Below are 47,335 nucleotides of genomic sequence, written 5' to 3' on the forward strand. Positions count from 1 at the left end.
CCCGCCAGGCCCCTCCAACCGGTAGCGATCCAGCCACTTGTAACCGGTCTTGCGACTGATCTCGTAGCGCTCGCAAAGCTCCGTCATCGTCCACAAGCCGGTTCGCTGTTCCGATATGAAGCGTACCCGTTGGTCCATTGCACAGCTCTCTCGCCAAGGCATCGGCTGATCCTCCCAGCCGATAGAGAACTGTCACCCGTCCATCCGGTCTACTGTGTTACCAATCTATCCGGTTTGGACACCGAACTTCCTTCTCCCCTTGTGGGAGAAGGTGGCGCGAAGCGCCGGATGAGGGGTATCTCTCCGCGCATTCATATGAGAGAGTTGGATTCGCGGAGAGCTACCCCTCACCCGTCTCGCCGCATTGCGGCGAGCCACCCTCTCCCACAAGGGGAGAGGGTGCAGCCAGCGCGTGGCGCGAAGAAACTACTCCTCCTCGTCCTTCTTCCGCAGCAGATCCGTCGCGAGATCCGACAGCTTCGGCTGCGGCAGCGCCGCGAACGGTAGCGGCCTCGTGACGTCGATCGCGGCGAGGCCAAGCCGCGCCGTCAGCAGTCCATTGAGCACGCCTTCACCCAATCGCTGCGACAGTTTTGCCGCGATGCCGTGGCCGAGCATCTGCTGCACCAGGCTGTCGCTCGCGGCCATGCCGCCGGTGATGGCGAGGTGGGCGATGACGTGGCGGAGCAGGCGGATCATGCCGAGCGCGCCGGGACGGCCGCCATAGAGATAGGCGAGCTGGCGGATCAGGCGCAGCGCGGCGACGAACACGAACAGCACGTCGATCGCCGCGCGCGGCGAGACCGCTGTGACGATCGAGACCTTTTGCGCCGCTGACGACACCAGCCGGCGCGCTTCCGCGTCCAGCGGCGACATCAACTCGCGCTCGGCGAGCCGGATCATGTCGGCGCCGTCGATGATCTCACCGGCGTGGCTTTCCAGCGTCGCGCGCGCTCGAGCAAGCTGCGGGTTCTGGTGCGCGATCTTGAGCAGATCCTGCACGATGACGCGGCTCTCCTTGCGATCGTCATTGGCAAGCACCGCGGCCGCGCGCTGATGCAGCTTCTCGATCGTGGTAAGGCGCGCCAGGCCGAATGCCTCGCGCCCAATCACCACTGCGAGCGCAAGCGCGGTGACGAACGCGAAAGCAAGGCCGACGAAGCCGAGGCTTTCGCTGCGCGCAAACAGGTCCTCGATCAAATGGATCACGCCGAGCCCGACGCCGAGCAGCGTCAGCCCGGCGAGGCCGGACCAGAACAGCGTGCCCCACGGGAAGCTGCGCCGCGCCGGAAGCGCGGCCTCGATCGGCACCGGCAACGCCTGAGGATCTGGCTCCGGCGTGATCTGGATCGTCGCACGGCCGAGCCGGCTGATCTCATCCGCTTCGGTGACGACGACGCCGGGATCATCCAGCCGGAACGTCGCCGGCCGCCGTGGCTTCGATCGATCGTTCATGACAGCTTGTCTCCGATCAGGAACTGCAAGGCACGGTCGAGGCGGATGTGTGGCAGCGCCGGCTCTTCGTTACCCTCGCGCTCGAGCTTTGGCGGGCGGAAGCGCAGGAAGCGGAAATCGCTTGCCCCGGCGGCCTCCGTCGCGAGCCCACGGAACGCATCCGCACCGTTGAACAGCGGCTCGGGATCGACGGGCAGATCGCCCGGAAAGGTCGCAACTTCCGTGTTGCCGTCGAAGAACTCGCCGCCGGCGCTTTCGCCCGCGACCGGCGTTCCCAGGATCGACGGCAATTTGTCGCGGCCATGCGCCACCTGCGCTTCGCGCGTGGCGCGCACGGCGGCCAGCGCCACGACGTCGATCTCTGCACCGGTATTTTCCGCGCGCGCAACGGCGCCCGAGACGGCGCGGCGCAGCACGGCCTCGAGACGGTCGTGGCTGAAATGATGCAGATGATCGGCCTTGGTCGCCGCGAACAGGATGCGGTCGATGCGCGGCCGGAACAGGCTGGAGAGCAACGTGCTGCGGCCGATATTGAAGCAGTCGAGAATGCTGGCGAGCGCGGCTTCGAGATCGTGCAGCGCATCGGGGCCCGAGTTGAACGCGGCGAGCGCATCGGCCAGCACGATCTGACGATCGAGCCGCGCAAAATGATCGCGGAAGAACGGCCGCACCACGACGTCCTTGTAGGCTTCGAAGCGCCGCACCATCATCGCCCACAGCGATCCCTCAGGCGCCTGCCCGCCGGCGGGCACGTCGAGCGGCGCAAAGGTCAGTGCCGGCGTATCAGCGAGATTGCCGGGCATCAGGAAGCGGCCGGGCGGCAACAGGCTCATCGCAAACCGCTCGTCGCGGCAGGCGCGCAGATAATCGGTGAAGAGCCTTGCGGCCGCCAGCGTCGCCTGCTCGTCCTCGCGCGCTTGGGGCTTGAGCGTTGCGAGATGGGCGTGCCACTCGGTCGCGAGATGCGCGCGCGGCGCCTCGCGCGACAGCGCCAGGCTCTCCGCCGACCATTGCTCGTAGCTTTTCTGGAGCAGCGGCAGGTCCAGCAGCCATTCGCCGGGATAGTCGACGATGTCGAGCGTCAATGTGCGGTCGGCGCCGTTCGGACGCTGGTAATCGATCACGAGCCTGAGCTCGCTGATATCAACGGTCGAGTTCGGCCAGCGCCGCTCCTCGATCAGCGCGCGCAGATGGCCTTCATAGGCAAAGCGGGGGACGGCGTCGTCCGGCTGCGGCGCCAGATGCGCCCGCGCGATGCGGCCCGAGGCATAGGCCTCGAACACCGGAAACCGGCCGCCGCGCGTCAGCCCATGGATCAGCGCGGTGATGAATACGGTCTTACCGGCGCGCGACAGGCCGGTGACACCAAGCCGCACCGTCGGATTGAAGAAATGCTCGCCATAGTCGATCAGCGCCCGCGCCGACAGCCGCGCCTCCTCGACCATATCCTGGAAACTGAATGCCATATGAACGTGAGGGATCTCGGGCGAGGGATACGCAAAATGGATTAGTCACAAAAGTGGCAATTGCCTGAGGAAAATCAAGCTTTCATACTTCCACCGCCTTTGTCGGCAAATCAGCCGTTTGAACGATGCGCCGATCCCGAAAGACCCATACAAGAGGCATTGCCACGCTTTGCGGATTGCCATGACCGTCTTCCAAATGAAACAGTTCGCGTCGAATTCCGTCCACGCCGCAGCCGACGCGATCGGCTGGAACTACGACCGCGCCGAGCTGATCGCTGACGGCATCATCCATGCGATCGGCGTGCTCTCCGGCATCATCGCCGCGACCGTGCTGGTGGTGCTGGCGGCGGTCTATGCCGATGCCACCGACATCGTCGGCGTCTCGATCTATGTCGCTGGCCTGCTCTCGATGCTGGTGCTGTCGGCGACCTATAATCTCTGGCCGGTGTCGCCGGCCAAGTGGCTGCTGCGGCGGTTCGACCATTCCGCGATTTACCTGCTGATTGCGGCGACCTACACGCCGTTCATCCTGGAGCTCAAGGACAGCGTGTTCGCGCGGGTGCTGCTCGCCGGCGTCTGGTGCGTCGCCATTCTCGGCATCGTGTTGAAGCTCTTCTACCCCGGCCGGTTCGACCGCGTCTCGGTCGGCATCTACCTCGCGATGGGCTGGAGCGGCATGATGATCTACGATGCCGTGGTCAGGGCTCTCCCCGCGTTGGTGCTGGGCTTCATCCTTGCCGGCGGCCTGCTCTACAGCTTTGGCGTGATCTTCCACGCCTGGCGGCGGCTGCGCTTCCAGAATGCGATCTGGCACGGCTTTGTCTTGGCCGGCGCGGCATGCCATTATACCGCGGTGCTCGACCTCGTGTTGAGCTGAGCAGCCCGCGACGCGGAAGAGGCGGCGCGATATAGCGGTACAAGACAAGAGGAGACGTCGCATGCAGGTGACCGGCAAGGTCGTGGTCGTCACGGGCGGCGCAAATGGCATCGGCAAGGCGCTGTGCGAGGCCTTTCACAATGCGGGCGCCGCCAAGGTCGTCGTCGCAGACATGGACGCCGCCAATGCGAGGGCGGTCGCGGCCATGGTCGATGGCGCCGCCTTCAAATGCGACGTCGCGCAGGAAAAGGACATCGCCCACGTCATCGAGGAGACCGAGCGGCAGTTCGGCCCGATCGAGCTGTTCTGCTCCAACGCCGGCATCGGCGGCGGCTTCGATCCGATGTCGGAAAATGCCGGCGGGGCCTCGGATGAGCCCTGGCAGCGCAGCTGGGCGATCCACGTCATGGCGCATGTCTATGCGGCGCGGCATCTCATCCCTCGCATGAGGGCCCGCGGCGGCGGCTATTTCCTCAACACCATCTCGGCCGCAGGCCTCTTGTCCCAGGTCGGCAGCCCCGCTTATTCGACGACCAAGCACGCCGCAGTAGGCTTTGCCGAGAATCTCGCGATCTCGCACAAGGCCCACAATATCAAGGTCTCGATCCTTTGCCCGCAGGGCGTCGACACCAACATGCTGCGCTCGATTCCCAAGGGCCCGCAATCCGGCGACGGCGACCTGACGCCGGAGCAAGTGGCGAAAGACGTGCTCGCCGGCCTCGAGCAGGAGACGTTCCTGATCCTGCCGCACCCGCAGGTGCTCGGCTACATGCGCAAGAAGACCGAGAACTACGACCGCTGGATCGGCGGCATGGCCAAGATCCAGGCGAAGATGCGGGAGGAGTTCGGGAAGTGACCTTTAGGTCATCCCGGGGCGGTCCGTAGGACCGAACCCGGGATCTCGAGATGATGGGTTGCGTATTTACGCCACAGTGGTGCCAAAAGCCCGGTGTCGTCCCTGCGAAAGCAGGACCCATAACCACAGGGAGAGGTTTGGCGAAGACCGGCAGTTGTCCTTCCGTGGGACTAACACCACTCCCTGACCGCTAGATCACGCGGTATGGGTCCCGGCATTCGCCGGGACGACACCGGTGATTACGCCACCGCCTCCTCCTCCATCCGGCTCTGCCTGAGCGCCCGCGCATAGAGCATCATGCCCTCGCGCACCTTGCGCTGCTCTGTCTCGGTCAACGCCGCCAGCGCACCGCGCACCTGCTGCCGGCCGAACGCATGCAGCGCCTCCAGCGTGCGCCGGCCCTTCGCCGTCAGCGACAGCAGCTTGCTGCGCGCATCAAGCTCGTCCGGCGTCTCCCTGAGCTCGCCGCAATCGATCAGCTTGCGCACCAAGCGGCTGACGCTGGATTTCTCCAGGCGTAGGAAGTCGCCGAGCTCGCCCGATGTCATCGGGCCGCGGATGCCGATCTCCAGGATGGTGTGGACCGCCGAGGGCGGATAGTCCGAGGCCGCGACCGTCGCGTCCATGAAGCCGAGCTCGCGCACCATCAGGCGCGAGGCGGCGCGGATGTCGTCGATCAGCGAAAGCTCGGCCATGGCTTGACTCTGCCCATATAGTTGTATCATACAACTATATGGGCGCAACGCCGCGCGCAAGCGTTTTGGAGTGGACCATGAGCGAAACTTTGCCAACCGGGATGCGGATGAGGGGCAAGGTCTGCCTGGTCACGGGCGGCGGCAGCGGCATCGGCCGCGCCACGGCGCTAAGAATGGCGGCCGAAGGAGCCGAAGCGATTTTCGTTGCCGGCCGGCGCGAAGCCGAGATCGACGCCACCGCCTCAGCATGCCGCGAGCTCGGTGTGGAGGCCGTCCCGGTCAAGACCGACATCACGAAAGAAGATGAGGTCGCGCGTCTCGTCGGCTCAGCCGTCGAGCGTTGCGGCCGGCTCGACGTTGCCTTCAATAATGCCGGCTTTCAGGAGCGCCGCGCGCCGCTGGAGGAACAGGGCACGGAGATCTACGACAGCGTGTTCGACACCAATGTCCGCGCGCTGTTCCTGTGCCTGCGCCACCAGTTGCCGGCGATGCTGGCGCAGGGGCGCGGCAGCATCGTCGTAAACGCCTCAGTGAGCGGTGTGCGCAATCCCAATCCGGGCTTCTCGCTTTATTCGGCCTCCAAGGCTGCCGCAATCTCGCTGACGCGCTCGGCAGCGATGGAGAACGCCCCGCGCGGCATCCGCATCAACGCCATCGCCCCCGGCCGTGTCGTCACCGACATGATGCTGCGCGCCGGGGTCGGCGATGTCGCGACCGTCAGCGCAGGCCTGCCGCTGCGGCGAATGGGGAGCCCGGAGGAGGTGGCGGAGGCCGTGGTGTGGCTGTCGTCGGATGCGTCGTCCTACGTGGTCGGGCACGTGCTCGCGGCGGACGGGGGATTTTTGGCGTCGTGATGTCGCCCGGATGGAGCGAAGCATAATCCGGGGCCGACTCGTTTGTGGCACGATTCCCGGATTGCGCTGCGCTCCATCCGGGCTACCCATTCCCTTAATGCTTTTGCCCGTACAGCACCGGCACCGCTGAATCCACGACGACCTCCACGAGGCTGGTGCCTTCGTGCGTCATCCCGCGCTTCAGTGCCTCGCCGAGCTCCGCCGCCTTGCTCACCCGCACCGCATCGCAGCCCATGCCTTCGGCAAGCCGGACGAAATCGATCCCCGGCAGCTCCAGCCCCGGCACGTTCCGCACCTGCATCACCTGGCTGAACGAGCGCATCGCGCCGTAGCCGGAATTATTGATGACGACGATGGTCAGCGGCAGCTTGCGCTGCGCGGCGGTCCACAGCGCCTGGATCGAATACATCGCCGAGCCGTCGCCGATCAGGCAGACAGTGCGCTGCTTCGGCTTGCCCAGCGCCATGCCGACAGCCGCGGGCAGCGAATAGCCGAGGCCGCCGCTCGCCATGGTGTAAAAACTGTCCTGGCCGCGCATCGGCAGGAATTTTTGCATCGCCGGCCGGTGCGAGGGCACTTCCTCGACCAGTGATGCGCCGTCGGGCATCGCCTGCGACAGCGAATGCAGCAGGAATTCGACTGGCAGCGGATCGGCGGCCTGCGGCGCCGGCGGCAGCGTGCGGCCCTTTGGCGTGGCGCGTTTGCTCTCCGGTAACAGGTCGAGCAGCATGGTTAGTGCAGGCGTCATCGTCGCGATGATGCTGGTGCCGACCGGTGTCACCGCGGCGGCATCCGGATCATCCGTGATCTGGAACATGGTCGTGCCGCCATCGAAGATCGCGGCGTGACCCTCGACATGGAAGGTGAAGACCGGAGCGCCGATGACGACGACAAGGTCGTGCTCGCGCAGCGCATCGGAGAGCTGCGCCGGCGAAGCGTGCAGGAAGCCCGCAAATTGCGGATGCCGCTCCGGGAACGAGCAGCGCGCCGAGAACGGGCTGACCCAGACGCTGGCCTTGGCCTTCTCGGCGACGCGCACCATGAGATCGACCGCACCGGCGCGGTCGACGCCGGGGCCGACCACGAGGGCAGGGTGTTTTGCCGACCCGAGTGCTGCGACCAGCGCCCTCATCACGTCAGGCTCGGGCCCGATCTCGCGGCTGACCTTGCGCGCCTCGAGCGGCGCGCATGCGTGCGCCCAGTCGTCGATCGGGATCGACACGAAGGTCGGCCCGCACGGCGGCTGCATCGCGGTGTAATAGGCCCGCGCGATCGCGGCCGGCACGTCCTCGGGCCGCGCCGGCTCGACGCTGTACTTCACATAAGGCCGCGGAAACTCCGACGCGCGCTCGGCATAGAGGAACGCCTGCAAGGGAAGGATCGAGCGCGCCTGCTGGCCGGCAGTGATCACCAGCGGCGTCTGGTTGCGATGCGCAGTATAGATGTTGCCGAGCGCGTTGCCGACGCCGGCCGCCGAATGCAGATTGACGAAGCCGGCATTGCGCGTCGCTTGGGCATAGCCGTCGGCCATGCCGACCGCGCTGGCCTCCTGCAGCGCCAGCACATAGTCGATGTCGTCGGGCCAATCGCTGAGGAACGGCAGCTCGGTTGAACCAGGGTTGCCGAACACCCTGTCGATGCCGAACGCGCGCAGCAGGTCGAGCGTCGCCTGCTTCACGGTGACGGACTTGCTGCCGGTCTTGCCGTTCTTGGCCATGGTTTCCGTCCCCTGTTGTTGATTGACGCTAGCAGCCCCAACCCGTCATTGCGAGGAGCCCTTGCGACGAAGCAATACAGACTATCTCTGCGGAGGGATTCTGGATTGCTTCGCTGCGCTCGCAATGACGATGGAGACAGCAGCGTATCACCACACCGCCGTGCCCTTCATCGTCGGCTGTCCCTCCGCATTCGCAGTCCACAGCTCCATGCCCGCGTCGGTCTCGTTGGCGTTGACCGAAAACTCCGTGCCCTCGAACAGCGGCTGTAGACCGCGATACGAAAACTTCTTCGGCGCCTTGCCGCCGCGCAAGCGTGCTGCCATCTCGATGATGAGCGCGGCCTGCAGCGGCCCATGGAAGATCAGGCCCGGATAGCCCTCGACCTTGGTGACATAGTCACGATCGTAATGGATACGGTGGCCGTTGAAGGTCAGTGCGGAATAGCGGAACAGCAGCACAGGATCGGAGACATGGGTCTCGCGGTGCTGCGCCTTCGGCGGCGGAGCCTTGGCGGCGGCGGGCGCGCTGCTCGTCATCTCGCGATAAACGATATCCTGCCGCTCGCGGATCGCTGGGCCGCGCGGCGAGGAGATGCTGTGCTCGACCGAGACGAAGCACAGCGTGCCGGTCGAGCCGGATTTGACCTGCACGTCGGCGATGCGCGAGGTCCGCGTCGATTCATCGCCGACGCGCAGCGGCTGCAGGAACTCGATCTCGCCGCCGGCCCACATCCGGCGCGGCAGCGGCACCGGCGGCAGGAAGCCGCCGCGCGTCGGATGCCCGTCGGGGCCCAGCATCGACATCGGAAACACCGGCTGCGCCAGGCACCAGTGCACCGTGAACGGTGCGGCCTCGCCTGCCTTGGGCTCGCCGACCTCCTGGAACAATGTCGCGCGCAGGCCCTTCACGAGCTGCGCCGTGACGATGTCGGTGGCCTCCGTGCTGCGGCCGATCCATTGCCGCAAATGATCGATGTCGAGCTTCTCGGTCATGGCGCCTCGCTCTTGTTACTTGGACTGGGGACGTTCGCCGATGGCGGGCACTGGGCCGTAAGAGCGCGTCTCGCCGACGATGATCGGCGCCGGCGCGGGATAGCTGACGCGGCCGTTCGGCGTGTCGACCTCGATGCGGCGCAGATGCGGATGCTTGGTGAGGTCGGCCATGGTGTTGACCTCGGCGAAGGCGATGTCCGCGTCCGACAGACGCTTGAGCAGCTCGTCCCGCGTCATCCGGCCGAAGCTGTCCGCGACCGTCCTGTCGGTGAAGTCGCGGTTGCGCACCCGCTCGACCATGTTGGCGACGCGCGGATCGGCCGGCAGATCAGGCTGGTCCAGCACCTTCGCGCAGAGCGTCTTCCACTCGCGCTCGCTTTGGATCGAGATCAGGATGTCCTTGCCGTCCTTCGAGGTGAACACGCCATAGGGCGCGATCGAGGGATGGCGCAGACCCATGCGCTTGGGCGGATTGCCGGCCTCGGCATTGAGCAGCGGCACGGTGCACCAGTCCGCCATCACGTCGAACATGGAGATGCGGATGTCGGCGCCCATGCCGGTGCGCCCGCGCGCGATCAGTGCTTCCAGGATCGCCGCATGCGCGGTCGCGCCGGTCGCAACGTCGACGATGGACATACCGACGCGCGAGGCGCCGTCGGGGTTGCCGGTGATAGAGGCGAGCCCGCTCTCGGCCTGGATCAGGAGGTCATAGGCTTTGCGATGGGCGTAAGGGCCTTCGTCGCCATAGCCGGTGATCGTGCAGGAGATCAGCTTTGGATAGTCCTTCAGAAGCCGCTCGCGCGAGAAGCCGAGCTTGTCCATCGAGCCCGGCTTGAGGTTCTGGATCAGCACGTCGGCGCTGGCGATCAGCTTCTCCAGCTCGGCGCGGCCTTCCTTCGTCGTGAGATCGACCACCGCCGATTGCTTGCCGCGGTTGAGCCAGACGAAATAGCTGCTCTGGCCCTTGGCGGCTGCGTCATAGCCGCGGGCGAAATCGCCTTCGGGCCGCTCGATCTTGATCACCTCCGCGCCGGCATCCGCCAGGCGCGAGGAGCAGAACGGCGCCGCCACGGCCTGCTCGACCGCAATCACCCTGATCCCCTCAAGTGCTCCCATGGCGCAACCTCAGTACGAGCGCGGCATGCCGAGCACATGCTCGGCAACGTAGGACAGCACGAGGTTGGTCGAGATCGGCGCCACCTGATAGAGCCGCGTCTCGCGGAATTTGCGCTCGACGTCGTATTCCTCGGCAAAGCCGAAGCCGCCATGGGTCTGGATGCAGGCGTTGGCCGCTTCCCAGGACGCATCGGCAGCTAACATCTTGGCCATGTTGGCCTCCGCGCCGCAGTCGAGCCCGGCTTCATATTTGCTCGTCGCCTCCTTCACCATCAATTCGGCCGCGCGCATCGAGGCGTAGGCCTTGGCGATCGGGAACTGGATGCCTTGATTCTGGCCGATCGGCCGGCCGAAAACGCTGCGCTCCTTGGCGTAGTTCGTCGCCTTCGCGATGAACCATTTGGCGTCGCCGACGCATTCGGCGGCGATCAGGATGCGCTCGGCGTTCATGCCGGAGAGGATGTAGCGAAAGCCCTTGCCTTCCTCGCCGATCAGGTTCTCCGCCGGCACTTTCATGTCGGTAAAGAACACTTCCGTGGTGGCGTGGTTCATCATGGTGCGGATCGGGCGGATCTCGAGGCCGTTGTTCTTGGCCTCGCGCATGTCGACGATGAACACCGAAAGCCCATCCGTGCGCTTCTTGACCTGCTCCTTCGGCGTGGTGCGCGCCAGCAGCACCATCAGATCGGAATGCTCGGCGCGGCTGGTCCAGATCTTCTGGCCGTTGACGATGTAGCTGTCGTTGCCTTCCTTGCGCGCAAAGGTCTTCAGCGAGGAGGTGTCGGTGCCGCTGGTCGGCTCGGTGACGCCGAAGGCCTGCAGGCGCAATTCGCCGCTCGCGATCTTCGGCAGGTATTTTGCCTTCTGCTCGGCATTGCCGTGCCGCAGCACGGTGCCCATCGTGTACATCTGGGCGTGGCAGCCGCCGCCATTGCAGCCTGCGCGCTGGATCTCTTCCAGGATCGCGGCCGCGGCCGAAAGCTTCAACCCCGCGCCGCCATATTCCTCGGGGATCAGCACCGAAAGATAGCCCGCCTTAGTCAGCGCATCGACGAAAGCCTTTGGGTAGGCCATCTCGCGATCGAGCTTGCGCCAGTATTCGCCGGGAAACTGTGCGCAGAGCTTTGCGACGGCCTCGCGAATATCGGCATAATCTTCGGTGTGGTGGTCTTCACTCATGGCGTTTCCAGTTCTTAGCGGCAGTTAAGATAACGCCGGCCGATCCTCAGGCGTTGTGAAAACAACGCTCGCCCCCTATGCTCATTTGTTATAGCGTATGGAGTAGCCTTCCAGGATTGGCAAGCATGGATTTCCGGCAGCTCAGGACCTTCAGTTGCGTGGCGGAGCTCGGCAGCCTGTCCAAGGCCTCCGACACCTTGCGCGTGGCGCAGCCGGCGCTCTCCAGGCAGATTAAGCTCTTGGAACACGAGCTGCGCACCGATCTGTTCACCCGCAACGGCCGCGGCATGGTGCTGACCGAGGCCGGTCGCCTGCTGCTCGCGCGCACCTCCGGCATCGTGCGGCAGATCGATCAGATCCGCGACGACATCCAATCGTCCAAAGGGCCGCCGTCCGGCCAGGTCGTGCTCGGCCTGGTTCCAACCGTCAGCTGCGTGCTGTCGGCGCGCTTTGCGCGGCGCTGCGTCGAAAGATTTCCCGGCATCTCGCTGCGCATCGTCGAGAGCTACAGCGGCCATCTCGTCGAATGGCTGCATCGCGGCGAGATGGATCTCGCCATCCTCTACGGCCGCTCGGCCGACCTGCATCTCAACGTGCAGAGCCTGGGGCGCGACAACATCGTCGCCGTCGGCCCGCGTGGCTGCGGGCTGGCGCGCAAGAAGAGCGTCGATGTCGGCTGGCTGCTGCGGCAGCGCCTGGTGCTGCCCAGTCATTCCCACGGCCTGCGCGCGCTGATCGAGCACGCCGCCGCCCAGCGCAAGATCAAGCTCGACGTCCAGCTGGAAGCAGATTCGTTCCGCGTGCTGACGAGCCTCGTCGAGGAGGGCCTCGGCTTCGCGCTGCTGCCGCCGTCCTCGGTCCACGGCGAGGTCGCGGACGGGCGGCTGGAAACCGCGCTCGTATCCAAGCCGATGACGCGCGAGCTCATTTTCGCTTCTCCGATCGACCGCCCGGCCTCGACGGCCTCGCTGGCCATCACCGCGTTATTGCGCGAGGAGGTCGCCGCCTGCCGCAAGGATGGGGTGTGGGACATCAAATTGAGTTAATGCGCCGATGTCGTAGAACAGTCGGGCGCCATCTTGCCTTCGCATCTGGCGCAAGCTGTCATGCCGGAATTTTATAGCTGAGGTGCCGCCGCGCTTGCTGCGGCCAATGTGATACGCGGAAGTCGCCTCGTCATTGCGAGCTAGCGAAGCAATCCAGAAATCCATCCGCGGTGACAGTCTGGATTGCTTCGTCGCAAGGGCTCCTCGCAATGACGGAGGATGGAGCTCAGCCCGGAATCCTCGCCGGCAGCGACTCATACCCCTTGATGAAGCTCGAATAGATCCGCTTCGGCTCGCCGACCACCTCGATGCGGTCGAACCGCTTCAGCATCTCCTCCCAGACGATGCGCAGCTGCAGCTCGGCGAGGCGCATGCCGACGCAGCGGTGGATGCCGAAGCCGAAGGAGAGGTGGGTGCGCGGTCGCGGGCGGTCGATGATGAACTCGTTCGGGTTCTCGAACATCTCTTCATCGCGGTTGCCGGAGACGTACCACATCACGACGCGGTCGCCCTTTCTGATGTGCTTGCCGCCGATCTCGGTGTCTTGCAATGCGGTGCGCCGCATATGCGCGAGCGGCGTCTGCCAGCGGATCACCTCCGGCACCATGGAGTCGATCAGATCAGGGTTGGCGCGCAGCTTGTCGTATTGCTCCGGGTTCTCGTTCAGCGCCAGCACCGAGCCCGTCATGGTGTTGCGCGTGGTGTCGTTGCCGCCGACGATGAGCAGGATGATGTTGCCCATGAGGTTGTCGGGATCCATGTGGCGCGTGGCCTCGTTATGCGCCATCAGCGACAGCAGATCGTTGCGCGGCGCGGAGTTGACGCGCTCGTTCCACAGCTTGGACATGTAGGCATAGCACTCGTCCATTTCGCGGCGGCGCTCTTCGGCGCTAGCGACGATGCCGCTCTTGGGTAGCGCGGTGGAGACGTCGGACCAGCGCGTCAGCTTGCGCCGCTCCTCCCAGGGGAAGTCGAACAGGGTCGCCAGCATCTGCGTCGTCAATTCGATCGAGACGCGCTCGACGAAATTGAAGGTCTCGTTGCGCGGCAGATTGTCGAGCACGGTCTGCGAGCGCTGGCGGATCAGCTTTGCCAGCTCGTCCAGGTGTGTTGGCGTGAACATCGGCGACACCGTCTTGCGCTGCGCCGAATGCCGGGGCTGGTCCATCGCGATGAAGCTTGGATAGTCATAGCCTTCCGGCACGTCGCGGATCGAGATGCCGCCGAGCTTGGAGTCCGAGGAAAAGATGCCGTGATTGGTGTCGACATGCATGATGTCGTTGTATTTCACCACCGACCAGTACGGCTCGATCGGCGCGTTGGTGCAGTAATGCACCGGCTCTTCCTTGCGCAGCCGCTCGAACCACGGCCACAACGTATCGTCCTGGAACAGCCGGGGCGCGCCGGGGTGGAATTGCGACAACGGCGTCGCATAGGCCTCTTTGCGCGCCCTGCGCATGCGTTCGGCCTTGTCTGACTTGACCGGGGTCTGGATGTTCATCGTGGCGTGCTCCAGTGCTTCTGCTTAACCTCTCCCGCTTGCGGGAGAGGTCGGCGCGTAGCGCCGGGAGAGGGCTCCTTCCTCTTGGGGAGTCTTCGTTGTCGAGACACCCTCTCCCCAACCCTCCCCCGCAAGCGGGGGAGGGGGCGCAGCTTCCTCGTGGATATCGTTCGGGCTCATCTTGCTGCAAATCTACGCCGCAATCTTCACCGGCAACGCCTCCAGTCCCTTCACGAAACTCGAATAGACCCGCCTGGGTTCGCCGACCACTTCAATATGGTCGAACCGCTTGAGAATTTCTTCCCAAATAATCTTGAGCTGGAGTTCGGCGAGCCTGAGGCCGACGCAGCGGTGGATGCCGAAGCCGAAGGAGAGATGCGTGCGCGGGCGGGCGCGGTCGATGATGAAGTCGTAGGGCTTTTCGATCACCGCCTCGTCGCGGTTGCCCGAGACGTACCACATCACGACCTTGTCACCCTTCTTGATCTGCTTGCCGCGGAACTCGAAATCGGAGAGCGCCGTGCGCCGCATATGCGCCAGCGGCGTCTGCCAGCGGATTACCTCGGGCACGAAACTGTCGAGCAGATCGGGATTGTCGCGCAGCTTGCGATATTGCTCCGGATGCTGGCTCAGCGCGAGAAGCGAGCCCGACATCGTGTTGCGGGTGGTGTCGTTGCCGCCGACGATCAAAAGGATGAGATTGCCGAGGAAGTTCTTCGCGTCCATGTCGCGCGTCGCAGCGCCATGCGCCATCATCGACAACAGGTCGCTCTTCGGCGGCTGTTCAATGCGCTCCTTCCAGAGGCGGGAGAAATAGGCCGCGCATTCCGTCAGCTCGGTCTGCCGCTCGTCCTCGGTCGCGACGAGGCCGTCGGGACCGGGAATGGTGGTGGCGATGTCCGACCAGCGCGTCAGCTTGCGGCGGTCTTGCCATGGGAAGTCGAACAGCACCGCGAGCATCTGCGTTGTGAGCTCGATCGAGACGCGGTCGACCCAGTCGAACACCTCGCCGCGCGGCAGGTTGTCCAGGCACTCGGCCGAGCGCTTGCGGATGTTGATGGCGAGATTGTCCAGGTGCGTCGGTGTGAACATCGGCGCCACGGTCTTGCGCTGCGCCGCATGGCGCGGCGGGTCCATCGAGATAAAACTCTCGCGGCGCAGATCCGGGTCGATGTCGCGGATGGTGATGCCGCCGAGCGTGGAAGCCGAGGAGAACACCGAATGATTGGTCTCGATCTCCATGATGTCGTTGTAGCGCGTCACCGACCAGTAGGGGCCGAACATCGAATCCCTGCAGTAGTGCACCGGATCTTCCCGGCGCAGCCGATCGAAATACGGCCAGAACGTATCGGTCCTGAACAATTCCGGATCGCCCGGATCGAACTGCTCCAGCGGCAGTGAGGTGGCGCGCTCGCGCAATGCGTCGAGCTTGGCCGCGCTCTCGATGGTCCCATGCATGACCGTTCTCCCCGGATATAAACCGCGCGTCGTTGAATTCTGCGCTGCGGTATTTGATTTGCAATTACAGCCGGTTGTCCGCGCCGGGGCAAGGGAGAGTTTTGCCACATCCAACCTTCACGAGAGCGTCGAACGGCCGTCACGCCGCCTCACGAACGTGACCTCCGGCACGCCGCGTGTGGAGAATCGTGCAAGAAACCGACTGGGATCGAGGTAAATCGGACCCGGCCATCTTGGGGACCGACCAACCTCTGATCTATAGTTTGACTGGATCAAGACCGCACCCCGAGGTTGCCGCCGTGAACGACATGCAATGGGCCCCCATCGGCTCCGAACCCTTACCCCCGCCGCTGCCGCCGACGCGGGTGGATTTCACCGGCAATCGCTCCGAGTTCCGCAAGATGGTCACCAAGGGTGCCATGCTGGAGCTCGTCACCTTCGGCTTCTACCGGTTTTGGCTCGTCACCGACATCCGGCGTCATCTGTGGACGCACACCGCGATCGACGGCGACGCCGCCGAATATACCGGCCGCGGCAAGGAGCTTTTGGTCGGCTTTCTGTTCGCGCTTGCGATCCTGGTGCCGATCTATCTGGCCTATTTCCTCATTGGCATCGAGTTCGAGCGCTGGCAGGGCTTTGCCTCGGCGCCAATGTTCCTCGCCTTTTACGCCTTCGGCCAGTTCGCGATCTTTCGCGCGCGGCGCTATCGCCTGACGCGTACGGTCTGGCGCGGTGTGCGCTTCTGGATGGACGGCTCGGGCTGGGCCTATTCGTTCCGCGCCATGGCGTGGGGCTTGCTGGTGTTTCTGACGCTGGGCCTGGCGCTGCCCTGGCGCGAAGCGGCGCTCGAACGCTACAAGATGCAGCACACCCATTACGGCGATCTCGCCGGCGATTTCGAAGGCGACGGCTGGACCTTCTTCAAGCGCGGCTGGTGGCTATGGCTGCTCAGCCCGGTCGCGGTGATCATCTTCCCGCTCGCGCCGTTCTTCTATGCCGAGTTCAAGGCGCGCGAATGGCGCTGGTGGCTGGACGGCATCCGTATCGGCGGCGTCAGCCTGTCCTCGGAGCTGCCGCACAACGCGTTCTACGGCCTGTACTGGAAGGTGATCGGCTGGTGGACGCTGCTCTCGATGATCTTCGGCGCCTATCTCGGTGGCGCTACCGCGCTCGTCGTTCAGTTGAGCGGCCTCTCGGCCGAGCAGCTGTTCGGGCCCGGCAACTCCGCGACGAGCATTCCGATGCTGGTGATCATGGTCATCGGTTACTTCGCGCTTGCCCTTGCCCTCAACATCGTGATGCGAGTCTATCTGCAGCGCGATCTCTGGGCCAAGGTGCTGGAGACCGTCGAGGTGCACAACATCGCCGCCGCCGCGGACGTGCGTGGCCGCGGCGAGCTTGCCAGCGCGCTCGGCGAAGGCTTTGCCGATGGACTCGATGTGGCGGGATTCTGAGCTGTGAGTGATGTTTCCACCGAGGCCCCGGCGCAGGCCACAAAGCCGACCATCTTCTTCGACGGCGTATCCAGCCGCAGGCGGCAGGTGACGCTGACGCTCGGCGATGCGCTCGAGATCATCGAGGAGGGCGGAACGCCCGTGCGCTGGGCCTATGCCGACATCCGCCGCGCCGACAGTCCGGCCGGTCTGTTGCGGCTCGCCTGCACCGCTGCGCCGCCGCTGGCGCGGCTCGAGATCCGCGACGCTGCCCTGGCCTCCGACGTGACCGCTCGCTGCATGCGTCTGGACGAGCACCAGACCTCGCGCCGCGGTATCGCGAAGATCGTCGGCTGGTCGGTCGCCGCCGCAGTCTCTATCGTCTGCGTCGTGCTGTTTGGCGTCCCGCTCGCCGCTGATCGTCTCGCGCCGCTGGTGCCGAAGTCGGTCGAACGGCGCATTGGCGATGCCGCCGAGGTGCAGGTGAAGACCATCTTCGGTCGCAGCGTCTGCGAAGGCCCCGCGGGCAAGGCTGCGTTCACCAAGCTCGTCAACCGCCTGCGCGATGCCGCCGGCCTCGACGACGATTCCATGACCGCCGGCGTGCTGTCGACCACGGTACCGAATGCGTTCGCGCTGCCGGGCGGCAAGGTGTTCGTGCTCAAGGGCCTGCTCGACAAGGCAGAAAGCCCTGACGAGCTCGCCGGCATCCTCGCCCATGAGCTTGGCCATCTCAAGCATCACGACAACATGCGCGGCCTGATCTACAACGGCGGCACCTCGTTCCTGATCGGCCTGTTGTTCGGCGACGTCACCGGCTCATCCGCCGTGATTTTCGCTTCGCGCAGCCTGGTCGAGGCCTCCTATTCGCGCGAGGCCGAGACCGCTGCGGATACGTTTGCGATCGAGATCATGCATGCGCTCGGCCGCTCGCCGAAGCCTGCGGCCGAACTGATGTTCCGCATCACCGGCAAGGAAGGCGGCTCTGGTCTGACAAATATCCTCGCCAGCCATCCGCTGACCGAGGACCGCCTCGCCCGCATGACGAGGGAAGACCGTCCCGCCAGCGGCCCGCCGCTGCTGACCGACAAGGAGTGGCAGGCGCTGAAGCTGATCTGCGGGAGCGGGAAGATTTAGCTACCGCGTCCCGTAAGCGCGGTCGCCGGCGTCGCCGAGGCCCGGAAGGATGAACCCGTTCTCGTCGAGGCCGTCATCGACCGCGGCGGTCCAAATCGGCACGTCCGGATGCAATCCGCGCAGCCGCTCGAGTCCTTCGGGCGCCGCGATCAGGCAGGCGAGGCGGATGTCCCTGGCGCCGCGCTCCTTCAGCCGGTCGATGGCAGCGACGGCCGTGTTGGCGGTCGCGACCACAGGCGTCACCACGATCGCGAGACGCTCGCCGAGATCTGACGGCGATTTGAAGAAATACTCGACCGCGGCAAAGCTGTGAGGCTCGCGGTAGAGACCGATATGCGCGACCCGCGCGGTCGGCACCAGATCCATCATGCCGTCGACGAAGGTGGTGCCGGCGCGCAGCACCGGCACGAACACCAGCTTCTTGCCGGCGATCTTGGCCGAGTGCATCGTCGACAGCGGCGTCTCGATGACGGTGTCGGTGAGCGGCAGATCGCGCGTCACCTCGTAGCACAAGAGCATGCCGATCTCCTTGATCAGCTCTCGAAACGACTTGGTCGAGATGGACTTGTCCCGCACCAGCGTCAGCTTGTGCTGCACCAGTGGATGATCGACGATCGTGACGCCTTCCATGATCGGTTGCTCTTCTTCTTCCCTTCTCCCCTGGTGGGAGAAGGTGGCGCAAAGCGCCGGATGAGGGGTATCTCTCCGCGAATTCCAACGTGAGAGAATCCCCGCGGAGGCAGACCCCTCACCCGTCTCAATCGCGCTTTGCGCGATTGATCCACCCTCTCCCACAAGGGGAGAGGGTTAGAAAACCGTGCCGTCGCTGATCACCTTGAGCGGCGGTGATCCATCGGGACGGCGTGCGAAGGCAATGGTCCGGCCCGCGGCCCAGGTGCCTCCTTCCAAAACGCTGGCGAGCGGTAATGTCTCGGACGTGCGGCCGAGCTTGGCGCGAACCAGTTCGGCAAGACGATCCAGCAGCGCAACCGTCAGCGCGCGCCACTCCACGACGAGCAGCGAGTCCACCGCATGCGCGCGATCGGCGTCGGCAGCATCGCGCAGGCGCAGCACCTCGTGATCGACGAACAGGCCGCCATTGCGGTACTCGGCAAGGCCCGTCAGTCCGTCAATGTCGGTGACTGCAAATCCGGCGCGCTGCAGCGGCTCGATCAGCGAATAGCTCAGCCATTGCGACAGCTTGTGCAGGGGCACGAGGCCTGCGGTCGCGTCATCCGCTTTGATGACAGGATGGCGCCAGCAATCGCCGAGCGGAATGCCCGCAAGCTCGAGCCGCGACGGCCAGATCGGACCGAGCTGGTTCAGCACCGCCGACAGAATCGCGGGCGCGGCAATAGCGCTGCCCACCGCCTGCGCCGCGATGTGATCGAACAGGCCGCCCGGCCGCGGCGTGTCGTGCAGTCCGAACACGTCCGCACGCTCTGCCACCAGCGTACCCAGACGACGCAGCAGATCGGTGCGCCCCTCGAGACCGAGCAACGGATTGGCATCGGTCACTTGGAAAGCGGATATGAGTGAGGCGAGGGGCAGTTCTGCGAGCACCTCCGCGTCGGCCCGGAACGGCGTCCGCGCATCGCGCGAAAAGAGTCCGCCCGCGAACATGTCGAGGCTGGCGATGGCAAGCCCCTCGGAGCGGCTGATGTCTTGTCCCGTCGCCGCGTCGCGATAGCGCCACGCCGTACCCGCGCCGGCATCGAGCAGCACGCTCACAATGGCGAGATCGAACTCGGAGCGCGCCCGCGTCGCGCGATCTGGCCAGGACGCAGCATCGGCAAGCTGCGCCCAGCGGTCGACGCCGCCGAGCACGAAATGCCGCCAGCGCGCGTGGAACGGAATGTGCAGCGTCGGATAGGCCTCGCGCGTCACCGCAAGCACGGCCTCGGCAACGCCATCCATGCGGCCGAGATCGATCGTGAAATGGCTGAGCTCGCCGGCAAGGCCAAGCTCAAGCATCTGCCCGGCGCGCGCGCGAACCGCCTTTGCGGTGAGCAGCGAACGCGCCTGCAGTTCCAAAGCGTCCGTCATCGCGATCAGTATTTTTCCAGCGAACGCCCGACCACGCCGTTCACGTCCTTCTCCGGCGCGATGTCGGTGGAGTAATAGCCGGCGGCCTTCTTCGCGGCGATCTCGACATAGGCGTCGGCTGGAATCAACTCCGGCGGGATCGGCACCCGCTCGACGATGTCGATTCCTTGCGAGGTCAGCGCGTCGTATTTCATGTCGCTCATCGACAGGAACCGGTCGATGCGCTTGAGGCCCAGCCAGTGGATGGTATCCGGCATCAATTGCTGGAAGCGCGCGTCCTGGACGCCCGCGACGCATTCGGTGCGCTCGAAATAGGCGGCGGCGGCGTCGCCGTCCTCCTGGCGCTTGCGTGCGTTGTAGACCAGGAATTTCGTGACCTCGCCGAGCGCGCGGCCCTCTTTCCGATTGTAGACGACAAGCCCGAGCCCGCCCTCCTGCGCGCCGCGCGCGGATTCCTCGATGCCGTGGATCAGGTACGGCCGGCAGGTGCAGATGTCGGAGCCGAACACGTCGGAGCCGTTGCACTCGTCATGCACGCGGCAGGTGATCTTGGTGCGATGGTCCGGCAGCTTTGTCACGTCACCGAACAAATAGACGGTGGTGCCGCCGATCGGGGGCAGGAACACTTTCATGTCCGAACGCGTGACGAGCTCGGGGAACATGCCGGCAGTCTGCTCGAACAGCGTGCGCCGCAGCTCGGTCTCGCCGGTGCCGAAGCGCGCCGCAAGGCCCGGCAGATACCACACCGGATCGATCGCGATCTTCACCACCGAGACGCTGCCATTGGCGTGCACGACCTCGCCGTCGGCGCGCAGCCGCTTTGCCGCGAGCGCCTCGCGGATCTCCGGCAGGTCCAGCCGCGCCCGCGTCACCGCGATGCTGGGGCGGATGTCGGCGCCCTCGGCGATCTCCTGGCGGAAATTTTCGGCGACCAGATGCCCCCAGGGATCGAGCGCGACGATTTTCGTGGGATCGCGCCACTGCTCAAACGGGCCGATGGTCGCGGCAGGGAAGGTGTTGGTGAGGTCGGGCCTGCGAATCGGATCGAGCGCGCCGGCGGACACCGCGAGCGCGCGATACATCGCATAGGAGCCGCCATGGCTGCCGATCACGTTGCGATCCCCGGCGCGCGACACCGTGCCGATGACCGGCCCTCGGGCGCGCGCGTCCGCGGCGCCCCAGTGGATCGGAAAGGCGGCCTTCCTGCCCGGCTCCGGATGGGAGGTCAGGCGGATGTGGTCGGTACGGTTGGCACGGCTCATGTCCAGGCTCCCAAAAAGCCAACGGCCCGCCGCTCGGACGGGCCTGGCTCGCTGGCGTTGCCGGGGCGGACCACCGGCGACGCAAGCTCAATCCAACATATTGTAGCGGTCGGCGACGACAGACAAGTTAATCGTGCCGGGCGGGCAGGGCCGTTTGCGACCAAATTCCCGTCAGCAACGGGCCTGCAGAGTCCGCCTTCAGTGCCGGGCGATTGCGTTGGCCGGGCTCGCCGATCTGCCGGCGCGATCGCCCTAAAGGGTTGAAATATTTCTATATTTCATCTTTTCAAGAGGCTGTGCATCGTTTCGCTCGGCCAGCGTCGAATCCCGGACTAAACGTGTCATCGGCCCAATCGCAGATCGTCCTTGTCTTGGAGACCCCAATGCCCACCGCAAGCTACATCGACCCCCGCAATGGACAGCTCTATTCCCTTGACCAGCCGCGCTGGTGCTCGGACGAGCGCACGCCGCTGCTGGTGACGCCCGGTGCCGGCATCTCGCGCGAGGATATCGATAGAAGCACGCGGTCGCTCTGGCGCTACCGGGCGGCACTGCCGGTCGAGATCGCAAGGCCGATCACGCTCGGCGAAGGCTGCACCCCGCTGGTCCAGCAGGACTGGGGCGATCTGCGTCCGCTGTTCAAGCTCGAATGGTTCAACCCGACCGGCAGTTTCAAGGACCGCGGCTCGGCGGTGATGCTGTCCTTGCTGCGGCAGATCGGCATCTCAGCCATTCTGGAGGATTCGTCCGGCAATGGCGGCTCGTCGATGGCGGGGTTGGGTGCGGCCGGCGGCATGCGCGTGAAGATCCTGGCGCCCGCCTCGACGTCGCCGGCCAAGATCGCGCAGGTCCGCGCCTACGGCGCGACAGTGCAACTCGTCGAAGGGCCGCGCGAGGAGTCGGAAGCCGAGGCCATCCGCCAGTCGAGCCAGACCTTCTATGCCAGCCACAACTGGCAGCCGTTCTTCCTCGAAGGCACCAAGTCGCTTGCCTATGAAATCTGGGAAGACCTCGGCTTCCGCGCGCCTGACAACGTCATCGTTCCCGTCGGCGCCGGCAGCAGCCTCTTGGGCTGTGCCTTCGGCTTCCGCGAGCTCCTGAAAGCCGGGCAGATCGCAAAGCTGCCGCGCCTGTTCGCGGCGCAGCCGCTCAATTGCTCGCCGATCGATGCGAGCTTCAAGGCCGGTGTCGATACACCCGTCGCGCGCGAGGTGCACAAGACCATCGCTGAAGGCACCGCGATCAAGAATCCCCTGCGCCTGCGCGAGATCATCGGCGCGCTTCGCGAGGGCGGCGGCGGCACGATTGCGCTCGCCGAAGATGAGATCGTAGCCGCCCTGCGCCGTCTTGCGCGGCAAGGCCTGTTCGCCGAGCCGACCAGCGCCAGCGCGGCCGCGGCCCTGGACAAGCTCGCGGCGGCTGGCGCCGTCAAGGCGAACGAGACCACGGTCGCTGTTCTCACTGGTACGGGGCTCAAGGCCGCGACCACCGTCGCCGATCTCGTGCAATAGGGCGGGCGGAGAGGTGCTGGCTTTTCCTTCTCCCCTTGTGGGAGAAGGTGGCGCAAAGCGCCGGATGAGGGGTTCTATCCGCGAATTCAGTCGAGAGTGAGTCTGCGGAGACAACCCCTCACCCGTCTCGCCGCTACGCGGCGAGCCACCCTCTCCCACAAGGGGAGAGGGAAGAGCACCTCACTCCTTCAAATCATTCACCCGCTTCACCCAGGCGCGCACGTCCTTGAGCACGGCGGGCAGAATCGCCTTGACCTCCGCGACGGTCATGCCGGCCTTGATGCGCGGATCGTACAGGAGATTGAGGATGTACTGGTCGTAGACGTCGAAATAGCCCATCGAGACGTTGTCGTTGAACATGGTCCAGGGCACGCTCGCAGTGTCGTTGATCGGCCCGAGCGATTGCAGGAGCTCCTCGTAGGCGCAGTCGAGGAAGACGAAATCGCCGTTGTCCACGGTGAGGATGACGTCGGAATGCTCGATCTCGAAATTGTCGTTCTTGCGGAAGCCGGACAGGCATTGCGGGTCGAGCGAGGAGCGGATCTCGCGCGCCTTCTCCGCGCCGTAGAAGCTCGAGATGGTGCGGAAGAGATCACGGTCGCGCACCAGCTTCACCCGCACATTCGCAGCTTCATTGGTGTCGATCATGGCGATGTCGAGATGCTGCACCCGGTGGGCGATGTCGGCCACGACTTTGGCGAGCTGCGTCTTGCGGTCGGCGCGGTCGCTCTCGGCGTACACGCGCACCGGCCCTTCGAACTTGCGGATGCGGTCGACGCGCCCGGCCAGGTGATATTCGGCGCCGAATGCCGTCTTCAGGAAGCCTTCGGTGATTTCGCTGTCGGTAAAACTCTTCTTCTCGGCGCGCTGGCGCGAGGAGATCGCGGGCAGCTCGCCCGCGGCAGCGATGGGTGCGGCGTCAGGCAGACATGTGAGCACTGCGAGCGCAAGCAGAGTGATGCGAAGGACAGGCGAGGGCGGGACAAATGCGCTCATCGTCCTGCGACGCTGCCGCATTCGCGCCGCGCGCACAAGTCTGCAAATTCACGCGCCCTGCGGGTTCCCGTAGTGCCTCTCGCTCTGCTCAACCTCTCCCGCTTGCGGGAGAGGTCGCCGCGTAGCGGCGGGNGNGGGTTCTTTCCTCTAGGGGATTGTCCCGTTGCGGAGAGACCCTCTCCCCAACCCTCTCTCGCAAGCGGGAGAGGGAGCGCACCTCGTGCGTGGGGGCAACTGCGCTTCAGTTGTTCAGAACCACCACCGTGGTACCGACGGCGACGCGGCCATAGAGGTCGGTGACGTCGTCATTGGTCATGCGGAAGCAGCCCGAGGAGACCGCCTGGCCGATCGTCTCCGGCTCGTTGGAGCCGTGGATGCGGTACAGCGTCGAGCCCAGATACATCGCGCGCGCCCCGAGCGGATTGTCGACGCCGCCCTTCATGTGGCGCGGCAGGTCCGGCCGGCGCGCCAGCATCTGCGATGGCGGCGTCCAGTCCGGCCATTCCTTCTTGGCGGTGATCCTGTGCACCCCGCCCCAGCGGAAGCCGTCGCGGCCGACGCCGATGCCGTAGCGCAGCGCCTGGCCGTTCGGGAGCACCAGGTAGAGCCGGCGCTCGCCGGTGTTCACCACGATCGTGCCGGGCGCATAGTTGCCGTTGTAGATGACGGTGGTGCGGGGAACGGGATTGGCGCCGGAACGGAAGAAGTTCGGGCCGCCGCCCATGATATCGCGCGAGTCGAACTCTTCGGCGAACGCGCCGCCCGCCATGGCCGACAGCAGTGCGATGGCGGCAATCGGCGCGGCAAAAAACCGGATCATTGTCTCCCCCAGCAACAAATCGATTCAATGAACGCCACAGGCCATATTTGCAGGGATTCCGCAAGCCACGGGCCCGTGAGGGAGGTCATCATCGGCAATCGGCGTTACCAAATCGGCAACCACGATTTGCCGAAAAGCATTAGCCAAACCGGCGCATGCTCGCGCGGGGCAGGGCAGCGATGGCGGCTATTGCTTTGACGGAACGCGCGAACAATGATTGATCGGACGGATATCTGGACAATGGCGGTCGTGGGAGCCTTTGGATGAGCCTTGGGATGAACCTTGGGATGAACGGTGCGGAAAGCCTGGTGCGGACGATGGTCAAGGGCGGGGTGGACGTCTGCTTCACCAACCCGGGCACCTCCGAGATGCATTTTGTCGCAGCGCTCGACCGCGTGCCCGGCATGCGCTGCGTGCTTGGCCTGTTCGAAGGCGTGGTGACGGGCGCGGCCGACGGCTATTTCCGAATGAAGGGCACGCCGGCCTCGACCCTGCTGCATCTCGGGCCCGGCCTCGCCAACGGCCTTGCCAATCTGCACAATGCCAAGAAGGCGAATTCCGGCATCGTCAACATCGTCGGCCAGCACGCCGTCTACCACATCGGCTACAACGCGCCGCTGACCTCGGACATCGAGGGCCTGGCGCGGCCAATGTCGTCCTGGGTCCGCACCTCGCCGGATGCCAAATCGGTCGCCGCCGACGGTGCCGCAGCGATTGCCGCCGCCAAAAGCGCGCCGCCGCAGATCGCGACCCTGATCCTGCCCGCCGACACCGCCTGGAACGAGGCCGACGGCATCGCCGACGTTCCGGCCGAGCAGCAGCGCGCGAGCTATTCGCCGCAGGCGGTCGAGCAGGCCGCAAGAATCCTGCATGGCGACGGCGAAGGCACGCTGCTTCTGATGACCGGCAGCGCCTTGAGCGAGCAGGGCCTGGCGCTGGCCGAGCGCATCGCCGGCAAGACCGGCTGCACGGTGATGGGGCCGACCTTCCGCCCGAAGATGGCGCGCGGCCGCGGCCGTTTCTCGATCGACCGCATCCACTACGTCATCGACCAGGCGCTGCCGATGCTGGCGAAATTCCGTCACATCGTGCTGGTCGAGTCCGACGATCCCGTGGCGTTCTTCGCCTATCCGAACAAGCCGAGCATGCTCAAGCCCCAGGGCTGTGAGGTGCATCGCATGACCGCCTGGGGCGAGAATTCGGTCGCGGCGCTGGAAGCGCTCGCCGGCGCCGTGAAGGCCAGCGCCAAGGACGTCAAGCCGCAGGCCTTGCAGGAGCTGGTCAAGCCGACCGGCGCGCTCAGCTTCGCCTCGATCGCGCAGGCCATCGCCTGTGCGATCCCCGAGAACGCGATCATGGTCGACGAATCCCTGACCACCGGCCGCGGCTTCTTCCCGCCGACCGCGGCGGCCGCGCCGCACGACTGGCTCCAGAACATGGGCGGCTCGATCGGCTTCTCGACGCCGCTCTCGATCGGCGCGGCGATCGCCTGTCCGGACCGCAAGGTGATCACCATGGTCGGTGACGGCAGCGCGATGTACACCATCCAGTCGCTGTGGACGCAGGCGCGCGAGAACCTCGACATCGTCACCATCGTGTTCGCCAACCGCATCTACCAGATCCTGCGCGGCGAGTTCGACAATGTCGGCGCCGGCGAGCCCGGTCAGCGCGCCAACGACATGCTCCGGCTCGACCGTCCGACGCTCGATTTCGTGGCGCTGGCCAAGGGCATGGGCGTTCCCGGCCGCGCCGTCACCAATGCCGACGAGTTCAACAAGGCGCTGGCCGAAGCCGTCGCCGAGCCCGGCCCGCGGCTGATCGAAGTTCAGATGTAAGGCGTCGACAGACAGAGCGCCGTGAGCCCGGAGGCACGATGCAGACCGAGCTGAACAAGGTGATCGCGGCGCTCCGGGACTTCTACGCCCACGAAGCATTCCTGTTCGAGAAGGACGTCGGCGAGCGGGCGGTGACGCACCGCTTCGCCGTGCATCTGGAAAAGCAGTTTTCGGGCTGGTCAGTCGACTGCAACTACGACCGGCTCGGCGAGCGCACGCTGCACCTGCCGCACGGCACCATCATCTCGACCGACGATCATCTCGGCAAGTCGATCTACCCCGATGTCGTCGTGCATCAGCGCGAGATCCCGAACAACCTGCTCGCCGTCGAGATCCGCAAGGCGAGCAATCACACGCCGCTCGATCATGATCAGCACAAGCTGCGGGCGCTGACTGACGTGCATGTCTGGTTTCCCTATTGGATCGGCGTGCTGCTGGTGCTGGACAAGCATCATGTGACGACGTCGGAGGTCTATGTCTCTGGCCTCGTCGATGAGGCGCTGTCGCGCTGGTTCGCGACGCGGCTGGAAGAGACCGGCCTCGGAGCTCGCGGATAGAGGAAGCGGCGTGCGTGGTCACGCACGCCGCCTTTCTCGTCAGTAATAGTAAGGCTGCGAGTAGGCGTAGCGCGGGTTGATGCCGCAATAGGCCGAGGTGCCGGAGGCGGTGGCGGCACATTGCTGATAGCTGGCGAACTGGCAGTTGCCGGGATAGCCCCAGCTGCGGCCTTGCAGGCAATATCTGTCGTTTGCGGCCTGGGCCGGCGCGGCCGACAATGACGCGGCGATCAAGGTTGCGAACGATGCAAGCGTGAGGATGGTGCGACGCATTTCAGTCTCCTTTCGAGCGTGGGGTGGAACGGCCATGCCTTGCCGTTCCCCGTGGCCTGTCTGACGCACGGTCATGCAGTGTTGGTGTCGGCATGGCGCGATGCGTTCGAGATGAGGCACATCATGACGCAGGCCATGGTTCGCAATGTGATCTCCACCACAGTTCTGGTGTGGCATCGGACCTATCGTTGACAGACTTGCACGCGTCGATGCCGGAGGCCTAGGCTGGCCTCATTCGGATCAGGCAATCTTGGAGGTTCTGATGCAGAAATCATATTTGCTGGCCGCGACGGCAGCGCTGGTGCTCATGACGCAAATGCCGCTTGCTCTGGCACAGGGCTCACCGGCCGCAGGGGGAACCACCACGCCTCCCGCGACAACCGCTGCGCCGGCTGCGACGACGACAGCGCCAAGCGCGACCACCGATACTTCCAGCCAGCCGACCGACACCAAGAAGAGCGCGTCGAAGAAGCCGGCAAAGAAGAAGATGACCCGGCGGCAGGAGATCGATCATTCGATCGACACCGGCACCGTGCCTGCGCGTTACCGCAGCTCAGTGCCGAAGCAGTATCAGCAGTATATTCCGTTCGACAAGAAGTAGCGGATCGCACGGCGGCGCGCCGTTCGAATGTCGTGCCGCCGGTGCCATCGAGAGGTGGATACGGTCTTAATGATACGGTCTTGGCCGGGCGCCTTCCGGCCCCACATCCGCGGTGGCGGTCTGCGAGAGCAGTGCTAGAGTAGGGCGAAGCCGGGGGGAATGATGAGTGACGAGGTGAAGGATGCTGGCCTTGTGGCCATGATCAGCAGCATCCTGGGAGGCAACAAACGCGCGGACAGTATTGCACCGCCGCCGCTCGCGGAGGTTCCGCCGATTGTGCCGGCGGATGCGGTGGAGCCGACATCCAGCTCCGATCCGGCAGCGGCCAAAGCCGAGAACGCGCCCGATGCCGCGCCGGCTGCCACGAAACCGGTCGAGCCGCCTGCGCAAATCGCGACCACGCGGGACGGCAAGCGAGTGCTGCCAGCGGAGGCGATCGCCGATCTCGTGCTCGGCGAGCTGCGCAAACTGGAAAACTTCCCGAGCTCTGGCGTCTCGGTCACGGTCTATGGTTACCGGCACTGGAACGCCATGCTCACCTTTGCGCCGTTCTCGACCAGTTTCCAGAACGCAACCCGGTTCCGCCAGGCCGTGCCGGACCTCGTCTTCAAGCTCCGCCGTTTCGTCGAACTTGAGATATAGTCTCGGGCATAGGCGCCGCACGGCGTCGCCATCGAAACAGCTCGACAGGATATTCAATTGAGCGTCGCCTTCACCAAGGAAGAGAGCGCCGAAACCGCGTCCGAGACGCTGTTGCCGGACCGCCCCATCTCGCCGCATCCAAACCTCGTGACGGAGGCAGGCTTCAAGGCGTTGCAGACGCAGCTTGCCGCAGCGCGCGGGGCCTATGAAGCCGCACAAGCCATCGAGGACGTCAACGAGAAACGCCGGCAGTCGGCGGTGCCCCTGCGCGATGTCCGCTATCTCACCGAACGCTTACGCACCGCGCAGGTGATGCCCGATCCGACCTCGGCCGAAATCGTCGCCTTCGGCAGCACCGTGACCTTCAGCCGCACTGATGGCCGCGTGCAGACCTACCGCATCGTCGGTGAGGACGAGGCTGATCCGAAAGCGGGATCGATCTCGTTCGTCTCGCCGGTCGCGAGGTCGCTGATGGGAAAGGCGGTCGGCGACGTCGTGGGCTCAGGCGCGCAGGAGATCGAGATTCTGTCGATTGCGTAGGAGCGCAAGGTCAGGCGACGATCGCGTGGCAAAGGGCGCTATCGACAGAAGCACTCTCATTCGCCTAAAGCATGGTCCGGAACAGCGCGAGGCCCTCGTCTCCGCCAAACAAAGCTCGATGGTTGGATGAGACGGTTTCTATCGGGAGCGTTGCCGTTCTACGTGCTGGCTGGACTGGCCATGTGCATGTATCTGGTTCTGTACAGGACGAGCCTCCTCGACTTGAACGCGATCGTCCACGGCGCGACCGGATCGGCATGGTTTCCGGCTTTCATGTTCGTCTGCGTGCTGCTGGAGGCGGTCTTCCCGTATTTCGGCTACTTTCCCGGAACCGCCCTGATCTTGATGTCCGTGGCGCTCAGTCCGAAGGCCGCGGATGGGTCAGTCTTCATCGTGGCGTGGCTCGCCATCATCCTGGGCGCCGTTCTAAGCTACGGACAGGCTCGTTTCTTCAGGCCGTTCCTGCAGCGGGTGGCGTCGAAAGCGGCCCTGCGCCGATGCGAGTCCTTGTTTGACGCCTATGGTCCCTATGCGCGCATTGCCTTGTTCGTTCATCCCAACGCCTGCGCGATGTATTTCACGGCGCTCGGACTTCTCGGCCGCAATCTGACGCGAGAGCTCGCTTATCTCTGCGTGGGTGCAGCGGCCGCTGTGGGCATTCTGTTCGTCATCGTGACCAGGCTTGTCTCGTCCGTGGGCCCCACCGACGACGGCGAATTGCAGGTGCTGCTGGCAGCCGCGCTGGTCGCCATCGGGACCCTGGTCGGTCTCTACACCGCCTGGCGCCCGCAGGCGGCCGCCTGAAGCTTGCTCCGTCATTGCGAGCGCAGCGAAGCAATCCAGAGTGTGTCCGCGGAGGCAGACTGGATTGCTTCGCTGCAATGACGACGAATCATCGCGCTTTACACCTCCGGCAGCTCCACGCCCGTCAGCTCGCTTAACTTGCCGATGAGCTGGTCCTGAAATTTCGGATCGGTCGCCTCACGGGCCGGCTGCTCCTGCTGGAGATGATGCCAGTAGCGCCCGCTCACCAGGCCAGAGGAATCCTCGCTCACCGCCAGCCAGGTTTGCGTCCGTTGTCCGGTGTCGATATCGACCGGAGCGCCCGCGCCACCCATCTTCGTGCGCACCCAACCGGGATCGACGGCGTTGCTCAGGACCTTGGGCCAGCGTCGTGCCAACGCGAAAGCGAGCGCGACGACATGCAGCTTGCTCTCGGCATAGGCCTTGGCCGAGTCCCAGGCCCGCTTCCTCCAATCAATATCGTCGAGCGATCCCTCTCCGTCGCGGTGCAGTCCGCTGCTGAGATACAGCAATCGGCCGGGCCGCTCGATCAGGGCGGTCAGCATGTACGGCGCAAGCGTGTTGATGGCCAGGGTTTCGGCATGACCCTCCGGCGTCGCACCACGGCTCGGCCGCGTGTAGACGCCGGCATTGTGGATGACCGCATCCATGCGCCCGATCGCGTTGACCTGATCCGCGATGCTCCTCGTCTCTGCGGCACTTCTGAGATCGCCGACCACCAACCCCGCGGCACGCGATGTGAGTCCGCCAAGCGCTGCGGCGCGATCCGCCGAACGCGCGTGCAGCACCACGCGGTGACCTTGATCGAGGAGTGATTGCGCCGCCGCCCGGCCGAGACCGTCGGTGCTGCCGGTGATGAATATGGTCGCCATGCGCTGCTCCCTAATGCACGATCCGGAAAAGCGCGCAGCGGTTTTCCGGAGGGATCATGCTCAAACAATAACCAACGCGCGATGATAATTCATCCCAATCCATCGCGCTTTGACCGGTTCCTCCGTCGAATGCTCATTTTGCCTTTGCACCAAGGGCGATGGCGTCGGTACGGATCAGCTTCAGTGACTTCACCATTATTTCGGTCGTCGCCTTGTATCGCTTGAAATGCTCGGATTCGAGGTGCAGCCTATAAGCATCGATGTCGCGATAGATTTCGAAAACTCTCACCCGGCTAGGATCGTTCTTGTCGGACACGGCATACAGCACCAGAACGCCAGGCTCGACCCGGACAGCGGTTTCGATGTGTTCCTTGACTGCTGCCTTGTAGGCGTCGATTTGCAGAGGATCGATTTCGATCTCCGCGATCTGGATGTACTGGTCCTGCTTTTCCTGACCGAACGCAGATCCTCCCACAGCTGAGGCCAGCATCGATGCACCAATAATGAAAAGCTGCTTCGAGTTCATGGTCTTCTCACCTAATCTGCGTATCACCTGCGGTAGTGTTCATCGCTGACCTTCTCCAGCCAATCCACGTTCTTGCCGCCGGAGGACTCCTGGATTGCGATGTGGGTCATCGCCGTCGTCGGCGAAGCGCCATGCCAGTGCTTCAGTCCGGGCGGGAACCAGACGACGTCGCCGGGACGGACTTCCTCCACTGGGCCACCCTCGCGCTGAACCCAGCCGAGTCCTGCCGTGATGATCAGCGTCTGCCCGAGCGGATGCGTGTGCCAGGCGGTGCGAGCGCCGGGCTCGAACGTGACCTGGCCGGCGCCGACCCGGGTCGGATCCGGTGCCTGGAACAGCGGGTCGATGCGGACGCTTCCGGTGAACCAATCTTGGGAGCCCTTCTGCGAGGGCCGAGATCCGTTTCTCTTGATGTCGATCTCCATTTGAGTCTCCTTTGCTTCAGCCGCGAGCGCCTGCACCCGCTGAATTCCGAGAGTGGCGACCGCGCTGCCGGCAATGAGGACGCCCCGTCGTGTGATCACGGCATCTCTCCAGGTCAGCGCGGCCGCTTCTCGATGACGTCCTTTACCACTGGCGCCGCGGAGAATGCGTTCGGCCAGCCGGCATAGAACGCGAGATGGCCGGGCACCTCGCCGGCCTCATCCCGGGTCAGTCCGTTGTCCATGGCGCGGTTCAAATGGTAGGTGATCTGCGCGACCTGACCCGTCGCGATCAGAGCGCTCACGGTGACCAGGCTGCGGTCGCGCGGCGCAAGCGCCGGTCTGAGCCAGAGATCCCGGAACAGCACGTCGGTCGTGTACTGGACCAGGCTCGGCGTGATTTGCCCGAACTGCTCTCCGACGCGGGTCGCCCGCTGCTTCTCCGCGGCCTCGTCGAGCGGCAGCTGTGGCCCCGAGGCCGGCGGGAGCTGATCCGCTCCGACGTTGCGACTCCTGAACACCTCCCTCGCCGCCGGGATCGCATCCATCGCATTCGCCCAGCCGGTGTAGAAGGCGAGGTGCGTGATGATCTCCGATATCTCCGACGGCTTCACGCCGTGGTCGAGTGCAAGTGCCAAGTAGTACGGCAGCTCGACGGTTTGATCGCGCGCGATCAGTGCGGCGACGGTGACGATGCTGCGGTCCCGGCGCGAAAGCCCCGCTCGTTTCCACAGATCGCCGGCGACGAACTTTTGCGCATAGCCTTCGAGGGCTGGAGCGACGGCGCGGACGTCTTCGGGCTTTAGCATGGCATTTGCTCCTTCGATGGACGGCTGTCCAGCGGCGGCTGCGCCGGCGAACAGACAGAATGAAAACAGGGTCGCCGCGAGCATTCTCATGGTGGGGATCCTTCCAAGGTTGTGGGGGGCGCCATCAGCCACAGCGCCGCCAGCGCGGCTCCGAGCACGGTCACGGCGCTCGCGAGAAACGCCACGTTCAGTCGCGCGCCGCCGGCGATCAATCCGAGCGCAGGGCTCGCTAGCCCTTGCGCGAGATCCAAGAACGCCGTGTAGGCGCCCATGGCGAGGCCGCGGTTTTGGGCCGGAACGCGTCGCACCGCTTCGACGCCGAAGCCCGGATAGACCAGCGAAAAGCCGAAGCCGGTGAGCGCGGCCCCGGCAAGCGCCGTCTCGGGCCGGCTGGCGAGCCAGATCAGCACCTGGCCGGCGGCCTCGATCACCGCGCAGACGAGCGCGACCTTCGCGCCGCCGAGTAGATCGGCCACATGACTGAAGAACACCCGGGCCAGAATGAACGCGACGGCGTAGACGGTATAGGCCAGCCATCCGTTGCCCCATCCGCGGTTCGCGAACAACAGCGCGGCGAACGTGATGACCGCGCCGAAGCCGACGCTGCCGAGCGCCGCGCCCAAGCCCGGCACCCAGACGGCGCCGAGCACCTCGGCGAATGAGGTGCGGGCCTGGTGGTGGAGGGGAGGGACCGCGGGGAGCCGGACGACAAGCAGCAGCGTCAGCAGCGGCGCGACAGCGGTGGCGATCGCGATCGCAGCGAAACCGTAGGCGGCGTAGAGTGCGGATCCTGCGGGCGCGCCGATCGCGAAGGCCGCAAACATCGCCGAGCCAATCCAGGCGATGACCTTGCCGGTGCTGCGAGCATCGGCGAGCGCCAGCCCCCAGCTCACGGCAGCCGTGATGATGGAGCTCTCGGCCGCGCCGAGCAGCCCGCGGCCGAGCAGCAGGACGCAGACCGACGCAAGCGGAGTGTCGGCGAAGGGGAGAGACGCCAGATAAAGCACCCCGGAGGCCGCGGCAGCGAGCAGACCGACGACCACGCCGCGCTTCGCCCCGCTTCGATCCGAGAAGTCGCCGGCCCATGGTCGCGAAACCAGCGAAGCGGCGAACTGGCTGCCGGCGACCAGGCCGACCACGAAGGTGCCCAGGCCCAATCCGTCGTGGACGTGAAGGGGAAGCACCGGCATCGCGACGCCGATCACCAGGAAGGCAACGAACACCACCGCCATGATCGGCAGCAACGTCGCCGTGGCGCGCAGCGGTGCGACAGGCTGCATGGCTGTAACCGGCATGCTGATCCAGAGCTCCCTGGGGCTGCTCCGAACCTAAGATCTTCGCCGATCCTTGATTAGGTGATAGATTTCGAATGCGGTCATTAGTTGGGCTTATGAATGAATCGAGAGGACGCCAGCGATCTCCTCGCTTTCCTCGCAGTGGCGAGGGAGCGCAGCTTCACGCGCGCCGCGGCAAAGCTCGGCATGACGCAATCCGCGCTCAGTCAGATCATCCGGAATCTGGAGGAGCGGCTCGGCGTGCGATTGTTGAACCGGACGACGCGGAGCGTCACGCCGACCCAGGCCGGAGAGCGGCTGTTCCTCAGCGTGGGCCCCAAGTTCACCGAGATGGATGCCGATCTCGCCGCGCTCAGCGAATTGCGCGAGAAGCCCGCCGGAACCATCCGGCTGACGGCGACGGAGTTTGCCGCCGCCGAGATCCTGCTGCCGGCGCTCAGGAAAATTCTGCCCAAGTACCCGGACATCCATGTCGAGGTGATCATCGACTATGGTCTCACCAACATCGTGGCTCAACAGGTTGATGCCGGCATCCGTCCGGGCGAGCTCGTCGCCAAGGACATGATCGCCGTGCGCGTCAGCCCGGACCTCCGGATGGCCGTGGTCGGCTCGCCCTCATACTTCGCCGACCGCAAGCGGCCGAAGACGCCGCAGGATCTGACCCACCACAATTGCCTCAATCTCCGTCTGCCGACGCATGGCGGTAGTCTCTATGCCTGGGAGTTCGAAAAGAACGGGCGGGAGCTCAATGTGCGCGTGGAGGGCCAGCTCGTCTTCAACAGCGCGGGTCTTCTGCTGGATGGTGCGTTGAAGGGTCTGGGCCTCGCCTACCTGACGGAGGGACATGTGCAGCCCTATCTGTCCGAAGGCCGTCTGGTCCGCGTGCTTTCGGATTGGTGCCCGCCATTCTCGGGATACCATCTCTACTATCCCTGCCGGCGCCAGCCTTCACCGGCCTTCTCGCTGCTCGTCGAGGCGCTCCGCTACCGCGGCAAGTAGGATGTCTTTTGCCTCCAGCACAAATGGCATGTCCCAGGGACGGAGCTCGCCGCTCCGGTAGATCGCGGAGGCGAAATGACGCGTAGTCGATTGAAAATCAACCAACGATACGTCTGGCCGGAAGCACCTGATGGTGGAATAATCCCCGACGCTTTCTTGATTGGATTTTGACGTCGGCTGCGAACCGGCTGGCGACGTGGATTTTCATCATGGCCGCGCTTCCTCAGGACGTTGTGGCGGACTTGCAGCAGGAGAACGCGCGGCTCCTGGCCGAATTGCGCGCCGCACAAGATCGCGAAACCGCCACCGCGGACATTCTCAAGATCATTGCCAGCTCGCCATCGGAGGTGAAACCGGTATTCGATGCAATTGCGAGGCGCGCCAATGCCTTGCTCGGCGGCTTTTCGACGACCGTATTCCGCTTCGTCGACGGCACCGCCCAGTTGGCGGCGTTCACGCCGACGAATTCTGCCGCCGATGAAGCACTGAAGAAGATGTTTCCGCGGCCGATTGCCGATTTCGAGAGTTTTGCAAGGACACAGGCCGGTAAGGTGGTGCCGACCCCCGATACCGAAGCGCTGACAAACGACATCAAGTTCATCGCGCGTGCCCGCGGCTTTCGCAGCATGTTGTTCGTTCCGCTCGCGGCCGGTGGCGTGGTAATCGGCATGATCAGCGTCACGCGAGCCGAGCCGGGTGCCTTCGCACCGCATCATGTGCAACTTCTGCAGACCTTCGCCGACCAGGCAGTCATCGCCATAGAGAACGTCCGGCTGTTCGATGAGGTGCAAGCACGTACTGACGACTTGCGGGAATCGCTGCAGCAGCAGACCGCGACCGCCGATGTGTTGAAGGTCATCAGCCGCTCCGCATTTGATCTGCAAATGGTTCTCGACACGCTGACGGAATCGGCGGCGTGGCTGTGTGGCGCCGATATGGCGGCAATCGTCCGGCAGGCTACCGACGGCGCCTACTATCACGCAACTCGGTACAATTTCTCGCCCGAGTGGGCCAAAGTCTCGGCGGGCATTCGACTCAATGCTGGACGCGGCAGCGTCGTTGGGCGCGTCCTGCTGTGCGGCAAGGCTGTCCAGATCCAGGATGTGCTGGTCGATCCCGAATACGCCTATCCCGAGCAGCAGAGGGCCGGCGGTTACCGCACCCTCCTGGGCGTACCTTTGCTTCGATCCGGAGAAACGATCGGCGTGCTGTTCCTGGGCCGCAAGACCGTGAACTCGTTTACGGACAAGCAGATCGACTTGGTCTCCACCTTCGCCGATCAGGCCGTGATCGCGATTGAGAATGTCCGGTTGTTCGATGAGGTCCAAGCGAAGACGCGCGATCTCGCCGAATCGCTCCAGCAGCAAACCGCGACTGCCGATGTGCTGAAGGTGATCAGTCGCTCGACCTTCGATCTGCAAACCGTACTCAATACGCTGGTCGATTCGGTGGCACGGCTGTGCGAAGCGGAGATGGCATTCATCATGCGCCGCGAGGGCGATGAGTATCAGGCCGGAGCAGCGGTAGGGTTTTCCGAGGAATACATCGAGTTTCTGCAGGCTCACCCGATTACCCCCGGGCGGAGCACGGTCACAGGTCGGGCCATACTTGAGCGCCGTCCTGTGCAGATCCTCGACGTCGCTGCAGATCCCGAATACGACCTGCACGAGTCCATCACCATGGCTGGCCAGCGCACGGCGCTTGGTGTTCCCCTCCTCCGCGAGAATGAGCCGATCGGCGCGATCGTGATTGCCCGCAAGCGCGTGCAGCCTTTCACGGAAAAGCAGATCGAGTTGGTCGCCACGTTTGCCGATCAGGCCGTGATCGCCATCGAGAATGTCCGGCTCTTCGAACAATTGCAGACCAGGACTCGAGATCTGTCCGAGGCGCTGATGTACCAGACCGGCAGCGCCAATATCTTGCGGGTTATTGCTTCCTCGCCGACTGAGGTCGGTCCGGTGCTCAAGGCGATCGTGGAAAGCGCATGCGGGCTTTGCGAGGCATATGATGCATTGGTGGTTCTGAGGGATGGCGACGACCTCGTCATCCAGGCACACCATGGACGAGTTCCGGTGGTGTGGAGCCGGCGGGCGATCAGCGTCAAATCGCCCACCGGCCGGGCGATTATCGATCGTCGCACCGTTCATGTGCATGACCTGCTCGGGCCCGAAGGGGAGGAGTTCCCGACAGGACGCGAATATGCGCTTCGCTCCAACGTTCGGACCGTTCTGAGCGTGCCGCTGTTGCGCGATGGCGAGAGCATGGGGGCGATCGTGCTTCGTCGCACGGAGGTTCGTCCATTTGGCGAGAAGCAGATCACCCTGCTGCAGACTTTTGCAGATCAAGCTGTCATCGCCATCGGTAACGTGCGTCTGTTCGAACAATTGAATGAATCGTTGGAGCGGCAGACGGCAACGTCGGAGGTGCTGGAAATTATAAGCGCCTCGTCGGGCGCATTGACTCCGGTCTTCCACAAGATGCTGGAGAATGCGACACGAATTTGCGGTGCCGGCTTCGGCACCATGAATCTCTACGAGGATGGCGGCTTTCGCACGGTCGCATTGCACAACGCGCCACAAGCTTATGTCGATACCCGGCTATACCAGAGCATTCGCCCACATCCGGCAAGCGGGCTCGGCACCGTCGAGAAAACTCATCAGACGGTTCATATCGACGATATCAGGACTCAGCCGCCCTACGTCGAGGGCAACGCGAACGTTCGCGCGCTTGCCGACCTTGCCGGCGCAAGGACCGTCGTCATCGTGCCCATGCTCAAGGAAGATGAGCTGATTGGCACCATCACGATCTTCCGCCAGGAAGTTAAACCCTTCACAGACAAGCAGATCGAGCTCGTATCCAACTTCGCACACCAGGGCGTGATCGCGATCGAGAATGCGCGCCTGCTGAATGAGCTGCGCGAGCGCACCATGGAACTGTCGCAATCGCTCGAGGAATTGCGAAATGCGCAGGACCGGTTGATTCAGACCGAGAAGCTTGCCTCGCTCGGGCAACTCACCGCCGGCATTGCGCATGAGATCAAGAACCCGCTCAATTTCGTCAACAATTTTGCTGCGCTTTCCTCCGAACTGATCGACGAGCTCGGCGACGGGCTGCGCTCAGCCGGGCTCGGCGAGGCAGCAAGGCAGGACATCGATGCGCTGATACACATGCTACAAGGCAACCTGGAAAAGATCGTGCAGCACGGAACGCGCGCCGATTCCATTGTCAAGAATATGCTTCTGCACTCTCGCGAAGGGTCTGGCGAGCGTCGCGCGGCCGATATCAACGCCATTCTCGAGGAAAGTCTCAACCTTGCTTATCACGGAGCGCGCGCTGAAAAGCCCGGATTCAATATCACGCTTGAAAGGAATCTCGATCCGTCTGCGGGGGCGCTCGAGCTGTATCCGCAGGAAATCACGCGGGTGTTCCTCAATCTCGTTTCAAATGGCTTCTACGCGGCTAGCAAGCAAAAGGACGCCGCCGGCGACGGCTTCGAGCCAAGGCTGCGTGCGACAACCACAAACCTCGGCGGCGCCGTCGAGATCCGGATTCGCGACAACGGCGCCGGCATCCCGGCCGGCGTGAGAGAGAGAATATTCAATCCATTCTTCACAACCAAGCCCGCAGGCGAAGGAACCGGCCTTGGCCTTTCAATCTGCCACGACATCATTGTGAAGCAGCACGGCGGCAGCATCGAGGTCGATACCGAGCCTGGCGATTACACGGAGTTCATCATTACACTGCCGCGTACGCTGGCGGCACCATTGCAGAACGGAGGCCGAAGTTGAGCGTCTATATAATGGTGGTCGACGACGAGCCCGATGTCGAGGCGCTATTCCGCCAGCAGTTTCGGCGCGATCTGCGCGCCGGTCGTTTTCTCATGGAGTTCGTATCGTCGGCACGCGTGGCCTTGCAGCGTGCGGGCGAGATCGAGGATGCCACCCTGATTCTGATCCTGTCCGACATCAACATGCCCGGAATGAGCGGGCTGGAGATGCTGCCTATCGTGCGCTCGGCCCGCCCCGATGTACCGGTCATCATGATCACGGCCTACGGTGACGCCGAGACCAGGCGCAAGGCGCTGGCGAACGGCGCAGCCGACCTATTGACCAAACCAATCGACTTCGTGGCGCTGCGCCAGGAGATCGATACGAGGCTTGAGCAGGTCGCATGACTGCACAACCATTGTCGATGACAAACCGGAACGGCTCGCAAGGTGAAGTCATCGTAGGCGCTATCCCAAGTGAAACTAGGCATCGTGCATCAATGTTCACCGAAAACACCGGGGGTTCAAAATGAAAACGCTCTTGGTCCCGTTTCAAAATATTCCGATGATGACATCCACGCTCGATGTCGCCGTAGGCCTCGCGCAACGTTTCGGCGCCTATATCGAAGGCTTTCCGCTCCGGATCGGCATCCCTCAATATGTAGCCGCGGAATTGGCCACCGGCGTTCTCTTGGATTCGTATCAAGTCAAGAGCGAAACCGAATTGAACGACATGCGCAACTTTTTCGAAGCATTCATGCTGAAGCACGATATTCCTCGGGCCACTGCGGGGTCGAATAGACCATGCTTCGGCTGGCTGGAGACCGCGCCTGAGGGTGAAGACTTTGTCGGAAGTTATGGGCGCGCTTTCGATCTGATCGTGATGGCACGGTCTGACATTGATGCTGCGGGCCCTCACCGTCGCGCGATTGAATCCGCGCTGTTTGAGAGCGGCAGGCCCGTCCTACTGACGCCATTGCATGCACCAAGAAGCATCGCGACAAACATCATGATCCACTGGAACGGTAGTACCGAGCAAGCTCGGGCGAACGCATTTGCCATGCCGTTGCTTCGTCTGGCCGAAAGGGTATCGGTCCTCACCGTTGTTGGCGGCCAAGCGGTACCAGGACCATCTGCCGATCAGATCGTCCGCCAACTGCGGTACAATGACATTGCAGTCAGTTTGCTCAGCGTTGAGCTAGAGGGGCGCGAAACTGGTGAGGCGGTCCTCGATGCCGCCAGAGCACACGGTTGCGATCTCTTGATCAAGGGAGCCTTCACCCGCACCCGGCTACGGCAAATGATATTCGGCGGGGCGACCAGCTATATCATGGAGCATGCGGATCTGCCCGTTCTTATGGCGCACTAGCGCATGATGAGAAGAGGCTTGATCGCTGCAACGGCAGAGGTGCACTCCTTTCCTGCAAGCGGGAACGAGGCGCGACGATCGATTGAGCCTAAAGCCATTCCGCACAAGCCAAGCGGTTGCTCAACCCCCGTCGCCGTGCGCAGCTCCTGTCCAAGTACGCACTCCACGACGCTCGCGGATCATTTCCGATATTCGGTCCCTCGAACCAAAGTCATCGCGCGTAACACTTACTCCTAAGCTGTGTTCCGCAACAGGAGGTCCGTGCGGCGACAGCCCTAATCTGGAGGCATTTGTGAGCAAGGTCAAAACTCCCCAGGACAAGAAGCGCCTGAGCTACGAACACGACCGGCGCAACACGTATGGAGAAAATCACAAGAGCAGCCGGAAGAACATTCCGCGCAGCAAGCGGCTCTCGCATCAGGACGAGCGCCGCGCCGTGCGCCAGGCTCTGATCCCAGCGCAAGGCGATGTTCCGGACGAAGTCGCCGACGAAGCGCATTCGCAAGTCTTGCGCACAGGCCGAATCAAGAAGCTCAGGGCATTCCGCAAGTCGCCGGATCGTCCGCTCGGCGAAGTCGTCGCGGGCCGGCTGCGTCGGCGGAAGCGAGAACAGATCGAAGGATAGGTAGAGACGTGCCTGTGCTCGCAGGCTTTGGATCGGCGTTGCCACCGCAACGAACTCCTCGCACTCTCATGTCGAGAAGAGACCAGACCAACTCGGCAAGTTCGTCTCGCGACCGCTGGTGGTCCGCAGCAGAGAACGGTACGTGAGGGAAGACGACAGGAGGACGACGATCAAGGGCGTTGCGGGGATGTTCATGTTCAATGTACAGTCGCATGCCAGCCCAAGTTAGAGCCGCCCATGCAACTTCTACCGTTGGCTCCCGACCTTTCGTTTCCGCCATTGGGGCGATCTCCTGACGATCTGCTGTTCTCCTTTCGGGTGAAACAAGCCGCCATTGGGCCGTACGTCACCCAGAAGTGGGGGTGGGACGAAGACTATCAATTCGCCGTGCATCAGCGCCACTTCGAGGAGAAGCCCTTTTTTGCGATTGAGCGCGGGCGAGCACGCATTGGGACGATCTCTGTACAGCAGATTGGCCACCATATCCGGTTCGGAGAATTCTATATACTTCCGTCAGATCAGAGGGCCGGGCCTGGCACGCGCATACTGGCGCACTGCCTCGACGCTGCCGACAGCCTGAGCCTTCCCGTTCAACTGGAATATCTAAAGTGGAATCCTGTCGGGTCGCTCTACAAAAGGCATGGTTTTGTCGTCACCGGCGAGACAGAAATCCATTGGCTCATGGAGCGACCGGCGCATGGCTTTGGCTATTAACATTCGGTCCGACGATTCCTCCGCAGAGCGGATCGAAGCCTTGTGGGATGAAGTTGCCGCGTTTGAGAACCAGCCTTCGATGAGGGCTCTTGGCTATCGCCCTCATTTTACATTCGCCATCTATGATGCGCCGGAGATTACCGCGAAGACCGCGTGGGAGGCCATGCTCCGCGCAGTAGGAGGCGAAGGGCAACTACTGGTCGCGTTCAAGCGAATTTGTTGGTTTGCAGGTCCGCCGCTCGTGCTCTGGGCGGAGCCGGAATTCGATGAAACGCTCGTCCGATGGCACGCTTCCATCAGCGCTGCGATCGATCCAGCCTTTTGTCGGCTGCACTATCGGCCCGAAAACTGGCGACCTCATTGCACGCTCGGCACACAAATCGCCGACGGTAAGCGTGATGACGCGATCGCTTTCGCGCAGTCATTCAACGGGAGCATCAGCGTTCTGTTCGACGTCGTGGATTGCGTTGCTTTTCCGCCTGTGCGTGTGGTTTCGGAAAAGGGATTGCCGCTTCGCACTCCGTGCGGTGTGCGATCATTCGCCGAGCATGCAGATCATTTGTAATCGATCCGGATCGAGCCGACCTTCTCATCGTGCCGGATGAAGCCTCCTTCGATCCCTGGCATCATCGCAATTTCAACGACGTTGCTCCCGCGCCAGCTGGGCAGTATCTCCGCGTGACCGGCGAAGCCGAGGAATGCGTGGCTGCGATCGCGTGAAAAGGTCCGGTCCATCGGTACGATGCTCGCGTATGTGGAATCCGGTACCGTTGCGCTGCATTCCTGCCTGAAGACAAGCACCGCTTTGGTGCCGTCGGGCGACAGCGTCGAGCTTAGGATCACGTTGCGGCAGCTGGCGAACCCTTCCAGTGCGAACCAGATAAGACCAATCATGGCCGCGATTCCGACGCCGGCCACAGCAAGCATCGTGATCGCGATTCGTATCCAGAGTTTCGAAGGACGGCGAGAGAGCGTCATCCAGCTCATCCCTGAACTTCTAAGCCGGCGATGCGGCGCGGGCCGTCAGGCGCAGCATAAAGCGTGCGCCTCTCCCGACGATGCCATCCTGCCCCTGTTTTGCCCGACAAGTCAAACGCGACTTCGGAAAAGCCGTAACCCCTTGATTCCCCTGGTGCCGTCTACTGTGCATGGGGTTGTTTTGCCATTTTTGATGGAACGCTCTCGGCCGACCGCTGACGCCGACGTCAGGCATCCGGGCTCGTTCGATATCGGAGCGGGCAGGAGGATGGATGGTGGGCGCACAAGGGATCGAACCTTGGACCTCTCCCGTGTGAAGGGAACGCTCTCCCGCTGAGCTATGCGCCCGGGACCATCATGCGGGCGGCCGGACGTTTCGGCCGGCCGGCACATTGGAGCCCGCGATTTAGAAGTGCCGGCCGAAGGTGTCAAGTTTCCAGGCGGCGCGGGGCCGGAAAACCTTGCCTCAGTGGTGCAATCCGCAAGGGAAGCCGGATTTTGGGCCGGTTACGCGCCCTGCTGGCGGGCGCGGGAGGCGTGGGCCTGGAGCGCGCGGATGCGCTCGGCCAGCGTTCCGCCGCCTTCGGGCAGGGTGGTAGTGGCCGCCCCATTGGTTGCGGCATCGTTGGCCGGACGCGGCGCCGGCTTGGGCGGCTGGCCGGCCTCGGCCGCCAGCAGCGCCTCGATCGGCGAGTTCGGGCCTTCGAGCTGCATTGCGAGCTTGGCGACTTCCGCCGCGATGTCGTTGATGCGCTCGCGCAGAAGCGCATTCTCCATGCGCTCGGTTGCCCAGGAGCTCTCCGCCTGTTGCTGGATCGCATTGATGTCGCGCTGGAGTTTTGCGCGTTCGTCGCGGGCGGTGCGGAGCTGCTCCTCCAGCGCGGCCTTTTCCGCGCGCAACTGCTCCATCGCGGCCGACGACTTGCCGCCGCTCAGGCCCGCGATTTCGACGCGGAGCTCCTTGATGGTGCGCTCATTGCTCTCGTTGGCCTGGCGGAGCTGGTTGTTCTCATAGTCGCGCTCGGCGAGCAGCTTGCCTTGCGTAGCGAGCCGTCCCTCGAGGTCGGCGACGCGGCCCGATAGCATCTCGGCTTCCTTGACCTGCACGAGCAGCTGGCGATCGAGCTCGGTGACGCGCTGGCTCAGATTCTCGACGCGGCCGCGGGCCTCGTTGAGCTCGCGCGAGGCGGTCTCGGATTCGGTCCGCTCCTGCGCGAGGCGTGCCTGCGTGGCGGCAAATTCTTTCTCGGCATCGCCGACGCGGTTCTTCAATTTCTCGATCTGCGCGCGCACCGCGACCAGCTCGACCTGGCGGCTCTCCGCCATCATCGAGCGGTCGGAGAGTTCGGAGTTGATCTTGGCGAGCTCATGCTGCTTGTCGGCCAGCGCGACCTCGGCGGCGCGCAAGGCTTCCGTCTTGGCGCTGAACTCCTCTTCGGTGGCGCGGAGCTGCTCCTTCACCGCCTTCTCGCGCGCTTCCAGCGCGAAGATCGTGGCGTTCTTCTCGCCAAGCTCGATCTTCATGCGATTGATGGCATCGCTCTTCTTGCCGAGTTCGGCGAGCTGGCTCGTGGTCTTGTTCTTGAGCTGCTCGACGCTCATCTCGAGCCGCCGGGCCGACATGGCGAATTCGGCGCGGAGCTGGTCCTTGTCGGCCTGGATCTCGGCCATCGACAGCGGGGTTGCGGCCTCTAACCGGCGCGTGGTCAGGCGAACCGCGCGGTTATGCACCAGCGGCACGAGGGCGAGCCAGCACAGCATCGAGAGCAGGAAACCGATCGCCAGGTACATGATCGGTTCGACCATGGGCCAGAACTCCCAAGCTTAAGGAAAAATTCACCAACGACAATGCCATGGCGGGCCGGCAAAAAGCCAGCCCCGCTCTGTCGTTAACCTTGATCGGTCGGTGGATGGGAGCGCGAGGACCTAGAACGGGTTCCAGGTCGCCCGCGGGGTGTATTTGAGATAGCCGATATTGGCGCCCAGCCGCAGGCCGAGCCCGGAGCGGATCGGCACCAGCACGATGTTGTTGGCGGTGAGCGCGGTCATGCCGAAGCCGCCGATGATGTAGGCCGAGCCGTCGATGCCGGCGAAGCGCTGGTAGATCGCGTTGGTGGCAGGCAGGTTGTAGACCAGCGTCATGGTGCGGGCGCCGTCGCCGCCCCAGTCGAAGCCGAGCGAGGGACCCTGCCAGTAGACGCGCAGATCGCCGGCGTTCTTGGTGTAGAGCGTGCCCTCGCCGTAGCGCAGGCCGGCGACGAAGGCGCCGGAGCCTTCCTCACCCAGGATGTAGCCGTTCGGCAGGCCCCACTGGCTGACCGCCTTCTCGATGATCGAGGCGAGCCCGCGCGAGACGTTGCCGAAGAAGCGGTGACCGGCGGTCACCAGCTCGTCCGGCCCATAGGTGTTGGGCGTCGGGGACCGCTGCGGCGGCGGCAGGTTAGGCGGCGGCGCCTGCTGGGCGGAGGCCGGCACGATCCAGCCGATCATCGCGGCAAGCGCGAGCGCAGCAAGGCGTGATGCGAAAGTCATAAAAGAACCCCTGGTATCGAATCCGGTCGCTTCCTTAACCTGACGCCAACAGGCACGGCTCTAGGTTGCGCCGGAGTCCCCTCGACTCGGATGTTATCCGCAGCAACTATGACGGCACAACGGCAGGAAGATAGCCCTTTGCGCCCCGGAATTGCCTTGATCGCCCGTCTCGTCTGCCTGCTGGCGGGCATTTGGATCAGCTGCCCGGGGTTGCCGGCAGGAGCCGCCACCACCGAGCGGATCATCGTCAACCGCTTCACCGGCATCGCCATCGAGGGCTTCGACCCCGTCGCTTATTTCGTCGCCGGCACAGCCGTGCAGGGGACGGCGGAGTTCGAGGCGAATCTCTGGGGTGCTGTCTGGCGCTTCCGGAACGAGGGCAACCGCGCCTCCTTCCTGGCCCATCCCAAGATCTACGGACCGCAATTCGGCGGCTATGATCCGGCCGACATCGCCCGCGGCGTCACCATCGCCGGCAACCCCCGCTTCTTCGCGATCGTGGCGCAGCGGCTGTATTTGTTCAGCCGGGAAGCCAATCGCGACGCCTTCGTCGCCGATCCCGAGCGCTTCCTCTATGAGGTCGGCAAGCGCTGGCCGGCGCTTCAGGAGCAGCTCAGTCAGTAGCAGCCTACCGCCTGCGGGTCGCCCCAGGCGATGAACTCCGGGATGATGAAGCCGCTGTCGCGCCGCTTGCCGAAGCTGAGCTCGCCGCCCTTGCCGTCGGTCACCCTACCGCCAGCCGCGGTCACGACCGCGCAGCCGGCCCCGACGTCCCATTCCGAGGTCGGCCCGAAGCGGGGATAGATGTCGGCGCTGCCTTCCGCGATCCGGCCGAATTTCACCGCCGAGCCACACGTCTTTCTCACCGCGTTGGGCCTGTTGCCGATGAACGCCTCGCTTTTGGGATCGCCATGCGAGCGGCTCACCGCCGCGATCCAGGGCTCCCCTTGCGCCGGCAGCTTGCGGGTGTGGATCGGCTCGGCGGCACCAATGGTTGGCCCATTGAACTTCACGCGCTCGGCGCCGCGGCCGACGAGGCCGCGCCAGAGCAGCCCGAGCGCGGGCGCGCTGACGATGCCGAGCAAGGGAACGCCCCGGGTCACGAGTGCGAGGTTGACCGTGAACTCGTCGCGGCCGGCGACGAACTCCTTGGTGCCGTCGAGCGGGTCGATCAGGAAGAAGCTGCCCTGAAACGGCGGGGAGGCGAGCTGGGTTCGCTCCTCCGACAGTGTCGGGACGTCGCCCGCGAGCTGCGCGAGGCCGTCGGCGATGATACGGTCGGCCGCAAGGTCGGCCTCGGTCACCGGCGAGCCGTCCTGCTTGCCGTCGATCCGCATGGCGGCGCGGTTGACGGCAAGAATCGCTTCACCCGCCTTCACCACCAGCGCGGTGAGCGGCTCCATCAAATGCGATGCGGCCTCGGCATCGATGATCCTCACCTGCATGCCTCATTCATCGGCAAGTCTGCCCTCTCGGTTGATTCGCCCGCAGCTCTTATGGCCGCTTCGAACCTATCGCAAGCTAGCTGCCACCGGCTGGCGAATGTTAGAACCCGCAGCATCCGTCAAGCATGCGTGATTCGCGGCGTCCAGCGCCGTGCAATTCCAGGAACCCTCCAGGACCCCATTATATGTCTGACGCCTCGTCGCCCGCGACCGCTACTGCTCCCGATATGCTCGAACTCGCCGCGCTCCTGTGCTCGCGGGTCTGCCACGATCTCATCAGCCCCGTCGGCGCCATCGTCAACGGGCTCGAAGTGCTCGACGACGATCCCAAGCCGGAAGACCGCGAGTTCGCGCTCGACCTGATTCGCAAGAGCGCCAAGACCGCCTCCGCCCGCCTCCAGTTCTGCCGTCTCGCCTTCGGTGCCGCCGGCTCCTCCGGCGCCCAGATCGATCTCGGCGATGCCCAGACCATGGCGCGCGGCCACATCGAGGACGGCAAGTGCTCGATCACCTGGAATCTGCCGCGGCTGCTGCTGCCGAAGAATCGCGTCAAGCTGCTGCTCAACATGCTGGTCGTGGCCCAGCACACCATCCCGCGCGGCGGCACGCTGACGGTCGATCCGATCGGCGAGGGCGAGACGATGAGCTTCCGCATCACCGCGACCGGGCACAATGCGCGCCTGCCGCAGAACATCTCCGAGCTCCTGAGCGGCGAGCGCGGTCCGGCTGCAGATGCGCATGCAATCCAGCCCTACTACACGCGGCTGCTCGCGCAGTCCTGCGGACTTACGGTGACGCTCGCGCCCGAAGGCGAAGCCATCATCGTTAGCGCTTCGTAAACATACACGTCGCGCTCGGTTTCTTAATCGAATCTTTACGAGGCGCTTCGGCTTGTCCGGAGCGCCTTATCTCTTTGTTGGTTCCGTTCTTTTCCACATACTCAACCATTATTAAACGCTTTGCGGTGAAGCTGGCCCCATTCCGAAATGGCGCATCACGCCTCGTGCGCGCCCTTCCTGTATGAAGGCCAGTTTTCATGGATGATCTGTTGCGGGAGTTCTTGACGGAGACCAGCGAGAGCCTGGACACCGTGGACAATCAGCTGGTGAAGTTCGAGCAGGAGCCGAACAACGCCAAGATCCTGGACAACATCTTCCGCCTGGTCCACACCATCAAGGGCACCTGCGGCTTCCTCGGCCTGCCGCGGCTCGAAGCGCTGGCGCATGCCGGCGAGACCTTGATGGGCAAATTCCGTGACGGCATGCCGGTGACCGGGCAGGCGGTGACGGTGATCCTGTCCTCGATCGACCGCA

Annotated in this window: 48 protein-coding genes and 1 tRNA gene; 23 read left to right on the top strand and 26 right to left on the bottom strand. The window is 64.1% G+C overall.

The genetic code is table 11. From position 1 onward, the window contains the following. The 3 genes from YU9_RS51205 to YU9_RS0130080 form a co-directional block, all read right to left on the bottom strand. On the bottom strand, window positions 1–162 hold a 162-nt coding region (locus tag YU9_RS51205; RefSeq protein ID WP_036018526.1), incomplete at its 3' end, for a helix-turn-helix domain-containing protein. Window positions 163–426: 264 nt separating this feature from the next. After that, the gene (locus YU9_RS0130075; RefSeq protein WP_027576118.1) at window positions 427–1,455 is read right to left on the bottom strand and encodes a YcjF family protein; all 1,029 of its coding nucleotides are present in this window, start codon (window positions 1,453–1,455) and stop codon (window positions 427–429) included. After that, on the bottom strand, window positions 1,452–2,921 hold the full coding sequence (locus YU9_RS0130080; RefSeq protein ID WP_027576119.1) for a YcjX family protein: 1,470 nt from the start codon (window positions 2,919–2,921) through the stop codon (window positions 1,452–1,454). Before YU9_RS0130080 ends, YU9_RS0130075 begins: the two co-directional genes overlap by 4 nt. A 181-nt stretch (window positions 2,922–3,102) precedes the next feature. Between YU9_RS0130080 and YU9_RS0130085 the strand changes: the two genes are divergently transcribed. Both YU9_RS0130085 and YU9_RS0130090 read left to right on the top strand, forming a co-directional pair. Then, window positions 3,103–3,798 (top strand): hemolysin III family protein, encoded by a 696-nt coding sequence (locus YU9_RS0130085; RefSeq protein ID WP_027576120.1) that lies wholly within the window; start codon window positions 3,103–3,105, stop codon window positions 3,796–3,798. Between the two features lie 61 nt (window positions 3,799–3,859). After that, window positions 3,860–4,654: an SDR family oxidoreductase gene (locus tag YU9_RS0130090; RefSeq protein ID WP_027576121.1), complete on the top strand. Its 795-nt coding sequence runs from the start codon at window positions 3,860–3,862 to the stop codon at window positions 4,652–4,654. A gap of 239 nt (window positions 4,655–4,893) precedes the next feature. On the opposite strand, the gene YU9_RS42940 is transcribed toward YU9_RS0130090, so the two are convergent. Then, window positions 4,894–5,349, bottom strand: coding sequence for a MarR family winged helix-turn-helix transcriptional regulator (locus YU9_RS42940; RefSeq protein WP_036018529.1), 456 nt, complete (start codon window positions 5,347–5,349; stop codon window positions 4,894–4,896). A 77-nt stretch (window positions 5,350–5,426) separates the two neighbouring features. On the opposite strand from YU9_RS42940, the gene YU9_RS0130100 reads away from it, so the two are divergent. Further along, window positions 5,427–6,203 (top strand): SDR family NAD(P)-dependent oxidoreductase, encoded by a 777-nt coding sequence (locus YU9_RS0130100; protein WP_027576122.1) that lies wholly within the window; start codon window positions 5,427–5,429, stop codon window positions 6,201–6,203. Between the two features lie 94 nt (window positions 6,204–6,297). Here YU9_RS0130100 and mdlC read toward each other — a convergent pair whose 3' ends face one another. From mdlC to YU9_RS0130120, 4 genes are all read right to left on the bottom strand, one after another. Further along, a complete protein-coding gene (gene mdlC / locus YU9_RS0130105; protein WP_027576123.1) occupies window positions 6,298–7,920 on the bottom strand; it encodes a benzoylformate decarboxylase in 1,623 nt (540 codons plus the stop codon). Between the two features lie 147 nt (window positions 7,921–8,067). Further along, window positions 8,068–8,913 (bottom strand): MaoC family dehydratase N-terminal domain-containing protein, encoded by an 846-nt coding sequence (locus YU9_RS0130110; RefSeq protein WP_027576124.1) that lies wholly within the window; start codon window positions 8,911–8,913, stop codon window positions 8,068–8,070. Window positions 8,914–8,928: 15 nt separating this feature from the next. Next, the gene (locus YU9_RS0130115) at window positions 8,929–10,029 is read right to left on the bottom strand and encodes a CaiB/BaiF CoA-transferase family protein (protein ID WP_027576125.1); all 1,101 of its coding nucleotides are present in this window, start codon (window positions 10,027–10,029) and stop codon (window positions 8,929–8,931) included. Between the two features lie 9 nt (window positions 10,030–10,038). Beyond that, entirely contained in the window at window positions 10,039–11,208 is a 1,170-nt protein-coding gene (locus YU9_RS0130120) for an acyl-CoA dehydrogenase family protein (RefSeq protein ID WP_027576126.1), read from the bottom strand. A 125-nt stretch (window positions 11,209–11,333) separates the two neighbouring features. Between YU9_RS0130120 and YU9_RS0130125 the strand changes: the two genes are divergently transcribed. Beyond that, window positions 11,334–12,254 carry a LysR substrate-binding domain-containing protein gene (locus YU9_RS0130125; protein WP_027576127.1) on the top strand — a complete coding sequence of 307 codons (921 nt, stop codon included), beginning with the start codon at window positions 11,334–11,336 and terminating at the stop codon, window positions 12,252–12,254. Window positions 12,255–12,480: 226 nt separating this feature from the next. Here the strand turns inward: YU9_RS0130125 and YU9_RS0130130 are convergent, their stop codons facing one another. Beyond that, window positions 12,481–13,755: a cytochrome P450 gene (locus YU9_RS0130130; RefSeq protein WP_027576128.1), complete on the bottom strand. Its 1,275-nt coding sequence runs from the start codon at window positions 13,753–13,755 to the stop codon at window positions 12,481–12,483. Between the two features lie 192 nt (window positions 13,756–13,947). Beyond that, window positions 13,948–15,213 (bottom strand): cytochrome P450, encoded by a 1,266-nt coding sequence (locus tag YU9_RS0130135; RefSeq protein ID WP_027576129.1) that lies wholly within the window; start codon window positions 15,211–15,213, stop codon window positions 13,948–13,950. A gap of 299 nt (window positions 15,214–15,512) precedes the next feature. On the opposite strand from YU9_RS0130135, the gene YU9_RS0130140 reads away from it, so the two are divergent. Together YU9_RS0130140 and YU9_RS0130145 are read left to right on the top strand one after the other, a co-directional pair. Next, window positions 15,513–16,667 carry a YjgN family protein gene (locus YU9_RS0130140; RefSeq protein WP_036018520.1) on the top strand — a complete coding sequence of 385 codons (1,155 nt, stop codon included), beginning with the start codon at window positions 15,513–15,515 and terminating at the stop codon, window positions 16,665–16,667. Window positions 16,668–16,670: 3 nt separating this feature from the next. Further along, a complete protein-coding gene (locus tag YU9_RS0130145; protein WP_027576131.1) occupies window positions 16,671–17,783 on the top strand; it encodes a M48 family metallopeptidase in 1,113 nt (370 codons plus the stop codon). Here YU9_RS0130145 and upp read toward each other — a convergent pair whose 3' ends face one another. The 3 genes from upp to YU9_RS0130160 form a co-directional block, all read right to left on the bottom strand. Further along, window positions 17,784–18,413 carry a uracil phosphoribosyltransferase gene (upp, locus tag YU9_RS0130150; RefSeq protein ID WP_027576132.1) on the bottom strand — a complete coding sequence of 210 codons (630 nt, stop codon included), beginning with the start codon at window positions 18,411–18,413 and terminating at the stop codon, window positions 17,784–17,786. A gap of 177 nt (window positions 18,414–18,590) precedes the next feature. Continuing rightward, entirely contained in the window at window positions 18,591–19,829 is a 1,239-nt protein-coding gene (locus tag YU9_RS0130155; protein ID WP_027576133.1) for a URC4/urg3 family protein, read from the bottom strand. Window positions 19,830–19,834: 5 nt separating this feature from the next. Further along, complete coding sequence (locus YU9_RS0130160) at window positions 19,835–21,091, bottom strand: GTP cyclohydrolase II (protein ID WP_027576134.1); 1,257 nt, start codon at window positions 21,089–21,091, stop codon at window positions 19,835–19,837. A gap of 383 nt (window positions 21,092–21,474) precedes the next feature. Between YU9_RS0130160 and YU9_RS0130165 the strand changes: the two genes are divergently transcribed. Next, window positions 21,475–22,602 carry a pyridoxal-phosphate dependent enzyme gene (locus YU9_RS0130165; RefSeq protein WP_027576135.1) on the top strand — a complete coding sequence of 376 codons (1,128 nt, stop codon included), beginning with the start codon at window positions 21,475–21,477 and terminating at the stop codon, window positions 22,600–22,602. A 180-nt stretch (window positions 22,603–22,782) separates the two neighbouring features. Here YU9_RS0130165 and YU9_RS0130170 read toward each other — a convergent pair whose 3' ends face one another. Both YU9_RS0130170 and YU9_RS0130175 read right to left on the bottom strand, forming a co-directional pair. Beyond that, window positions 22,783–23,598, bottom strand: coding sequence for a DUF2927 domain-containing protein (locus YU9_RS0130170; RefSeq protein ID WP_027576136.1), 816 nt, complete (start codon window positions 23,596–23,598; stop codon window positions 22,783–22,785). A gap of 241 nt (window positions 23,599–23,839) precedes the next feature. Continuing rightward, entirely contained in the window at window positions 23,840–24,418 is a 579-nt protein-coding gene (locus YU9_RS0130175) for a L,D-transpeptidase (protein WP_027576137.1), read from the bottom strand. Window positions 24,419–24,705: 287 nt separating this feature from the next. Here YU9_RS0130175 and YU9_RS0130180 point away from each other — a divergent pair, with 287 nt between their 5' ends. Together YU9_RS0130180 and YU9_RS0130185 are read left to right on the top strand one after the other, a co-directional pair. Beyond that, window positions 24,706–26,253: an acetolactate synthase large subunit gene (locus tag YU9_RS0130180; RefSeq protein ID WP_027576138.1), complete on the top strand. Its 1,548-nt coding sequence runs from the start codon at window positions 24,706–24,708 to the stop codon at window positions 26,251–26,253. 38 nt (window positions 26,254–26,291) lie between these two features. Beyond that, on the top strand, window positions 26,292–26,810 hold the full coding sequence (locus YU9_RS0130185; protein ID WP_027576139.1) for a hypothetical protein: 519 nt from the start codon (window positions 26,292–26,294) through the stop codon (window positions 26,808–26,810). Between the two features lie 39 nt (window positions 26,811–26,849). On the opposite strand, the gene YU9_RS0130190 is transcribed toward YU9_RS0130185, so the two are convergent. Further along, entirely contained in the window at window positions 26,850–27,083 is a 234-nt protein-coding gene (locus tag YU9_RS0130190) for a DUF3551 domain-containing protein (RefSeq protein WP_027576140.1), read from the bottom strand. A gap of 262 nt (window positions 27,084–27,345) precedes the next feature. On the opposite strand from YU9_RS0130190, the gene YU9_RS0130200 reads away from it, so the two are divergent. The 4 genes from YU9_RS0130200 (at window position 27,346) to YU9_RS0130215 (ending at window position 29,670) form a co-directional block, all read left to right on the top strand. Continuing rightward, window positions 27,346–27,684, top strand: a complete 339-nt coding sequence (locus YU9_RS0130200) for a hypothetical protein (protein ID WP_027576141.1) — start codon at window positions 27,346–27,348, stop codon at window positions 27,682–27,684. A 162-nt stretch (window positions 27,685–27,846) separates the two neighbouring features. Beyond that, window positions 27,847–28,326, top strand: a complete 480-nt coding sequence (locus tag YU9_RS0130205; RefSeq protein ID WP_027576142.1) for a hypothetical protein — start codon at window positions 27,847–27,849, stop codon at window positions 28,324–28,326. 57 nt (window positions 28,327–28,383) lie between these two features. Further along, entirely contained in the window at window positions 28,384–28,866 is a 483-nt protein-coding gene (gene greA / locus YU9_RS0130210) for a transcription elongation factor GreA (RefSeq protein WP_027576143.1), read from the top strand. A 126-nt stretch (window positions 28,867–28,992) separates the two neighbouring features. Then, window positions 28,993–29,670, top strand: coding sequence for a membrane protein (locus tag YU9_RS0130215; RefSeq protein WP_027576144.1), 678 nt, complete (start codon window positions 28,993–28,995; stop codon window positions 29,668–29,670). 98 nt (window positions 29,671–29,768) lie between these two features. Here YU9_RS0130215 and YU9_RS0130220 read toward each other — a convergent pair whose 3' ends face one another. The 5 genes from YU9_RS0130220 to YU9_RS0130240 all read right to left on the bottom strand — a co-directional run bounded on the left by YU9_RS0130220 (window position 29,769) and on the right by YU9_RS0130240 (window position 33,594). After that, complete coding sequence (locus YU9_RS0130220; RefSeq protein WP_027576145.1) at window positions 29,769–30,542, bottom strand: SDR family NAD(P)-dependent oxidoreductase; 774 nt, start codon at window positions 30,540–30,542, stop codon at window positions 29,769–29,771. 133 nt (window positions 30,543–30,675) lie between these two features. Next, window positions 30,676–31,068: a putative quinol monooxygenase gene (locus tag YU9_RS0130225; protein WP_027576146.1), complete on the bottom strand. Its 393-nt coding sequence runs from the start codon at window positions 31,066–31,068 to the stop codon at window positions 30,676–30,678. Between the two features lie 23 nt (window positions 31,069–31,091). After that, entirely contained in the window at window positions 31,092–31,487 is a 396-nt protein-coding gene (locus tag YU9_RS0130230) for a cupin domain-containing protein (protein ID WP_198028322.1), read from the bottom strand. A gap of 119 nt (window positions 31,488–31,606) precedes the next feature. After that, window positions 31,607–32,389, bottom strand: coding sequence for a carboxymuconolactone decarboxylase family protein (locus tag YU9_RS0130235; protein WP_027576148.1), 783 nt, complete (start codon window positions 32,387–32,389; stop codon window positions 31,607–31,609). Then, window positions 32,386–33,594, bottom strand: coding sequence for an arabinose transporter (locus YU9_RS0130240; protein ID WP_027576149.1), 1,209 nt, complete (start codon window positions 33,592–33,594; stop codon window positions 32,386–32,388). Before YU9_RS0130240 ends, YU9_RS0130235 begins: the two co-directional genes overlap by 4 nt. 99 nt (window positions 33,595–33,693) lie before the next feature. On the opposite strand from YU9_RS0130240, the gene YU9_RS0130245 reads away from it, so the two are divergent. From YU9_RS0130245 to YU9_RS42945, 7 genes are all read left to right on the top strand, one after another. Further along, window positions 33,694–34,593, top strand: coding sequence for a LysR family transcriptional regulator (locus YU9_RS0130245; RefSeq protein WP_027576150.1), 900 nt, complete (start codon window positions 33,694–33,696; stop codon window positions 34,591–34,593). Window positions 34,594–34,802: 209 nt separating this feature from the next. Then, entirely contained in the window at window positions 34,803–38,381 is a 3,579-nt protein-coding gene (locus tag YU9_RS0130250) for a GAF domain-containing protein (protein WP_245266584.1), read from the top strand. Beyond that, window positions 38,378–38,767 carry a response regulator gene (locus YU9_RS0130255; RefSeq protein ID WP_027576152.1) on the top strand — a complete coding sequence of 130 codons (390 nt, stop codon included), beginning with the start codon at window positions 38,378–38,380 and terminating at the stop codon, window positions 38,765–38,767. The genes YU9_RS0130250 and YU9_RS0130255 overlap by 4 nt, the downstream gene beginning before the upstream one ends. 121 nt (window positions 38,768–38,888) lie before the next feature. Then, on the top strand, window positions 38,889–39,728 hold the full coding sequence (locus YU9_RS0130260) for a universal stress protein (protein ID WP_027576153.1): 840 nt from the start codon (window positions 38,889–38,891) through the stop codon (window positions 39,726–39,728). A gap of 292 nt (window positions 39,729–40,020) precedes the next feature. Beyond that, window positions 40,021–40,353, top strand: coding sequence for a hypothetical protein (locus tag YU9_RS0130265; protein ID WP_027576154.1), 333 nt, complete (start codon window positions 40,021–40,023; stop codon window positions 40,351–40,353). Window positions 40,354–40,590: 237 nt separating this feature from the next. Next, complete coding sequence (locus YU9_RS0130270) at window positions 40,591–41,067, top strand: N-acetyltransferase (protein ID WP_027576155.1); 477 nt, start codon at window positions 40,591–40,593, stop codon at window positions 41,065–41,067. Then, window positions 41,051–41,632: a 2'-5' RNA ligase family protein gene (locus YU9_RS42945; protein WP_051380574.1), complete on the top strand. Its 582-nt coding sequence runs from the start codon at window positions 41,051–41,053 to the stop codon at window positions 41,630–41,632. Before YU9_RS0130270 ends, YU9_RS42945 begins: the two co-directional genes overlap by 17 nt. On the opposite strand, the gene YU9_RS0130280 is transcribed toward YU9_RS42945, so the two are convergent. The 4 genes from YU9_RS0130280 to YU9_RS0130295 form a co-directional block, all read right to left on the bottom strand. Then, window positions 41,623–42,054, bottom strand: a complete 432-nt coding sequence (locus tag YU9_RS0130280) for a hypothetical protein (protein WP_036018523.1) — start codon at window positions 42,052–42,054, stop codon at window positions 41,623–41,625. The genes YU9_RS42945 and YU9_RS0130280 overlap by 10 nt on opposite strands. A 264-nt stretch (window positions 42,055–42,318) precedes the next feature. After that, window positions 42,319–42,393, bottom strand: a tRNA-Val gene (locus tag YU9_RS0130285). Between the two features lie 159 nt (window positions 42,394–42,552). Next, window positions 42,553–43,851 (bottom strand): hypothetical protein, encoded by a 1,299-nt coding sequence (locus YU9_RS0130290; protein ID WP_027576157.1) that lies wholly within the window; start codon window positions 43,849–43,851, stop codon window positions 42,553–42,555. A 120-nt stretch (window positions 43,852–43,971) separates the two neighbouring features. Continuing rightward, window positions 43,972–44,577 (bottom strand): DUF1134 domain-containing protein, encoded by a 606-nt coding sequence (locus YU9_RS0130295; RefSeq protein ID WP_027576158.1) that lies wholly within the window; start codon window positions 44,575–44,577, stop codon window positions 43,972–43,974. Between the two features lie 138 nt (window positions 44,578–44,715). On the opposite strand from YU9_RS0130295, the gene YU9_RS0130300 reads away from it, so the two are divergent. Beyond that, complete coding sequence (locus YU9_RS0130300; protein WP_027576159.1) at window positions 44,716–45,201, top strand: YHS domain-containing (seleno)protein; 486 nt, start codon at window positions 44,716–44,718, stop codon at window positions 45,199–45,201. Here YU9_RS0130300 and YU9_RS0130305 read toward each other — a convergent pair. After that, window positions 45,195–46,022, bottom strand: a complete 828-nt coding sequence (locus YU9_RS0130305; RefSeq protein WP_027576160.1) for a 3'(2'),5'-bisphosphate nucleotidase CysQ — start codon at window positions 46,020–46,022, stop codon at window positions 45,195–45,197. The two genes, YU9_RS0130300 and YU9_RS0130305, sit on opposite strands and share 7 nt — an antisense overlap. A gap of 185 nt (window positions 46,023–46,207) precedes the next feature. On the opposite strand from YU9_RS0130305, the gene chpT reads away from it, so the two are divergent. Both chpT and YU9_RS0130315 read left to right on the top strand, forming a co-directional pair. Next, the gene (gene chpT / locus YU9_RS0130310; RefSeq protein WP_027576161.1) at window positions 46,208–46,861 is read left to right on the top strand and encodes a histidine phosphotransferase ChpT; all 654 of its coding nucleotides are present in this window, start codon (window positions 46,208–46,210) and stop codon (window positions 46,859–46,861) included. A 197-nt stretch (window positions 46,862–47,058) separates the two neighbouring features. Beyond that, the coding region (locus YU9_RS0130315; RefSeq protein WP_027576162.1) for an Hpt domain-containing protein at window positions 47,059–47,335 on the top strand (277 nt) is incomplete at its 3' end.

Origin of the sequence: Bradyrhizobium sp. WSM1743, from assembly GCF_000473065.1 — a bacterium.
Lineage (GTDB): Bacteria > Pseudomonadota > Alphaproteobacteria > Rhizobiales > Xanthobacteraceae > Bradyrhizobium.

Coding starts and splice junctions, on each gene's coding strand:
- YU9_RS0130075 (WP_027576118.1), bottom strand. CDS start 1,455: ATGAACGATCGATCGAAGCCACGGCGGCCGGCGACGTTCCGGCTGGAT.
- YU9_RS0130080 (WP_027576119.1), bottom strand. CDS start 2,921: ATGGCATTCAGTTTCCAGGATATGGTCGAGGAGGCGCGGCTGTCGGCG.
- YU9_RS0130085 (WP_027576120.1), top strand. CDS start 3,103: ATGACCGTCTTCCAAATGAAACAGTTCGCGTCGAATTCCGTCCACGCC.
- YU9_RS0130090 (WP_027576121.1), top strand. CDS start 3,860: ATGCAGGTGACCGGCAAGGTCGTGGTCGTCACGGGCGGCGCAAATGGC.
- YU9_RS42940 (WP_036018529.1), bottom strand. CDS start 5,349: ATGGCCGAGCTTTCGCTGATCGACGACATCCGCGCCGCCTCGCGCCTG.
- YU9_RS0130100 (WP_027576122.1), top strand. CDS start 5,427: ATGAGCGAAACTTTGCCAACCGGGATGCGGATGAGGGGCAAGGTCTGC.
- mdlC (WP_027576123.1), bottom strand. CDS start 7,920: ATGGCCAAGAACGGCAAGACCGGCAGCAAGTCCGTCACCGTGAAGCAG.
- YU9_RS0130110 (WP_027576124.1), bottom strand. CDS start 8,913: ATGACCGAGAAGCTCGACATCGATCATTTGCGGCAATGGATCGGCCGC.
- YU9_RS0130115 (WP_027576125.1), bottom strand. CDS start 10,029: ATGGGAGCACTTGAGGGGATCAGGGTGATTGCGGTCGAGCAGGCCGTG.
- YU9_RS0130120 (WP_027576126.1), bottom strand. CDS start 11,208: ATGAGTGAAGACCACCACACCGAAGATTATGCCGATATTCGCGAGGCC.
- YU9_RS0130125 (WP_027576127.1), top strand. CDS start 11,334: ATGGATTTCCGGCAGCTCAGGACCTTCAGTTGCGTGGCGGAGCTCGGC.
- YU9_RS0130130 (WP_027576128.1), bottom strand. CDS start 13,755: ATGAACATCCAGACCCCGGTCAAGTCAGACAAGGCCGAACGCATGCGC.
- YU9_RS0130135 (WP_027576129.1), bottom strand. CDS start 15,213: ATGCATGGGACCATCGAGAGCGCGGCCAAGCTCGACGCATTGCGCGAG.
- upp (WP_027576132.1), bottom strand. CDS start 18,413: ATGGAAGGCGTCACGATCGTCGATCATCCACTGGTGCAGCACAAGCTG.
- YU9_RS0130155 (WP_027576133.1), bottom strand. CDS start 19,829: ATGACGGACGCTTTGGAACTGCAGGCGCGTTCGCTGCTCACCGCAAAG.
- YU9_RS0130160 (WP_027576134.1), bottom strand. CDS start 21,091: ATGAGCCGTGCCAACCGTACCGACCACATCCGCCTGACCTCCCATCCG.
- YU9_RS0130165 (WP_027576135.1), top strand. CDS start 21,475: ATGCCCACCGCAAGCTACATCGACCCCCGCAATGGACAGCTCTATTCC.
- YU9_RS0130170 (WP_027576136.1), bottom strand. CDS start 23,598: ATGAGCGCATTTGTCCCGCCCTCGCCTGTCCTTCGCATCACTCTGCTT.
- YU9_RS0130175 (WP_027576137.1), bottom strand. CDS start 24,418: ATGATCCGGTTTTTTGCCGCGCCGATTGCCGCCATCGCACTGCTGTCG.
- YU9_RS0130180 (WP_027576138.1), top strand. CDS start 24,706: ATGAACGGTGCGGAAAGCCTGGTGCGGACGATGGTCAAGGGCGGGGTG.
- YU9_RS0130185 (WP_027576139.1), top strand. CDS start 26,292: ATGCAGACCGAGCTGAACAAGGTGATCGCGGCGCTCCGGGACTTCTAC.
- YU9_RS0130190 (WP_027576140.1), bottom strand. CDS start 27,083: ATGCGTCGCACCATCCTCACGCTTGCATCGTTCGCAACCTTGATCGCC.
- YU9_RS0130200 (WP_027576141.1), top strand. CDS start 27,346: ATGCAGAAATCATATTTGCTGGCCGCGACGGCAGCGCTGGTGCTCATG.
- YU9_RS0130205 (WP_027576142.1), top strand. CDS start 27,847: ATGAGTGACGAGGTGAAGGATGCTGGCCTTGTGGCCATGATCAGCAGC.
- YU9_RS0130215 (WP_027576144.1), top strand. CDS start 28,993: ATGAGACGGTTTCTATCGGGAGCGTTGCCGTTCTACGTGCTGGCTGGA.
- YU9_RS0130220 (WP_027576145.1), bottom strand. CDS start 30,542: ATGGCGACCATATTCATCACCGGCAGCACCGACGGTCTCGGCCGGGCG.
- YU9_RS0130225 (WP_027576146.1), bottom strand. CDS start 31,068: ATGAACTCGAAGCAGCTTTTCATTATTGGTGCATCGATGCTGGCCTCA.
- YU9_RS0130235 (WP_027576148.1), bottom strand. CDS start 32,389: ATGAGAATGCTCGCGGCGACCCTGTTTTCATTCTGTCTGTTCGCCGGC.
- YU9_RS0130240 (WP_027576149.1), bottom strand. CDS start 33,594: ATGCCGGTTACAGCCATGCAGCCTGTCGCACCGCTGCGCGCCACGGCG.
- YU9_RS0130245 (WP_027576150.1), top strand. CDS start 33,694: ATGAATCGAGAGGACGCCAGCGATCTCCTCGCTTTCCTCGCAGTGGCG.
- YU9_RS0130250 (WP_245266584.1), top strand. CDS start 34,803: ATGGCCGCGCTTCCTCAGGACGTTGTGGCGGACTTGCAGCAGGAGAAC.
- YU9_RS0130260 (WP_027576153.1), top strand. CDS start 38,889: ATGAAAACGCTCTTGGTCCCGTTTCAAAATATTCCGATGATGACATCC.
- YU9_RS0130270 (WP_027576155.1), top strand. CDS start 40,591: ATGCAACTTCTACCGTTGGCTCCCGACCTTTCGTTTCCGCCATTGGGG.
- YU9_RS42945 (WP_051380574.1), top strand. CDS start 41,051: ATGGCTTTGGCTATTAACATTCGGTCCGACGATTCCTCCGCAGAGCGG.
- YU9_RS0130280 (WP_036018523.1), bottom strand. CDS start 42,054: ATGAGCTGGATGACGCTCTCTCGCCGTCCTTCGAAACTCTGGATACGA.
- YU9_RS0130290 (WP_027576157.1), bottom strand. CDS start 43,851: ATGGTCGAACCGATCATGTACCTGGCGATCGGTTTCCTGCTCTCGATG.
- YU9_RS0130295 (WP_027576158.1), bottom strand. CDS start 44,577: ATGACTTTCGCATCACGCCTTGCTGCGCTCGCGCTTGCCGCGATGATC.
- YU9_RS0130305 (WP_027576160.1), bottom strand. CDS start 46,022: ATGCAGGTGAGGATCATCGATGCCGAGGCCGCATCGCATTTGATGGAG.
- chpT (WP_027576161.1), top strand. CDS start 46,208: ATGTCTGACGCCTCGTCGCCCGCGACCGCTACTGCTCCCGATATGCTC.